The sequence below is a fragment of the Rhizobacter sp. P5_A1 genome, from assembly GCF_056400745.1.
This window is the reverse complement of sequence record NZ_JBFUKR010000005.1, coordinates 57,177-114,080: the sequence shown is the minus strand read 5'-3', so window position 1 is coordinate 114,080 and position 56,904 is coordinate 57,177. Positions and strand designations below refer to the sequence as shown.

Annotated in this window: 44 protein-coding genes, 1 tRNA gene and 4 pseudogenes (2 of these 49 running past the window's edge); 24 read left to right on the top strand and 25 right to left on the bottom strand. The window is 67.6% G+C overall.

The features are described 5' to 3' along the window. The 5 genes from AC1DTW_RS07135 to AC1DTW_RS07115 all read left to right on the top strand — a co-directional run. Positions 1 to 1,561: the 3' portion of an ABC transporter substrate-binding protein gene (locus AC1DTW_RS07135; protein ID WP_477980334.1), read on the top strand. 14 nt of this gene lie to the left of the window's left edge; 1,561 of the gene's 1,575 nt are visible here — the last part of the coding sequence; its start codon lies off the left edge, out of view; the stop codon is at positions 1,559 to 1,561. A gap of 279 nt (positions 1,562 to 1,840) precedes the next feature. Further along, entirely contained in the window at positions 1,841 to 3,232 is a 1,392-nt protein-coding gene (locus AC1DTW_RS07130) for an ABC transporter substrate-binding protein (protein ID WP_477980333.1), read from the top strand. Then, positions 3,232 to 5,895 carry an ATP-binding protein gene (locus AC1DTW_RS07125; protein ID WP_477980332.1) on the top strand — a complete coding sequence of 888 codons (2,664 nt, stop codon included), beginning with the start codon at positions 3,232 to 3,234 and terminating at the stop codon, positions 5,893 to 5,895. Before AC1DTW_RS07130 ends, AC1DTW_RS07125 begins: the two co-directional genes overlap by 1 nt. Then, entirely contained in the window at positions 5,892 to 7,100 is a 1,209-nt protein-coding gene (locus tag AC1DTW_RS07120) for a sensor histidine kinase (RefSeq protein WP_477980331.1), read from the top strand. Before AC1DTW_RS07125 ends, AC1DTW_RS07120 begins: the two co-directional genes overlap by 4 nt. A 32-nt stretch (positions 7,101 to 7,132) precedes the next feature. Next, positions 7,133 to 7,846: a response regulator transcription factor gene (locus AC1DTW_RS07115; RefSeq protein ID WP_477980330.1), complete on the top strand. Its 714-nt coding sequence runs from the start codon at positions 7,133 to 7,135 to the stop codon at positions 7,844 to 7,846. A 10-nt stretch (positions 7,847 to 7,856) separates the two neighbouring features. On the opposite strand, the gene AC1DTW_RS07110 is transcribed toward AC1DTW_RS07115, so the two are convergent. Next, complete coding sequence (locus AC1DTW_RS07110) at positions 7,857 to 9,566, bottom strand: methyl-accepting chemotaxis protein (RefSeq protein ID WP_477980502.1); 1,710 nt, start codon at positions 9,564 to 9,566, stop codon at positions 7,857 to 7,859. Positions 9,567 to 9,830: 264 nt separating this feature from the next. On the opposite strand from AC1DTW_RS07110, the gene AC1DTW_RS07105 reads away from it, so the two are divergent. The 3 genes and pseudogenes from AC1DTW_RS07105 to AC1DTW_RS07095 all read left to right on the top strand — a co-directional run bounded on the left by AC1DTW_RS07105 (position 9,831) and on the right by AC1DTW_RS07095 (position 12,078). Further along, a complete protein-coding gene (locus AC1DTW_RS07105) occupies positions 9,831 to 10,280 on the top strand; it encodes a response regulator (RefSeq protein ID WP_477980501.1) in 450 nt (149 codons plus the stop codon). A gap of 7 nt (positions 10,281 to 10,287) precedes the next feature. After that, positions 10,288 to 10,593, top strand: a pseudogene (locus AC1DTW_RS07100) (response regulator); the annotation flags it as partial. Positions 10,594 to 10,722: 129 nt separating this feature from the next. Beyond that, complete coding sequence (locus AC1DTW_RS07095) at positions 10,723 to 12,078, top strand: ATP-binding protein (protein WP_477980500.1); 1,356 nt, start codon at positions 10,723 to 10,725, stop codon at positions 12,076 to 12,078. Here AC1DTW_RS07095 and AC1DTW_RS07090 read toward each other — a convergent pair. The 3 genes from AC1DTW_RS07090 to AC1DTW_RS07080 all read right to left on the bottom strand — a co-directional run bounded on the left by AC1DTW_RS07090 (position 12,060) and on the right by AC1DTW_RS07080 (position 14,236). After that, positions 12,060 to 12,926, bottom strand: coding sequence for a PEP-CTERM sorting domain-containing protein (locus tag AC1DTW_RS07090; RefSeq protein WP_477980329.1), 867 nt, complete (start codon positions 12,924 to 12,926; stop codon positions 12,060 to 12,062). The two genes, AC1DTW_RS07095 and AC1DTW_RS07090, sit on opposite strands and share 19 nt — an antisense overlap. A gap of 125 nt (positions 12,927 to 13,051) precedes the next feature. Continuing rightward, positions 13,052 to 13,528, bottom strand: a complete 477-nt coding sequence (locus tag AC1DTW_RS07085) for a CreA family protein (RefSeq protein ID WP_477980328.1) — start codon at positions 13,526 to 13,528, stop codon at positions 13,052 to 13,054. Between the two features lie 15 nt (positions 13,529 to 13,543). Continuing rightward, positions 13,544 to 14,236 (bottom strand): glutathione binding-like protein, encoded by a 693-nt coding sequence (locus AC1DTW_RS07080; RefSeq protein WP_477980327.1) that lies wholly within the window; start codon positions 14,234 to 14,236, stop codon positions 13,544 to 13,546. 72 nt (positions 14,237 to 14,308) lie between these two features. On the opposite strand from AC1DTW_RS07080, the gene AC1DTW_RS07075 reads away from it, so the two are divergent. Further along, positions 14,309 to 15,052 (top strand): hypothetical protein, encoded by a 744-nt coding sequence (locus AC1DTW_RS07075; protein WP_477980326.1) that lies wholly within the window; start codon positions 14,309 to 14,311, stop codon positions 15,050 to 15,052. Positions 15,053 to 15,089: 37 nt separating this feature from the next. Here AC1DTW_RS07075 and AC1DTW_RS07070 read toward each other — a convergent pair whose 3' ends face one another. Genes AC1DTW_RS07070 through AC1DTW_RS07060 form a run of 3 tightly spaced genes read right to left on the bottom strand, consistent with a single transcriptional unit; the run spans position 15,090 to position 18,194 of the window. Continuing rightward, the gene (locus tag AC1DTW_RS07070; protein ID WP_477980325.1) at positions 15,090 to 16,331 is read right to left on the bottom strand and encodes an acyl-CoA dehydrogenase family protein; all 1,242 of its coding nucleotides are present in this window, start codon (positions 16,329 to 16,331) and stop codon (positions 15,090 to 15,092) included. 28 nt (positions 16,332 to 16,359) lie between these two features. After that, positions 16,360 to 17,436: a phosphotransferase gene (locus AC1DTW_RS07065; RefSeq protein ID WP_477980324.1), complete on the bottom strand. Its 1,077-nt coding sequence runs from the start codon at positions 17,434 to 17,436 to the stop codon at positions 16,360 to 16,362. A 53-nt stretch (positions 17,437 to 17,489) separates the two neighbouring features. Then, positions 17,490 to 18,194, bottom strand: a complete 705-nt coding sequence (locus AC1DTW_RS07060; protein WP_477980323.1) for a Crp/Fnr family transcriptional regulator — start codon at positions 18,192 to 18,194, stop codon at positions 17,490 to 17,492. Positions 18,195 to 18,298: 104 nt separating this feature from the next. Between AC1DTW_RS07060 and AC1DTW_RS07055 the strand changes: the two genes are divergently transcribed. Continuing rightward, on the top strand, positions 18,299 to 19,078 hold the full coding sequence (locus tag AC1DTW_RS07055) for a class II aldolase/adducin family protein (protein ID WP_477980322.1): 780 nt from the start codon (positions 18,299 to 18,301) through the stop codon (positions 19,076 to 19,078). Between the two features lie 216 nt (positions 19,079 to 19,294). Continuing rightward, positions 19,295 to 21,253 (top strand): type IV pilus assembly protein FimV, encoded by a 1,959-nt coding sequence (locus AC1DTW_RS07050; protein WP_477980321.1) that lies wholly within the window; start codon positions 19,295 to 19,297, stop codon positions 21,251 to 21,253. Between the two features lie 19 nt (positions 21,254 to 21,272). On the opposite strand, the gene AC1DTW_RS07045 is transcribed toward AC1DTW_RS07050, so the two are convergent. From AC1DTW_RS07045 to lptF, 5 genes are all read right to left on the bottom strand, one after another. Next, positions 21,273 to 22,439, bottom strand: coding sequence for a pyridoxal phosphate-dependent aminotransferase (locus AC1DTW_RS07045; RefSeq protein ID WP_477980320.1), 1,167 nt, complete (start codon positions 22,437 to 22,439; stop codon positions 21,273 to 21,275). A gap of 25 nt (positions 22,440 to 22,464) precedes the next feature. Continuing rightward, a complete protein-coding gene (locus AC1DTW_RS07040; RefSeq protein ID WP_477980319.1) occupies positions 22,465 to 23,409 on the bottom strand; it encodes a CysB family HTH-type transcriptional regulator in 945 nt (314 codons plus the stop codon). After that, on the bottom strand, positions 23,406 to 23,786 hold the full coding sequence (locus AC1DTW_RS07035) for a sirohydrochlorin chelatase (protein ID WP_477980318.1): 381 nt from the start codon (positions 23,784 to 23,786) through the stop codon (positions 23,406 to 23,408). Before AC1DTW_RS07035 ends, AC1DTW_RS07040 begins: the two co-directional genes overlap by 4 nt. 7 nt (positions 23,787 to 23,793) lie before the next feature. Then, a complete protein-coding gene (lptG, locus tag AC1DTW_RS07030; protein ID WP_477980317.1) occupies positions 23,794 to 24,912 on the bottom strand; it encodes an LPS export ABC transporter permease LptG in 1,119 nt (372 codons plus the stop codon). An 85-nt stretch (positions 24,913 to 24,997) separates the two neighbouring features. Next, a complete protein-coding gene (lptF, locus tag AC1DTW_RS07025; RefSeq protein WP_477980316.1) occupies positions 24,998 to 26,104 on the bottom strand; it encodes an LPS export ABC transporter permease LptF in 1,107 nt (368 codons plus the stop codon). A gap of 29 nt (positions 26,105 to 26,133) precedes the next feature. Here lptF and AC1DTW_RS07020 point away from each other — a divergent pair, with 29 nt between their 5' ends. From AC1DTW_RS07020 to AC1DTW_RS07005, 4 genes are all read left to right on the top strand, one after another. Then, positions 26,134 to 27,594, top strand: coding sequence for a leucyl aminopeptidase (locus AC1DTW_RS07020; RefSeq protein ID WP_477980315.1), 1,461 nt, complete (start codon positions 26,134 to 26,136; stop codon positions 27,592 to 27,594). Between the two features lie 25 nt (positions 27,595 to 27,619). Continuing rightward, on the top strand, positions 27,620 to 28,054 hold the full coding sequence (locus AC1DTW_RS07015; RefSeq protein WP_477980314.1) for a DNA polymerase III subunit chi: 435 nt from the start codon (positions 27,620 to 27,622) through the stop codon (positions 28,052 to 28,054). Continuing rightward, complete coding sequence (locus AC1DTW_RS07010; protein ID WP_477980313.1) at positions 28,051 to 28,428, top strand: hypothetical protein; 378 nt, start codon at positions 28,051 to 28,053, stop codon at positions 28,426 to 28,428. The genes AC1DTW_RS07015 and AC1DTW_RS07010 overlap by 4 nt, the downstream gene beginning before the upstream one ends. 174 nt (positions 28,429 to 28,602) lie before the next feature. Continuing rightward, entirely contained in the window at positions 28,603 to 29,745 is a 1,143-nt protein-coding gene (locus AC1DTW_RS07005; protein ID WP_477980312.1) for a branched-chain amino acid ABC transporter substrate-binding protein, read from the top strand. A 78-nt stretch (positions 29,746 to 29,823) separates the two neighbouring features. On the opposite strand, the gene glgX is transcribed toward AC1DTW_RS07005, so the two are convergent. Genes glgX through AC1DTW_RS06990 form a run of 3 tightly spaced genes read right to left on the bottom strand, consistent with a single transcriptional unit; the run spans position 29,824 to position 36,612 of the window. Continuing rightward, positions 29,824 to 31,962 (bottom strand): glycogen debranching protein GlgX, encoded by a 2,139-nt coding sequence (gene glgX, locus AC1DTW_RS07000; RefSeq protein WP_477980311.1) that lies wholly within the window; start codon positions 31,960 to 31,962, stop codon positions 29,824 to 29,826. Continuing rightward, positions 31,950 to 34,160, bottom strand: a complete 2,211-nt coding sequence (gene glgB / locus AC1DTW_RS06995) for a 1,4-alpha-glucan branching protein GlgB (protein WP_477980310.1) — start codon at positions 34,158 to 34,160, stop codon at positions 31,950 to 31,952. The genes glgX and glgB overlap by 13 nt, the downstream gene beginning before the upstream one ends. A 19-nt stretch (positions 34,161 to 34,179) precedes the next feature. Further along, positions 34,180 to 36,612 (bottom strand): glycogen/starch/alpha-glucan phosphorylase, encoded by a 2,433-nt coding sequence (locus tag AC1DTW_RS06990; RefSeq protein ID WP_477980309.1) that lies wholly within the window; start codon positions 36,610 to 36,612, stop codon positions 34,180 to 34,182. 254 nt (positions 36,613 to 36,866) lie between these two features. Here AC1DTW_RS06990 and glgC point away from each other — a divergent pair, with 254 nt between their 5' ends. The 3 genes from glgC to AC1DTW_RS06975 all read left to right on the top strand — a co-directional run bounded on the left by glgC (position 36,867) and on the right by AC1DTW_RS06975 (position 39,994). Continuing rightward, complete coding sequence (glgC, locus tag AC1DTW_RS06985) at positions 36,867 to 38,135, top strand: glucose-1-phosphate adenylyltransferase (protein ID WP_477980308.1); 1,269 nt, start codon at positions 36,867 to 36,869, stop codon at positions 38,133 to 38,135. A gap of 20 nt (positions 38,136 to 38,155) precedes the next feature. Beyond that, positions 38,156 to 39,628, top strand: coding sequence for a glycogen synthase GlgA (glgA, locus tag AC1DTW_RS06980; protein ID WP_477980307.1), 1,473 nt, complete (start codon positions 38,156 to 38,158; stop codon positions 39,626 to 39,628). A gap of 195 nt (positions 39,629 to 39,823) precedes the next feature. Further along, entirely contained in the window at positions 39,824 to 39,994 is a 171-nt protein-coding gene (locus tag AC1DTW_RS06975; RefSeq protein WP_477980306.1) for a hypothetical protein, read from the top strand. 363 nt (positions 39,995 to 40,357) lie between these two features. Here the strand turns inward: AC1DTW_RS06975 and AC1DTW_RS06970 are convergent, their stop codons facing one another. Continuing rightward, complete coding sequence (locus AC1DTW_RS06970; protein WP_477980305.1) at positions 40,358 to 41,644, bottom strand: threonine aldolase family protein; 1,287 nt, start codon at positions 41,642 to 41,644, stop codon at positions 40,358 to 40,360. Positions 41,645 to 42,111: 467 nt separating this feature from the next. Here AC1DTW_RS06970 and AC1DTW_RS06965 point away from each other — a divergent pair, with 467 nt between their 5' ends. Continuing rightward, positions 42,112 to 42,537: a hypothetical protein gene (locus AC1DTW_RS06965; protein ID WP_477980304.1), complete on the top strand. Its 426-nt coding sequence runs from the start codon at positions 42,112 to 42,114 to the stop codon at positions 42,535 to 42,537. A gap of 235 nt (positions 42,538 to 42,772) precedes the next feature. Here AC1DTW_RS06965 and AC1DTW_RS06960 read toward each other — a convergent pair whose 3' ends face one another. Both AC1DTW_RS06960 and AC1DTW_RS06955 read right to left on the bottom strand, forming a co-directional pair. Then, positions 42,773 to 43,189, bottom strand: coding sequence for a hypothetical protein (locus AC1DTW_RS06960; protein WP_477980303.1), 417 nt, complete (start codon positions 43,187 to 43,189; stop codon positions 42,773 to 42,775). Positions 43,190 to 44,016: 827 nt separating this feature from the next. Then, a pseudogene (locus tag AC1DTW_RS06955) lies at positions 44,017 to 44,337 on the bottom strand (DUF2182 domain-containing protein); the annotation flags it as partial. On the opposite strand from AC1DTW_RS06955, the pseudogene AC1DTW_RS06950 reads away from it, so the two are divergent. Continuing rightward, positions 44,331 to 44,420: pseudogene (locus tag AC1DTW_RS06950) on the top strand (DUF2182 domain-containing protein); the annotation flags it as partial. The pseudogenes AC1DTW_RS06955 and AC1DTW_RS06950 sit on opposite strands and share 7 nt — an antisense overlap. Here AC1DTW_RS06950 and AC1DTW_RS06945 read toward each other — a convergent pair. Together AC1DTW_RS06945 and katG are read right to left on the bottom strand one after the other, a co-directional pair. Continuing rightward, the gene (locus AC1DTW_RS06945) at positions 44,387 to 44,554 is read right to left on the bottom strand and encodes a copper chaperone (protein WP_477980499.1); all 168 of its coding nucleotides are present in this window, start codon (positions 44,552 to 44,554) and stop codon (positions 44,387 to 44,389) included. The pseudogene AC1DTW_RS06950 and the gene AC1DTW_RS06945 sit on opposite strands and share 34 nt — an antisense overlap. A gap of 185 nt (positions 44,555 to 44,739) precedes the next feature. Continuing rightward, complete coding sequence (gene katG, locus AC1DTW_RS06940; protein ID WP_477980302.1) at positions 44,740 to 46,887, bottom strand: catalase/peroxidase HPI; 2,148 nt, start codon at positions 46,885 to 46,887, stop codon at positions 44,740 to 44,742. Positions 46,888 to 47,580: 693 nt separating this feature from the next. Between katG and AC1DTW_RS06935 the strand changes: the two genes are divergently transcribed. Continuing rightward, on the top strand, positions 47,581 to 48,063 hold the full coding sequence (locus tag AC1DTW_RS06935) for a hypothetical protein (protein ID WP_477980301.1): 483 nt from the start codon (positions 47,581 to 47,583) through the stop codon (positions 48,061 to 48,063). A gap of 391 nt (positions 48,064 to 48,454) precedes the next feature. Continuing rightward, positions 48,455 to 49,003: pseudogene (locus tag AC1DTW_RS06930) on the top strand (DNA adenine methylase); the annotation flags it as partial. A gap of 61 nt (positions 49,004 to 49,064) precedes the next feature. Here AC1DTW_RS06930 and AC1DTW_RS06925 read toward each other — a convergent pair. The 4 genes from AC1DTW_RS06925 to AC1DTW_RS06910 all read right to left on the bottom strand — a co-directional run bounded on the left by AC1DTW_RS06925 (position 49,065) and on the right by AC1DTW_RS06910 (position 50,935). Then, positions 49,065 to 49,155: transfer RNA gene (locus AC1DTW_RS06925), tRNA-Ser, on the bottom strand. A gap of 13 nt (positions 49,156 to 49,168) precedes the next feature. Next, a complete protein-coding gene (locus AC1DTW_RS06920; RefSeq protein ID WP_477980300.1) occupies positions 49,169 to 49,537 on the bottom strand; it encodes a DUF2237 family protein in 369 nt (122 codons plus the stop codon). A gap of 14 nt (positions 49,538 to 49,551) precedes the next feature. Continuing rightward, on the bottom strand, positions 49,552 to 50,469 hold the full coding sequence (locus AC1DTW_RS06915) for an SPFH domain-containing protein (protein ID WP_477980299.1): 918 nt from the start codon (positions 50,467 to 50,469) through the stop codon (positions 49,552 to 49,554). A gap of 34 nt (positions 50,470 to 50,503) precedes the next feature. Next, complete coding sequence (locus AC1DTW_RS06910) at positions 50,504 to 50,935, bottom strand: NfeD family protein (protein ID WP_477980298.1); 432 nt, start codon at positions 50,933 to 50,935, stop codon at positions 50,504 to 50,506. A 163-nt stretch (positions 50,936 to 51,098) separates the two neighbouring features. Between AC1DTW_RS06910 and AC1DTW_RS06905 the strand changes: the two genes are divergently transcribed. Next, positions 51,099 to 53,363, top strand: coding sequence for an Orn/Lys/Arg family decarboxylase (locus AC1DTW_RS06905; RefSeq protein WP_477980297.1), 2,265 nt, complete (start codon positions 51,099 to 51,101; stop codon positions 53,361 to 53,363). Between the two features lie 27 nt (positions 53,364 to 53,390). Here AC1DTW_RS06905 and AC1DTW_RS06900 read toward each other — a convergent pair whose 3' ends face one another. Further along, on the bottom strand, positions 53,391 to 55,214 hold the full coding sequence (locus AC1DTW_RS06900) for a sigma 54-interacting transcriptional regulator (RefSeq protein WP_477980296.1): 1,824 nt from the start codon (positions 55,212 to 55,214) through the stop codon (positions 53,391 to 53,393). Between the two features lie 262 nt (positions 55,215 to 55,476). On the opposite strand from AC1DTW_RS06900, the gene AC1DTW_RS06895 reads away from it, so the two are divergent. Beyond that, a protein-coding gene (locus AC1DTW_RS06895) for a benzaldehyde dehydrogenase (RefSeq protein WP_477980295.1) crosses the window boundary here: on the top strand, positions 55,477 to 56,904 show its 5' portion. Its footprint extends 51 nt past the window's final position; the window shows 1,428 of its 1,479 coding nt (coding positions 1-1,428); it begins with the start codon at positions 55,477 to 55,479; the stop codon falls past the right edge of the window.

Here is a 56,904-nt window from a genome sequence, read left to right as displayed (position 1 = left end):
AGCGTATTGGGCAATGCTCGTCGCGGCGCTCGCGTCGGCGGCATCGGCAGACGAGGTCAAGCCGAAGCGGGAGCCCTACAAGACCTCGACGGTGAGCATCGGCAATATCGTTCCGCCGGTGGTCGCTCCGCCGTGCAAGCCTGGCCACTGCCCGTTTGCCGGCCAACGCGTGACGATGCTGATCGTCAAGGAGGCCAACGGCGGCGCGATCGGCGAGTTGAAGGACGAGTTCGAGGCCGCGACGGGGGCGCGGCTGAACCTCGTGCAGATGTCGCATCAGGATCTGTTCCCGAACTTCATCTCGGACCTGACCAACCGTACCGGCAAATACGACGCGGCCTACGCCGGTGCCTGGTGGTTGGGCGGGCTGGTGGCCGGCGACTACATCGTCTCGTACGACAAGTACTATAAGGATCGTCGCTTCCCGCAGTGGCGTGTCGAAGACATCCTGCCGGCGCCTCGCAGCCTCCTTTCGTATGGAGGCAAGAAGTACATGGTGGCCAACGACCACGACGGCCAGGTCATGTACTACCGACGCGACCTGCTCGTCGACCCGCAGCACCGCGTGGCTTTCGCGCAGAAGTACGGCTATCCGCTGGGTGTGCCGAAGACCTGGGTCCAATTCAGGGACGTGGCCGAGTACTTCAACGGCAAGGACCTCAACGGCGACGGCGTGCCCGATCACGGGTTGTCGATGCACTTGAAGGTCGGTGCGCAGGGGATGTTCCATTTCATGTCGTTCTCGGCGCCGTTCGTGATCGGGCCGGAAAACCCGACGCTGTACTGGTTCGACCCCGCGTCGATGAAGCCGTCGATCGAAAGCCCGGGTCACGTGCGGGCGCTCGCGGCGCTGGTCGACCTGGTGCGGTTCGGGCCGAGAGACATGCTCAACTGGGATCTCGGCCAAAGCTGGGATCACTTTCTGGCGGGGCGCGCGGCGCTCACCTTCAGCTGGGGCGACCTGGGTGCGCTGGCGCAGGACAAGGGCAGCCAGGTCAAGGGCAAGATCGGCTCGGCGCCGCTGCCCGGCGCGATGGAGTATTACAGCGTTGCCAAGGAGCGCTGGGTCAAGACGACACAACCCAATCTGGTCGGCAACACGACGGGCGGTTCGTGGGCGGGCGTCATCACGAAGCAATCGAAGGTGCCCGAGGCCACGTACTACCTGCTCGCGTTGATGGCGACGCGGCCGAAGTCGCAGGTCTACGCGGTGCGCGGCTGGGACGGGATCGACCCGGGGCGCACCTACCACTTCCTGCCTCCTGACGGCAACGCGAAGATCGAGACCTACCTGAATGCGGGCTGGGACGAAGCCGACGTTCGCGACTATCTGCATGCGTACTTCGAGAACTTCAGCAACAAGCTGCAGTTCCCCTATCTGCGGATTCCCGGCGCCTACAGCTACTGGCAGGCGCTCGATGTGCACCTGGCCGAGGCCGCGTCGGGTTCCCTCAGCCCCGCCTCGGCGCTGAAGGCGGCCGCGGTCGACTTCGAGGAGATCACGATCCGCCTCGGGCGCGAGCAGCAGCGGCGTGCCTACCGGGCATCGCTCGGTCTCTGAACCGAGCGCCGTCCGATGGCTCCCGGACCGAGACCCTTGCCGCGCCCGCGCGAACGGCCCCATGGAGGACGCGAGCGCTGGCGGCTCGGAGCGTTGTTGGTCGCGCTCTCGGCTTCGGCCCTCGGCGCGCCGCTCGTGCCCGGCGCCACCGAGCCGAGGGTGCCGGACGCCGCGCCGTTCGGAAGTTCCACGGTCACGGTGGTCAAGCCGGGTGACGTGGTGCCGCCGAGGGTGGCTCCGGCGTGCCGGGCGCCCGACTGCCCGTTCGCTGGCCAGACCGTGACGATCCTCTTGCCGAAAAGCATCATCGCCGTGGCGGCTCTTGAACTGAAGGACGAGTTCGAAGCTGCGACCGGCGCCACGCTCAAGATCGTCCAGGTCGGATCGCTCGACCTGTTCGACAACTTCTATTCCGATGTCGCCAATGGCGCCGGCAAGTACGACGCGCTGCTCGCCAGCGCATGGTGGCTCGGCGAGCTGGTGGCGGGCGACTACATCATCCCTTATGACCGCTATTACCAGTCCGCGCGCTTCCCGAAGTGGGACATCAACGACGTGCTGCCCGCACCGCGCGGCCTGTTGTCGTATGGCGGCAAGAAGTACATGGTGGCGAACGACCACGATGGCCAGGTCATGTACTACCGTCGTGATCTGCTGGCAGATGCGCAGCACCGCAAGGCCTTCCAGCAGGCGTACGGATACCCGCTCGATGTGCCGCGCACCTGGGCGCAGTTCCGCGATGTCGCCGCGTATTTCAACGGCCGCGACCTCACCGGCGATGGCGTGCCCGGCCATGGACTGACGATCGCGCTGAAGGCCGGCAACCAGGGCATGTTCCACTTCATGTCGCTGTCGGCGCCATTCGTGATCGGGCCCACCAATCCGAAGCTCTACTGGTTCGACCCGCGAACGATGAAGCCGCTGATCGAGAGCCCGGGCCACGTGCACGCGCTCGAAGTGCTGACCGATCTCGTGCAGTTCGGGCCGCGCGAGATGCTGGGATGGGAGTCCGGCCGCAGCTGGGATTACTTTCTCGCGGGGCACGCGGCGCTCACGTTCACCTGGGGCGATCTGGGCGCACTGGCGCAGCAGGAGGGCAGCAAGGTCAAGGGAAAGGTCGGCGTGGCCCAGTTGCCGGGCAGCCGGGAATACTTCAGCCTCGCGCAAGGGAAGTGGATCAGGGGCGAGGCGGCCCATCGTGTCGGCAACACCACCGGGGGGTCCTGGGCCGGCGTGATCTCCAGGCACTCGAAAGCTCCCGAGGCCACTTACTATCTGCTCGCGCTGATGGCAACCCGCGAGAAGTCGAAGGTGTATGCGGCGCGCGGCTGGGATGGCCTCGACCCGGGGCGCAGCTTTCACTTCCTGCCGCCCGACGGCAGCGCGAAGATCGAGGACTACCTGAAAGCCCGATGGGACGAAGCCGATGTGCGCGACTACCTGCACGCCTACCACGAGACCTTCAGCAACCCCTTGCAGTTGCCGTACCTGCGCATCCCCGGCACCTACGGCTACCTGCAGGCGCTCAATCGGCATGTGGCCGAGGCAGTGGCGGGGCAGGTGAGCGCGCAGGCGGCCCTGAAGGCCAGCGCGCTCGACTTCGAAGAGATCACGATTCGCGTCGGTCGCGACGCGCAACGGCGCGCGTACCGCTCGTCGCTGGGCCTGTGATGAACGTGGCGAGCGCGAGGCGCTTCGGCGCGCTGGGCGTCGGCAGCAAGCTGACCCTCGCGTTCGCGGCGCTGGCGGCCATCACCTTGCTGGTCGTTCTGCTGGCCCTCGTCGCAGGGCGCAGCGCCACCATCGACATCAATCACACCGAGAAGGTCCGCGCACCGGCGCTGATCGCCTCGGAGCAGGCGCAGGCCAGCCTGCTGAAGATGCAGCTCCATGTGCGCGGCTACCTTGTCCTCAGCGACCCCCTGGACATCGAGCAATATCACGCTGCCCGGCGCGAGTTCGAGGCGAGTCTCGCGGCGTTGCAGGCGATGTCCGGTGGCTGGTCGGGAGCCGACGAGGCGAAGTGGGTCGCCGCGCTGTCGCACATCTACGCGCGCTGGGCCGCGCTGCCGCAGCAACTGTTCGACCTGCATGACGATCCGCTGAAGAACCGTCCTGCGGTGCGCATTGCCCGGGTCGAGCTGCAGGCGCTGCGCGTACAGATTCTCGACGAGATCGACGCCACGATCACCCAGCAGAAGGCACGCGAGCTCGCGCCGCAGAACCGAGGGCAGATGAGCGACCTGCTGGCCTTCCAGACCTCGTTCGATGCGATGACGACCAACCTGATGGCCTATGCGAGCTCGGGCGAGCTCAATTTCAAGCTGGCCTACGGCCCGCAGCTGGCCACCAACGCGACGAACTGGAACGCGCTGTCGGCGCAGCGCTCGCATTTCGCTGCCGAACAGCGCGCGCACCTCGCCGCGATCGCGCGCTATCGGGCCCAGGTGGCCGAGCTCGCGCTGCAGATCGTCGGCATCGTCAACGGCGAACAGGCCTACGAGGACCTGTACCTGTACCGCACCGAGGTCGCGCCGCAGGCCGAGGCCATGATCGGCCTGCTCACCAAGGTGACCTCGGGTCAGCAGGCGCAGCTCAATGGCGAGCTCGCGCGCGCCCAACAGAGCTTGCGCGATGCGCGCGCGCAGACGCTCGTCGGCGGGCTGGTGGCCGTCGCGCTCGGTGTCGTGCTGGCATTCGTGTTCCGCCGCAGCATCGTCGGGCCGGTGCGGCGTCTGACCGGCGTGGCCGAACGCGTGGCCTCGGGCGATCTGTCGGCGCGTGCGGCGCCCGAATCGCAGGACGAGATCGGTGTCCTCGCCGCCAGCTTCGACACGATGACGCAGCGGCTGGCGCAGACCATCGCGCACCTCGAGACGGTGTTTGCGGACGCGCAACGCGCGAAGGATGCGGCCGTCGTCGCGAGCCTGGCCAAGAGCACGTTCCTGGCGACGATGAGCCATGAGCTGCGCACGCCGCTGAACGCGATCCTCGGCTTTGCGCAGATCCTGCGGGCCGATCGGCAGCTGAACGACAGCCAGGCGCGCGGTGTCGGGATCATCCAGCAGGGCGGCGAGCAACTGCTGACACTGATCAACGACATCCTCGATTTGTCCAGGATCGAAGCCGGCAAGGTCGAGCTGAATGCGGAGCCGGTCGAGCTCGCCGGGTTCCTGCAGGCGATCACCGAGATCATCCGGGTCAAGGCGGACGAGAAGGGCTTGCGGTTCGACTTCGACGCTGCGCCCGAACTCGTGAGCGCCGTGAGCGTCGACGAGAAGCGCTTGCGCCAGGTGCTGCTGAACCTGTTGAGCAACGCGGTGAAGTTCACCGAGCACGGTCATGTGGGCCTGCGCGTGCGGGCACTCGGGGCGGACACGGCCAGCACGCGGCTGCACTTCGAAGTCATCGACAGCGGCATCGGCATTCCGCACGAGCAGCTGCGCAACATCTTTCAGCCCTTCGAGCAGGTCGCCGACGTGCAACGCCGCTTCGGCGGAACCGGGCTGGGCCTGTCGATCAGCCGCCAGCTGGTGCGCTTGATGGGGAGCGATATCCAGGTCGAGAGTCATGCCGGGGAGGGCAGCCGCTTCTGGTTCGATCTCGATCTGCCGACCGCCGCGATCGAGGCGCGCCGCGAGGCCTCGAAAGGCGCGATTTCCGTCAGCGGCTACAGCGGACCGCGCCGCACGCTGCTCGTGGTCGACGACGTCGATTTCAATCGGCAGCTGCTCGTCGACCTGCTGTCGCCGCTCGGCTTCGAGATGCTCGAAGCGGGCAGCGGCGAGGGGTGTCTGCAGCTGGCCCCGGCACGACCGCCGGACCTCATCGTGATGGACCTCGTGATGCCGGTGCTGGACGGCCTCGAGACCACGCGCCGGCTGCGTCAGCTGCCGGCCCTCGCGGAGGTGCCGGTCATCATGGTCTCGGCCGGCGCGTCGCTCACCGATGAACAGCGCAGCCTGGCCTGCGGTGCGAACGCCTTCCTGCCGAAACCGCTCGACCTGAACAAGCTGCTGCGCGAGATCGGGGCCTTGCTGCGGATCACCTGGATCTCCGAGTCCGGACCGGCGAACACGCAGCGGCAGGGCGGCGCACAGGAGATCGTCGTGGCGCCGCCCGCGGAGGAACTGGAAGCCCTTTACCTTCTGGCCCAGAAGGGCAACATGGGGGACATTCGCGAGCGCGCCGATCGCCTGGCGGTGCTCGGCGCGCCGTACGGGCCGTTTGCCCAGCGCCTGCGCGAGCTCGCAGACGGCTACCAGCCACGCGCCATTCTCGAACTGGTGAAGAAGTTCAAGGACCGCGAAACTCACCGGGTGAACGAGTCATGACCGCGCCGCTGCAAGTTCTGCTCATCGAGGACAACCCTGCCGATGCCGGCATGATCGGCGAGCTGCTGGCGCGCGCGCCGGGTTGGGCATTCGCGCTGACGTGGGCGAGCGACCTCGGCGCCGGCGTCGACCGGCTGCGCGCGGGCGGCATCGACCTCGTGCTCCTCGACCTCGGACTGCCGGAGAGCACCGGGCTGGCCACGGTGCAACGCCTGATGGCCCAGGGCGTCGCCGTACCCACCCTCATCGTGCTGAGCGGCATCACCGACGAAGAGATCGCGATCAGGGCGCTGCAGCTGGGCGCACAGGATTACCTCGTCAAGGGGCAGGTCGACAGCGCCTTGCTGCTGCGGGCGATCCGCTACGCGATCGGGCGGCGCCAAGCCGAAGAGGCGGTGACGCGCGAACGCCTGCGCACGCGTGAGCTGGCGAACGAGAAGGCCGTGCGCGTGAAGGCCGAGAGCGTGTCGGAGGAACTGCGCCGGCTGCTGGAGGAGCGCGACCAGATGTTGGCCGAACGCGAGGACATGCTGCGCCTGCTCGCCCACGAGGTGCGGCAGCCGCTGAACAACGCCTCGGCCGCGCTCGAGAGCGCGTCGTCGGCGATCGCCGACACGACCGACGCTCCCGAGGCCGGCGTGCGTGCGCCGTTGGCCCGCGCGCAGCACGTGCTCGACCACGTCATCGGAACGCTCAACAACGCACTCGCCGCCGCGAGCCTGCTGACCTCGGGCGCGACCGACGTGATGGCCGACACCGATCTGCAAACGCTGGTCGGGCTGGTCGTTCGCGACATCGCGGCAGAAGACCGGCCGCGCGTCGTGATCGACTCGCGCACCGGAACCCGGACCGTGCAGCTGCACCCCGTCCTGATGCGGCTGGCGCTGACCAACCTGCTGTTCAATGCGCTGGCCTACTCGCCGCCGGGGTCCGTGGTGCGCCTGCGCATCTGCGATTGCGAGGAACCTCTCGCGATGGTCTTCGAGGTCGAGGACACGGGCGACGGCATATCGGCCGAGCTGCTGCCGCGCGTCTTCGACAAGGGCACGCGCGGCACCCATGCGCGCACCACCGCCGGCGCCGGCCTCGGCCTGTACATCGTGCGCAAGGTGGTCGACATGCACCGCGGCTGGGTCGAGATCGTGCCGAACGCGCCGCGCGGTAGCATCGTGCGGATGTCCATTCCGCAGGGCGTCGAGGTCTGACCGCTCGGCCTCGTTTCCCTGCCGCCCTGCCAGTGACCGAATCGCACGCCAGCCCGCCCCTGCTGCCCTCGACGCTCGCCGTGATCGACGACGATCGCGAATACGCGGAGTACCTCAGCAAGTTCCTGGCGCAACGAGGCGTCGTCGTTCGGGTCTTTTCCGACAGCGACGAATTCCTGACCGCGCAGGACGCCTACACGTTCGATTTCTACGTCGTCGACCTGATGCTGCCCGGTGTCGATGGCGTCGATCTGATCCGCCTGATCCGGCGCAAGGGGCCGGCCGGCATCGTCGCCGTGTCGGGTCGCGTCGGGGTCGACGTGTTCGAGTCGGTGCTGCGGGCCGGCGCCGACATGTACCTGATGAAGCCGGTGCGCTTCGAGCAGGTCGCGCTCGCGATCGAAGCGGTCCATCGCCGGGTCGAGGCCGGGCGTTCGCACGCGTCGGTGTGGCGGCTCGACCGGCTCGCTCACAAGGTGATCGCGCCCGACGGTGCCCGCATCGACCTGAGCGACAACGACCTCGCGCTGGTCGAGTGCTTCGTCGCGGCCGATGGTGCCACCGTCACGCGCGCGACCTTGTGCGAGCGCCTGGGCCGTGATCCGGCCACCGAGCCCGACAATTTTCTGCATGCGGCGATCTACCGCCTGCGCCGGCGCATCGAGCGGTCCACCGCATCGACCGTGCCGCTGCATTCCGAACCGAAGGTCGGCTACACGTTCCGCGGCAAGCTGCTGGCGCTGTAGCGGGCCACGGTCAGAACGAGACCCAGGTCTCGCCCACGGCCGCCGGCGCGTCGACGCGTTGAGTCGCCTTGGGCTTGATCGGCACGACGGTTGCCTTGGCGACCGCGCGCGACACGAGCGGCTTGGTGCTTGCTGGCCGCGCCGGCGCAGGAGCGACCGCCACCTTGGCAACGGGGGTCGACGGCCCGAGCTTGAAGTTCGCGACCGCCTGGACCAGCTGCTGGGCCTGCTGCGTCAGGCTTTCGGCGGCGGCGGCCGACTCCTCGACGAGCGCGGCGTTCTGCTGCGTGACCTGGTCGAGCAGGGTCACCGCATCGCTGACCTGGCCGATGCCGCTGCTCTGCTGCAGCGTCGCGGCGCTGATCTCGCCGATCAGGTCGGTCACGCGGCTGACCTGGCTCACGATGTCGTTCATCGTGCTCCCCGCGTCGGCGACCAGCTTGCTGCCGGCCTCGACCGTCTCGACGCTGTCGTTGATCAGCTGCTTGATCTCCTTGGCGGCCTGGGCGCTGCGCTGCGCGAGGCTGCGCACTTCGCCGGCCACGACGGCGAAGCCTCGCCCTTGTTCACCGGCGCGCGCCGCCTCGACGGCCGCGTTCAGCGCCAGGATGTTGGTCTGGAACGCGATGCCGTCGATCACGCCGATGATGTCGGCGATCTTCTTGCTGGCGGTCGTGATCTGCTGCATCGTGTCGACCACCTTGCCGACGACGGCGCCGCCCCGGGCCGCGACCTCGCTGGCCGAGCCGGCGAACTGCGAGGCCTGGCGCGCCGCGTCGGCGTTGTTCTTCACGGTGCTGGTCAGCTCCTCCATCGACGCCGCCGTCTGCTGCAGGTTGGAGGCCTGCTCCTCGGTGCGCTGCGACAGGTCGAGGTTGCCGGTCGAGATCTGGCCGGAGCCGGTCGCGATGTTGTCGCTGCTCTGGCGAACCTGGCTGACGATGCCGGTCAGATTGCTGTTCATGGCCTTGAGCGCCTCGAGCAGCTGGCCGGTCTCGTCCTGGCGGGTCACGTCGATGTGCGAGGTCAGGTCTCCGGCGGCCACGGTGCGTGCGACCCGAACCGCCTGATGGATCGGCCGGGTGATCGACAGCGTGGCGCCCCAGGCGGCCGCGACGGCCACACCGGCGCCGATCAGTGCGGCAACGATCAGCACCGTCGAGGTCCGATCCACGGTGAGGTTCGTGTCCACGCCCGCCTGGATCATCTGCTCCTCCTGGGCGTCGGCGTAGTCGGCCAGGACCTTGATGTACTCGGTCTGCACCGGCCGCAGTGCATCGAGCTGGCCGCGGAGCCTGGCGTCGTCGTCGTTGCGAGCCAGTTGCAGGAGCACATCGATCTCGCGGAGAAAGTGCTGTCGCGCCGCCTGCACCTTGGCCAGGTCATGACGGGCGGCTTCGGTGACGAGCAACGCTTCGATCTTCTTGAACGTGTCGCCGATGCGCGTTCGCGCCGCAGCGATCTCCTTGACGTCGCCATCGCGTTCAGCGGCGGCCTTCGCGATCGCCAGCTTGTGCGCCGACAGCACCACGATGTTCACGTCGTCCTTGATGTCGGTGGTCAGGCGCACCTTGACATAGCGGTCCTTGTTGATCAGGTCGACATCGTCGCGCACATGCCCCAGGCCGAGCTTCGCGGTGGCCGTCAGCGCCAGCATCACGGCCACGCACATGGCAAAGGCGAGGCCGAGGCGGGTGCCGATCTTCAGGTTGTTGAACATGTTCACGAGTTGTCTCCAGGCGGGGCCGTTTTGACGGCACAGCCTTGACTTTCGGACGGAGTTCGCTGTACTTGAGTCAGTTCTGATCGTTGGCTGATGAAGTGCGTCATATCTGGCCAATATTTTCCGAATCCGGGAGCTGGCGGGCGCAGCACAGGGGCCTGTTCGGGCCCCGATCGGTGCGTCAGGTAACACCCCGTGTCTGTCGTGGTCAGGCAGGTCTATAGTGGCCGAGAGCGATCCGCGGCAACCCGGGGAGGCGTGATGGATGGCCTGGAGCGAGCTAGACCCATCGAAATCCTGATGGTCGAAGACAACGCCGGTGATGTGCGGTTGACGCGCGAGGCGCTGAAGGGCGGCAAGGTGCTGAACCAGCTGCACGTTGTCGAAGACGGCGTCGCGGCACTCGATTTTCTGTACCGACGCGCTCCCCATGAAGACGCGCCCCGCCCCGATCTGATCCTGCTCGACCTGAACCTGCCGAAAATGGACGGGCGCGAGGTGTTGTCCGCGATCAAATCCGACGACGCGCTCAAGCTGATTCCGGTGGTCGTTCTGACCACCTCGCAGGCCGAGGAAGACGTGCTGCGCGCCTACCGGCTGAATGCGAACTGCTATGTGACCAAGCCGGTCGATCTGCACCAGTTCAATCGAATCGTGCAGGCGATCGAAGAGTTCTGGCTGACCGTGGTCAGGCTGCCGCCGCAACAATGAGGCCCCGATGACTGCTCCCGTCAAGGTCCTGCTGATCGAGGACAACCCTGCCGACGCTCGGCTGATCGCCAAGATGCTCGAGGATGGGCGCGCCAAGGGGCTCGCGTTCGAGCTGATGTGGGCCGAGGACCTTCCCAGCGGTGTCGAGCGGCTTCGCTCCCGTGGTGCCGACGTCGTTCTGCTCGACCTCGGCTTGCCCGGCAGCTCGGGGCTCGAGACCCTGCAGCGCCTGTTTGCACACGGCAAGGTGCCGACCCTCGTGGTGCTGAGCGGCCTGACCGACGAGGAGATCGCAGTGCAGGCCCTGCAGGCCGGTGCGCAGGACTACCTCGTCAAGGGTCAGATCGACAGCGCGACGCTGATGCGGGCGATTCGCTATGCGATCGGGCGCACCCGGGCCGAAGAGGCGCTGCGCCAGGCACACGCCGAGCTCGAGCATCGCGTGGTCGCGCGCACGACCGACCTGGCGCGTGCCGTCGATGCCTTGCGCGCCGAGAATGCGGAGCGGCAGCGCGTCGAGGAGACGCTTCGACAGCACCGCGATCACCTCGAGGAATTGATCAAGGGGCGCACCGCCGAACTCGTCGCGGAAAAGGAGCGGGCCGAGGTCGCCAACCGCGCGAAGAGCGCGTTCCTGGCGAACATGAGCCATGACCTGCGCACGCCGCTGAACGGCATTCTGGGGTTCTCGCAGATCCTCGAACTCGACAAGGCGTTGAATGCGCAACAGCGCGCCAGCATCGGCATCATTCGCCAAAGCGGCGAGCACCTGCTGACGCTGATCAACGACATCCTCGACCTCGCGAAGATCGAGTCCGGCAAGGCCGAGTTGTTTCCGTTCGACGTCGAGTTGCCGTGCTTTTTGCAGGTCATCGCCGACATCATTCGCGTCAAGGCCGAACAGAAGACGGGGCTCGAGTTCGTCTGTCGGTTCGCCGCGGATCTGCCGCAGTTCGTACGGGTCGACGGAACGCGCTTGCGTCAGGTCTTGCTCAACCTCCTGGACAACGCCGTCAAATTCACGGATCGTGGCCAGGTCGTCTTTCAGGTGGGGTTCACGCCGCCGTCGACCTTGCACGTGGAGGTCCGCGACACCGGCGTGGGCATGACGCAGGAACAGGCGCGGCGCCTCTTCAATCCGTTCGAGCAGGTGGGCGACGCGCGGCGCCGCAGTGGCGGCACGGGCCTGGGCCTGGTCACGAGCCGGCAGTTCGTGCGCCTGATGGGCAGCGACATTCAGGTGCAAAGCCGCTTTGGCGAGGGCAGCGCGTTCGTGGTCGAACTGGATGTTCCGCAGGTCGATCGCGCCGCGCACGCGCGCCCGTTGGCGCCCGAGGCCGCCATGACCGACTACCGCGGCCCGCGGAGAAGGGTGCTCGTGGTCGACGACGTCAGCGAAAATCGCGCGGTGCTGATGGACATGCTCGGCCGCTTCGGCTTCCTGATGTTCGAGGCGTCAAGCGGCAACGAAGGCTTGTCCCTGGCGCGAACCATCGTGCCCGATCTCATCCTGATGGATGTCGTGATGCCGGATCTCTATGGTCACGACGTCATCGCGCAGATGCGTCAACTCCCATCCCTCAGAAGCGTGCCGATCATCGCGATCTCGGCCAGCAGCACCGCGGAGGTGCGCGAGAAGTGCGTCAGCGCAGGCGCCGACGCATTTCTCGGCAAGCCCATCGACCTGAAAGCGCTGCTGCACCACACGACCGCGTTGCTGAACCTCGATTGGACCGAAGGCGCTCAGGAGAGCGCCGCCTCGGAGGGCCGTCCAATGAATCAGGCGACTCCTCGTTGACGAGACCCGTCTTTGCGCCGGCGAAGCGCGAGAAGGCAACCGAGCAGGCCCACACCGGTCAATGCCATGGTCGACGGCTCCGGAACGGCCGCGGTCACCTGCAAGGGTTCGGCATAGAGGAAGTCGTCCATCACGACCACGTCGTCGTTCGGATTCCCGAGCACGCCGTTCGACACGATCGTGTTCAGGCCCGAGGTGATCCGCACGCGACCGATCGACGCACCGGTCACCGTGGCGCCCAGGAAGCTCAGCCCTTGGTTCCCGGCCACGGGGGCATCGTTCGAGTAGATCAGCGTGTCGTTCTCGTCGAAGAACTGCAGCATCGTTCCGCCGGCAAGCTCGACGTCCACGAAGATCAGACCGAACGCACTCGTGCTCGCGGCGGTCGTGGTGCCGGGGAGGAAGAAGCGCACATCGGTGATGTTGCTGTTGACGGCCGTGAAGAGCCGCTGCGCGCTGAACGTCTGGAAGTCGTTGGCGAAGCCGAACAGCGTCGGCGTCGCCCCGCCGGCGTTCGCGCTCACGAGAAAGCCGGTCCCCGGGGTGCTGAACACGACGCCCCGCGGTGAGTTGGTGTTGAAGAAGTTCGCGGGCAGGTTGTTCGGATCGGACAGCGAGTCGGGAACGCCGTCCCAGTTGATCTCGCGCCGCAGGCCGCCGAACGAGCCGTTCGCGCCGGCGACGGTGCCGCCTCCGATCGCCGTGCGAAAGGCGTCCCGGGTGGCGACGATCGAGGCCGCGGTCGGTCCTGCGGCTTCGTAGGTGGTGACGACCGGGGGATCCGCCCACACGGGCTGGGTCAGTGCCAGGCCGAGGGCCGTCGCGACCAGCGCGAGAACTTGCTTCATGGGAACTCCCCGGTTGCATGCCAAGCCGACTGAAGGAGCCTACGCAGCGGGCGGAGCGCAGTCAACATGCCGCCTTGCTTCTAGGGGGCGCGATGCGATGCAGGGCCGCCGGCGCGTCCCTGCGGCTACCGGATCGGGATCACCGTCGCCCGATCGACCGCCACGGCGGTGACGCTGTTCTTTGGCGAGCCTTCGATCACGCGGTCGGAATACGTCAGGTAGACCAGCGTGTTGCGCGCCCTGTCGACCATGCGCACGACGCGCAGCTTCTTGAACAGGATCGAGAGCCGCTCGTTGAAAATTTCCTCCTGCACCGGCAGCGGCTTGCCGAAGCTGATCGGGCCGACCTGGCGGCACGCGATCGATGCCTCGGCCTTGTCTTCGGCCAGACCGATGGCGCCGGAGATTCCGCCGGTCTTGGCGCGCGAGACGTAGCAGGTCACGCCGGCGACCTTCGGGTCGTCGTAGGCGTCGACGACGATCTTGTGATCGGGCCCGATCAGCTTGAACACGGTGTCGACCTCGCCGATCGGCGCGGCCCGCGCGCTCGCGCCAAGGGTCGCGATCAGGAGAACGGCTGCGATGCAGTGCTTGTCGTGCATGGTGCGTGGGTCGCCTCAGTGGCGTTGGTACTGGATGCTGCCGAACAGTGTTTCGCGGGCCCGGTCGTCGACGAGCGGCCTGCGCAGCGCTGCCAGCACCTCGACGCCGCGCTGCACCGCCGGCCGCGCGGCGATCTCGTCGAACCAACCTTTCAGATGCGGGTAGTCGACCCAGTCGATGCCCTGTTTCTCCCAGGAACGCAGCCACGGGAAGATCGCGATGTCGGCGATCGTGTACTCGGTGCCGGCGATGTACTTGCGCTTCGCGAGCTGCTTGTTCATCACGCCATAAAGGCGCTTCGCCTCGTTCGTGTAGCGGTCCACCGCGTAGCGGATCTTCTCGGGCGCGTAGAGCCGGAAGTGATGCGCCTGGCCGAGCATCGGCCCGACGCCGCCCATCTGGAACATCAGCCACTCCAGCATCTCGTAGCGCCCGCGTGTGGTGGCCGGCATGAACTTGCCGGTCTTGGCGGCGAGGTACATCAGAATCGCGCCCGACTCGAACAGCGACATCGGCGCGCCATCGGGCCCGTCCGGATCAACGATTGCCGGAATCTTGTTGTTCGGGCTGATCGCGAGAAACGCGGGGTCGAACTGGTCGCCGGCGCCGATGTTGACCGCATGCACGCGGTACGGCAGGCCACACTCCTCGAGCATGATGTGAACTTTGTGCCCGTTCGGTGTGGCCCACGAATACACTTCGATCATGTCTGCACTCATGCCGTCCTCGATGCAAGATGTCCGCGTTGCAGCGGCGACTCTAGTGGATTGCGCGCCGCGATGCTCGAGTCGCTGAAGCGCTTGTTCTCGCGCCCCGGGAATGCCCGCGATCTCGGCGAGATCGAGGCGTGGGCGAAGGGCCACGGCCACGGCTTCAAGCGCGTGCGCGACGAAGATGGCTTCGTGATCGACGGCTTGCTCGAAGGCAAGCCCTGGCGCATCGAATGGGGCCCGCCGCAGCGCGCCTACATCGAAGGGCACGAACTGCGGCTGCGCATGGAGCTCGACCTGCCGTCCGACGCGCAGATGCTCGTGCTGTCGCGTCCGCTGATGGACACGCTGGAGCGCAAGACCTTCGAAGAGTTCACCGACGACGTGCAGACGCAGATCGGCACCAAGACGCCCGAAGAGATGCGCTGGCTCGTGATGTTCCCGAAGCTGAACCTGTCCCACCTGAAGACGCTGCGCGCGCGCTTCGGGGCGGTCGCGAGCGAACCGAGCGCCGGGCTGGCGTGGATCGAAGGGCCGCTCGCGAACCGGCTCGAACACGCCGCGGCCCATTGGCTGCACGACGAGCCGCTCGTGCTGATGACCTTGCGCGGCCGCGTTTACCTGCGCACGCAACTCGCCGCGCCCGAGCCCGAGGCCGTGGCGGCGGCGCTCGCGCTGTTCGAGACCGCGGTGACGCAGGCGATGCGCACGGTCGGCGGCGAGGTCGAGCGCGGCACCGATTCGGGCGCGAATGGCAGCAGCACCGCGTGGCAGAGCTTCCCGCCCGATGACGAGCCGCCGCCGCGGCATTGATCGCGCGCCGCACCGAGCCTGCGGCGCGTCGGTCAACTCAGGCGTATTTGCCGAGCTCGAGTTTCGCGATCGCGTTGCGGTGGACTTCATCCGGGCCGTCGGCGAAGCGCAGCGTGCGCGCACCGGCGTAGAAGCCCGCGAGCGGGAAGTCTTCGCAGACGCCGCCGCCGCCGTGCGCCTGCATCGCCCAGTCGATCACCTGCAATGCCATGCTCGGCGCGACGACCTTGATCATCGCGATCTCGGCCTTCGCGGTCTTGTTGCCGGCCACGTCCATGATCCACGCGGCCTTCAAGGTCAGCAGCCGCGCCATGTCGATGCGGCAACGGGCCTCGGCGATGCGCTCGCGCGTCACGCCCTGCTCGGCCACCGTGCGGCCGAATGCGACGCGCGATGACGCACGCCTGCACATCAGTTCGAGCGAGCGCTCGGCCAGGCCGATCAGGCGCATGCAGTGATGGATGCGTCCCGGCCCGAGGCGGCCCTGCGCGATCTCGAAGCCGCGGCCCTCACCGAGCAGGATGTTGCTGGCCGGCACGCGCACGTTGTCGAACGTGATCTCCATGTGGCCGTGCGGCGCGTCGTCGTAGCCGAACACCGACAGCGGGCGCAGCACCTTGATGCCCTTGGTTTCGGCCGGCACCAGGATCATCGATTGCTGCGAGTGGCGCGGCGCCTCCGGGTCGGTCTTGCCCATGAAGATGTAGATCTTGCAGCGCGGATCGCCGGCGCCGCTGATCCACCACTTGCGGCCGTTGATGACGTAGTCGTCGCCGTCGCGCTCGATGCGCGAGGCGATGTTGGTCGCGTCGCTCGAGGCGACCGCGGGCTCGGTCATCGCGAACGCGCTGCGAATCTTGCCGTCGAGCAGCGGCTCGAGCCATTGCTGCTTGTGTTCGGGCTGGCCGTAGCGCTCGATCGTCTCCATGTTGCCGGTGTCGGGCGCCGAGCAGTTGAAGACCTCGGAACACCAGGGCACGCGGCCCATGATCTCGGCCAGCGGCGCGTAATCGCTGTTCGACAAGCCGAAGTCGCGTCCGTTGTGGGCCGAGCCCTCGCCACCGGCGGTCGGCGGCAGGAACAGGTTCCACAAGCCGATCGCGCGGGCCTTGGGCTTGAGCGCCTCGATCGTGTTCAGCGGCGTCCAGCGCTTGCCAGCCGCGGTGTTCGCGGCGATCTCGGCCTCGTACCTGGCCTCGGCCGGGTAGACGTGGTCGTCCATGAACTTCAGCAGCTTGGCCTGCAGTTCGAGGGTGCGGGGTGAGTAGGCGAAATCCATTCGTGATCTCCTTTCGGAAGCGGGGATGTCAAGCGCGCTGTGCCTGCGCCCAACCCATTTCGGCGAGCGGTCTCGCGCCGGCGCCAGCTTGACGCGCTTGAGCGCTCGACGCTGTCCCCATCTCGACACGTTTCGCAATTCCCTGCAGGATGCCGGCCAGGCGGAACATGTTGTAGGCGAGGTAGAAGTTCCAGTCGGCCATCACCGCGTCGGGGTCGGCGCGGCCGGTGCGCTCGCAGTAGCGGCGCACGTACGACTTCTCGTCGGGGATGCCGAGCGCTTCGAGGTCGAGCCCGCCGATGCCGCGGAACTGGCCCGGCTGGATATGCCATGACATGCAGTGGTAGCTGAAGTCGGCGAGCGGGTGGCCGATCGTCGAGAGCTCCCAGTCGAGCACCGCGATGGCGCGCGGCGCGACGGGGTCGAACATCAGGTTGTCGAGCCGGTAGTCGCCATGCACGACCGCGACCTGCGATTCGTCGCGCGCGCTCGCGGGGATGTGCGCCGGCAGCCATTCGATCAGCTGCTCCATCGCGGCGATCGGCTGCGTGACCGACGCGAGGTACTGCTTGGTCCAGCGTCCGATCTGGCGCTCGAAGTAGTTGCCGGGCTTGCCGTAGCCGGCAAGGCCGGCGGCGTTCACGTCGACCGTGTGCAGCGCGGCGATCACGCGGTTCATTTCGTCGTAGTAGGCAGCGCGCTCGGCCTTGGGAATCGCGGCCAGCGATTGATCCCACAGCACGCGGCCCGGCATGAACTGCATGACGTAGAACGCGCGGCCGATCACGGCCTCGTCTTCGCACAGCAGGTGCATCGTCGGCACCGGGACGTCGCTGCCGTGCAGCGCGCGCATCACGGTGAACTCGCGGTCGATCGCGTGCGCCGAGGCCAGCAGCTTCGCGGCCGGGCCGGGCTTGGAGCGCATCACGTAGGCCGAGCCGGGCGTGACCAGCTTGTAGGTCGGGTTCGACTGGCCGCCCTTGAATTGCTCGACCGTCAGCGGGCCCCTGAAGCCTTCGAGGTGCGCCTCGAGGTAAGTCTGCAATGCGCCGGTGTCGAAGGCGTGCGTCGCGGCGACGGGTTGGGTCCCGGTGTTGGCTTCCATCGTGTCGGTCTCAGTGAACGAACGTCATCGACCGACAGCGTTGCGCCGGTGCGTTACTTGCTCGAGATGGCGAGCAATTTCTCTTTCGACAGCACCACCAGCCGGGTCGGCTCGATGCGCACCGCCCCGTCGCGCTCGAAGCCCTTCAGTTCCTGGTTGACGCGCTGGCGCGAGGCGCCGAGCAGCTGCGCGAGATCTTCCTGCGCAAGCTGCAGGCCGATGCGGATCTCCTCGCCCTGGTTGATGCCGTAGCTGCGCGCGAGCAGCAGGATCTGCTTGGCCAGTCGCGATGCGAGCGGCCGCGTGTTCAGGTCTTCGACCGCATCGAACATCAGGCGCAGACGGCGGCAGTTCAGGCGCAGCAGCGCGTCGTACAGCTCGGTGTGCTGTGCGAGCAGCTCCTTGAAGTCGGCCTTGCGCACGACGAGCAGCGTGGTCTCGCCATGCGCGTTGGAGTCGTGCGTGCGCGGCAGGCCGTCGAACAGCGAGATGTCGCCGAACCAGGTGCCGGGCTCGACGTAGGTCAGCGTGATCTGCTTGCCCGACAACGAGACCGAGCTGACCCGCACCGCGCCCTTCGCGACACCGCACCATTCCTCGGCCGGGCCGCCACGTGCCGACAGCATCGCGCCATCGGCCAGACGCCGCACCACCGCGCGCGAAAGGATCGCGTTGCGCAAGGGTTGGGAGAGTTTGGAAAACCAAGAGCCGGCGTCGATGTTGGAGCGTTCGGCGATTGTAAGAACGGGGGTATTCATGTCGAGTCGCTGATGTGACAGCATCATGCCGCCGCGCGAGCCTATTGTGTATGACGCTCCTGCATGGCATTCATCGAACGACCACGACCTTCGGAGACAAGCGCATGAATCCACCGACACTCGACATTCCCAATCGCAGAGCCCAGGTCAGCCCCGAGGAATGGCAGGTGCGCGTCGACCTCGCCGCCGCGTACCGACTGGTCGCGCTGTTCAAGTGGGACGACCTCGTCTTCACGCACATCAGCGCGCGCGTGCCGGGCAAGCACGACGAGTTCCTGATCAACCCGTACGGCCTGATGTTCGAGGAGATCACCGCGTCGAGCCTGATCAAGGTCGATGCGCAGGGCAACAAGCTCGACGAGACGCCGTACGACGTGAACCCGGCCGGCTTCGTGATCCACAGCGCGATCCACGCGGTGCGCCACGACGCGCAGTGCGTGCTGCACGTGCACTCGCTGAACGGCATCGCCGTCTCGGCGCAGAAGGGCGGGGTGCTGCCGATCTCGCAGCAGTCCATCTTCGTGCTGTCGAGCCTGAGCTACCACGACTACGAAGGCGTCGCGCTGCGCGACGACGAGAAGCCGCGGCTCGTGCAGGACCTCGGCCCCGACCACAACTTCCTGATGCTGCGCAACCACGGGCTGTTGACGCTCGGCGGCACCGTCGCCGACGCGTTCCTGAACATGTACCTGTTCGAGACCGTCTGCACGATCCAGGTCCGCGCGCTGGCCGGTGGCGGCGAGCTGATCCCGATCGACCCGCGCATCATCGCCGGTGCGCAGCAGCAGGCCCGGCAGGCGACACGCGGCGTCGGCGGCGGGGCGCTGACGTGGCCGGGCCTGCTGCGCCGGCTGGACCGGGCCGACCCCGGCTATCGCAGCTGATGGGGACCCGGCGGCGGGTACGCCGCCACCCGCCAAGCGGGTGCTCAGGGTGTTGACGGGCCGTTCGGCGGCCGCGCAAGGGCCATGCGGGGTGCCGCAGGAATTGCGTCACGCACGCCCGGCGGAGCGTGGCTGCGCAGCGTCGCCGAGGGGTGGTCTTCATGCTAGAGTCCCTCGGGCATCCAACAGCGACGACGCCACCCACACGCACACCGCATGCACGCAGCTTCGACCCTCACCGTGATCGGCACTGCGCTTTGGCTCGCCAGCGTGTCGGCCCATGCGGTCGGCTTCGGGCGCGTCAGCAATGCAACGCAGCTCGGCCAGCCGCTGAGCTTCGTCGCCACGGTGCGGCTCGATGCCGACGAAATCCTGCCGCGCGAGTGCGTGTCGGCCGAGGTCCAGTCGGGCGAGAACAAGCTGCACCCGAGCCAGATCCGTGTTGCGCTCGAGGGCCCGGCCGATGCGATCGAACGCAGCGTGCGCGTGACCACCAGCGCGCTGATCGACGAGCCGGTCGTCACCGTCAGCATCACGCTCGGCTGCGACGCGCGGGTGACGCGCCGCTTCGTCGCGTTCATCGATCCACCGCTGATCAACGCGGCGCAGACGGCGCCGGTCGAAGCGCCGCCGCCGCAGCGCGCCGAGTCGCAGGTCGCGCCGATCACGGCGATGGTGCAGAGTGCGAATGCACCGGCTTCCGGCCCGCGCCGCGCCGACCGTGCGGGGCCGTCACGCAGCGGCAGCCGTGCCCCGTCTTCTGCGCCTGCACCTGCGCGTGCGGTCGCGGCCGACAGGATCAACGCCGCGCCGGCCGCGAGCGAGAAGCCGAAGCGCCCGATCACCCGTCAGCCCAACGTGGCCCGTGCGACGCCGTCCGGCGCGCGCCTGCAGCTCGAGGCCGCTGCGCCGGTGGTCGGCCGCAGCGCATCGATGCCGCCGGCACCGGCGCCGCCGCCGGTGCTCGTGGCCGCCGCGCCGGCCTCGGCGCCGAAGCCCGACGACACGGCCGAACAACTCGCGAAGGAACGCCAGCGAATGCAGACGGTCGAGGAGGGGCTCGCCAAGCTGCGCGCCGACTCCCAGACCACGCAGGCGGCGCTGGTCGCGTTGCAAGCGCGGCTGAAGGCGGCCGAAGACGAGCGCTACGCGAATCCGCTGGTCTATGCGCTCGCCTGGTTGTCGGCGTTGCTCGCGCTCGCGGTCGCCGGCCTGTGGTGGCGGCAATCGAGGGCCCGCCATGCGGCGCATTGGTGGGCCGGGCCGGCACCGGCGCCGGTGGCGTCGAGCGCACCGCTCGCAGCCGCCGCGGCCGAGCCCGTGGTTTCGGCACCGGCGCCGCTGAGCCTGCCGCAGACCACGGTCGACGTGTTCGATGTCTCGACCGTGGTCGACGAAGACGAGGCACCGTCGCAGGCGCGGGCCGCGCGGGAACGCCCGCGCGAGCTCTCGGTCGAGGAACTGATCGACCTCGAACAGCAGGCCGAATTCTTCATCGTGCTCGGCCAGGACGAAGCCGCGATCGAGCTGCTGATGAGCCACGTCCGCAGCGACGGCGGCAACAGTCCGCTGCCGTACCTGAAGCTGCTGGAGATCTATCGCCGCCGCGGCGACGGCGACGCTTACCAGCGCATCCGGGAGCGTTTCAACCGCCGCTTCAACTCCTACGCCCCCGACTGGGACTCCGACCTGCAGCAAGGCCGCTCGCTCGTCGACTACCCCGACACGATCGCCCAGCTGCAGCAGCTGTGGTCGTCGCCGGTACGCGCGATGGGGACGCTCGACGCGTCTCTGTTCCGCCGCAACAAGACCGACGAGACCTTCGATTTGCCTGCCTACCGCGAGCTGCTGTTCCTGTACTCGATCGCGCGCGATCTGGCCGAGCATGACGGTGCGCTGCCGAACACGCATGTCGACCTGCTGCTGCCGCTCGACGATCCGGGCGAGGAGCCGATCTCGCGCCTGAGCGCGAACACGAAGTCGGGCGACTTCCAGGCCAGCGCGCTGACGACGATGCCGCTCGACCTGGACGTGTCGTTCGCGCCCGGCGCCGCCCACGGTCCGGAGACGAAGCCATCGGCGACGCACCGCTCGGGCGAGCAAGCGATCGACTCGATCTTCATCGACTTCGACCTCGACGCGCCCGCCAAGGCGCCGAAATCGGGCAATCGCTGAGGCTGCGCGCCCCAGGTTCTCAGAGCCGCGCCAGGCGTGCGAGCGCCAGCTGCAGCGTCTCGTCCTTCTTCGCGAAGCAGAAGCGCGCGATGCGCTGCTCGAACCCACCCTGGTAGAACGCCGCCAGCGGGATCGCCGCGACGCCGATCTCGGTCGTCAGCCAGCGGCAGAAGTCGGCTTCGGCCAGATCGCTCACGGCGGAGTAATCGACGCACTGAAAGTAGCTGCCGCGGCTCGGCAGCACGCGCAGCCGCGTGCGCGCGAGCCCGTCGCGGAACAGGTCGCGCTTGCGCTGGTAGAACGCCGGCAGACCGAGGTGGTGCGACGCATCGGCCATGAAGCTGGCGAGCGCGTGCTGCATCGGCGTATTGACCGTGAACACGTTGAACTGGTGCACCTTGCGGAACTCGGCCGTCAGCGGGGCCGGCGCCGCCACGTAGCCGACCTTCCAGCCGGTCACGTGATAGGTCTTGCCGAAGCTCGAGACGACGAAGCTGCGCGCGGCCAGCTCGGGGAAGCGCGCCACGCTCTGGTGCTGCGCGCCGTCGAACACCATGTGCTCGTAGACCTCGTCGGCGACGACGAAGATGTCGGTGCCGCGCAGCAGCGCCGCGAGCTGTTCCATCTGCGCCGCCGACCAGACCGTGGCACTCGGGTTGTGCGGCGTGTTGATCACGATCGCGCGGGTGCGCGCCGTGATCGCGGCACCGATGCGCGCGAAGTCGGGCTCGAACGTGCCCGGCGTCAGCGGCACGTGAACGGCCGTGCCGCCGGCGAGCACGATGTTGGGCTCGTAGCTGTCGTAGCAGGGGTCGAGCACGATCACCTCGTCGCCCGGGTGCACGATGCCCAAGATGATCGTGATGATCGCCTGTGTCGCGCCGGCGGTGATCGTGATCTCGGTGCCGGGGTCGTACGCATGGCCGTACAGCGCCGCGACCTTGGCCGCGACGGCTTCGCGCAACGCCGGCACGCCGGGCATCGGCGGATACTGGTTCAGGCCGGCGCGCATCGCGGTATCGACCGCATCGAGCAGGCGCGGGTCGCAATCGAAATCCGGAAAGCCCTGGCCGAGGTTCACGGCACCGTGCTCGAGCGCGAGCGCCGACATCACGGTGAAGATCGTCGTGCCGACCTGCGGCAGGCGGCTCGAGATCGCGGGGGTCGGGAACGGGCGACTGTTCATGCGTGGCGTGTGGTTGAAAGACGGATCAGAGTTGATAGTCGTCGGCCTCGCCGGCCATCGCACCGACGATCAGCTTGCGGTTCAGGCGCTCCGAGAGCATCTCGGCGAACGCATAGACGAAGTTGCGCAGGTACGCGCCGCGCTTGAACGCGATGCGCGTGACGTTGCTGCCGAACAGGTGGCCGACCGAGCGCGCGACGAGGTCGCCGCCGGGTGGGTCATCGCGCACCGCGATTTCGGCGACGATGCCCACGCCCAGGCCGATGCGCACGTAGGTCTTGATGACGTCGGCGTCGATCGCCTCGAGCACGATGTTCGGCTTCAGGTTGCGCGTCGCGAAGGCCTGGTCGACGCGGGTGCGGCCGCTGAACGACGGGTGGTACGAGACCAGCGGCACCAGCGCCAGGTCTTCGAGCGAGATGCGCTCGACCTGCGCCAGCGGGTGGCCGGCCGGCATCACGACCGCGTGGCGCCACTCGTAGCAGGGCAGCGTGACGAGCTCGTCGAAGTCGGACAGCGCCTCGGTCGCGAGGCCGAGGTCGGCGACCTCGTCGCGCACCATGCGCGCCACCTGCTCCGGCGAGCCCTGGTGCAGGCTGATGTTGACCTTCGGGAAGCGCCGCCGCAGCTGCGCGACCGGCTCCGGCAAGAAGTAGCGCGCCTGCGTGTGGGTGGTCGCGATCGACAGCGTGCCGGCGTCCTGCATCGAGAACTCTTCGCCGATGCGCTTCAGGTTCCCGACCTCGCGCATGATGACCTCGATGCTCTTGAGCACCTGCTGGCCCGGCTCGGTGATGCGGCGCAGGCGCTTGCCGTGCCGCGCGAAGATGTCGACCCCGAGCTCGGCCTCGAGCTCGAGGATCGCCTTCGAGATGCCGGGCTGCGACGTGAACAACGCCTTCGCGGTCTCGGTCAGGTTCAGGTCGCGGCGCGCGGCTTCCTGGACGAAGCGGAACTGGTGCAGGTTCATGGCGAGGGCTCGTTCAGAAAATCGACGGCGGCGCCCGCCATCGCGTCGATCACGCTGTCAACCTCGCCGATCGGGCGTTGCAGATGCCACTGCACACGCGGGTGGGCCGTGCGCAGTTCGTCGACCAGCACCGGGAGATCGTTGCGAACATGACCGCCCGCACCGAGAAAGAGCGGCACGACATCGATGCGCGCGCAGCCGGCCTGCGCGAGCGCGTCGCCGGCTGCGCGCAAGGTCGGCGTCATCAACTCGAGGAACGCGAGCCGCACTTCGAGCGCCGGGTCGCGCTCACGCACGCGCTGCGCGACGGCCTCGAACGGCCCGGCCCAGCGCGGGTCGCGCGCGCCGTGCGCGAACAGCACGATCCCGCGCTTCATGTTGGCCTCATCGGTAGCGCACCAGCCAGCTGAAGGCCGCGAACGACAGCAGCAGGTACAGCAGGCTCGGCGCGGCGGCGACCATCCACGGCGTCCAGTCGCGCAGCAGCCCGAGGTGGCCGGCGACATTGTTCAGCAGCACGAAGCTGATGCCCAGCATGATGCCGCCGAAGACCTTCAGGCTGACCCCGCCGGCGCGCGCGTGCATGTACGCGAACGGCAGCGCGAGGCCGACCATCACGAGGCATGCGAACGGATAGAGCGCACGTTTCCAGAACTGGATCTGGTGGCTCTGCGCGGCCTGTTCGTTGTCGGCAAGGTGCACGATGTAGCGCGCCAGGTCGATCGTCGACATCGAACTGACCGGCGAGACGGCGCCCGCCACCATCGCGGTCGACAGGTTGCTGTGCCACGCGAACTCGGGCAGCTTCTCTTCGGGCACCTGCACGCTGCCGCCGGTGGCAGCGTCGGCGGCCCAGCGCGTCACCGTCACGTCTTGCAGCGCCCAGGTCTGGTTCGGCTCGACCCGCGCGCTGGCCGCGCCGATGCGGCGCAGCAGGCGGCCGTCGGCATCGAATTCGAAGATGCGGATGTCGTGCAGCAGCGCCTTCGGCCCGGCCGAGCCCACATTGATCGAGTAGCTGCGTTCCCGCGGCGTGCCGACGTGATCCTTGTCCTTCAGCCAGGCCCCCGAGCGGCCGAGCTTCATGCCGCCCTTGACCGTCGCCTGCACCTGCGTCGCCTGGCGCTCGCTGAGCGGCGCGAGGTAGTCGCCGACGACGAAGGTCAGCACGCCGAACACCAGCCCGAGCGTCGTCAGCAGCGACAGCGCGCGCCATGGGCCGAGCCCGCCGGTGCGCAGGATCGTGTACTCGGACGACTGCGCCATGCGCGAGAGCGAGTAGATCGTGCCGATCAGCACCGCGATCGGCGCGACCTCGTAGAAGTGCCCCGGCAGCAGCAGCAGCGAGTACAAGGTCGCCTGCAGCATGGTGTAGCCGTTCTGGCCGACATCGCCGAGCTCGTCGATGAAGTCGATGAAGAACGACAGCGACAGGAAGGCCAGCGCGACGAACGCGACCGCGGTCACGATGTCGACGTAGAACAGCCGGCGGACGGTCTTCATTGGGTGACCTCCGCGCTGCGCGCTGCGGTGCGGGCCCAGGGTCCACGAAGTGGCCCCTTCGTGGCCCTTGGCGGCCGGGCGGGGCTCATGCCGGCGCCGCCCGCGCGGCGAGCCGGGCACGCCAGGCGCCGCGCCGGTTCGCGTTCTCGCGCCACCAAAGCAGCCCGATCGCGATCACGAACGCCGCGCCGTGCGCGAGCACCAGCGCCGCGCCCATGCCGATCTTGGCGCCGGCGACCCAGGCCTGCGAGAGGTTGATCACGTTGTAGTAGATCGCGAAGGTCAGCAGCGCGAACAGCAGGTTCCAGTTGCTCGCGCGGCGCGGATTCGAGGCCGAGAGGCCGATCCCGAGCAGCACCATGTTGGCGCCGCCGAGCAGCAGCCCGAGGCGCCAGACCAGTTCGCCCTGATTGCGTGGCGTCGGGTCGACCAGCAGCGCGAAGGTGGTGCGCGCCTTCGGGGGCAGGTTGTCCAGGCCCGAGATCACGCGTTCGCCGGCGCGCGCGCTGTAGCCCTCGAAGCGCGCCAGCGTCTTGTCGCCGGTGCGCAGGTTTTCTTCGTTCTGCTGGCCGCGCGAGAGCTGCAGGAAGCGGTCGTCGCCGACCATCTCGATGCGGCCGCTGTGCGCCGAGGTCACCGATTCGGAGCCGGGCAGCGAGCTCAGGATGAAGACGTTGCGGCCGGTCCGGCTGTCGGCCGGATCGCGCTCGATGAAGAACACGCGCGTGCCGTCGTTCGAGGTCTGGAACTGCCCCGGCGTGACGCGCGAGAGGTCGGAGCGCCGCTCGAAGCGTTCCTTCAGCTCGACGCCGCGCTGGTTCTGCCACGGCCACACGAACAGCGCAAGCAGCCCGATCACGAGCAGCACCGGCCAGCACACGCGCAGCACCGGCCGCACGAAGCGCGTCAGGCCGATGCCGCTGGCGAACCAGATCGTCATCTCGCTCTCGCGGTACATGCGCGACAAGGTCGCGACGATCGCGATGAACAGCGACAGCGCAAGCATCGTCGGCAGGTGACCGAGCGCGACATAGCCGAGCAGCAGCACCACGTCCTGCGGCGCGACATGGCCGCCGGCGGCCTGGCCGAGGGTGCGGATCAGCATCATCGTCAGCACGATGGTGAGGATGACCACCAGCGTGGCACCGAAGTTGCGCGCCAGTTCTCGGCGCAAAGTGGAATCGAATAACATCGTCGGCTTGTCTAAAGGACTTCCCGATTATGGACTTTCGTCATCAGATTTCGTCTCTCGAGGCCCTGGCAAACCAGAGCTGCGATGCGCTCGTGCTCGTCGTCACCGGTGACGCGGTCGATCCGGCACTGGCCTCGCCGCTCGCCGCGGCACTGAGCGACGCGCTCGCGCAGGGCGACCTCACGCTGAAGGCCGGCAAGAGCCTGTACCTGCATCGGCCGGCCGGCGTGCGCGCGGCGCGGGTCGTGTTCGCGGCCGCCGGCGGCACGACCGCGAAAGCGGTCAAGGCGGCAGTCGCGAACGGCATCCACCTGGTGAAGGAAAGCGGGGCCAAGCATGTCGCGGTCGGCCTGGCCGGCGCTGGCGCGCTGACCGATGCGCACGCCGAGGCGGTCGTCGCCGCGGCGCGCGAATCGACCTACCTCTATCGTCACACCAAGCCGAGCGCGCCGGCCGCGTCGAAGCTCGAGAAGCTGACGCTGCTGTGCAGCAAGGCGGACGCCAAGTCGGTCCAGCAAGGCTTGCTGCGCGGCCATGCGATCGCCGCCGGCGTGAACCTCGCGCGCGAATGTGCGAACCGCCCCGGCAACCACTGTACGCCGACCTACCTCGCCGAGCAGGCGAAGAAGCTCGGCAAGGACTACGCGCTGAAGGTCGAGGTGCTCGATCGCAAGGCCTGCGAGAAGCTCGGCATGGGCTCGTTCCTCGCGGTCGCGCAGGGCTCCGACGAGCCGCTGCGCTTCATCGTCGCGCGCTACGACGGCGCGGCCAAGACGCAGGCGCCGGTCGTCCTCGTCGGCAAGGGCATCACCTTCGACACCGGCGGCATCTCGCTGAAGCCCGGCCCCGAGATGGACGAGATGAAGTTCGACATGGGCGGCGCCGCGAGCGTCCTGGGCACGCTGCGCGCGGTCGCCGAGCTGAAGCCGAAACTGAACCTGGTCTGCATCATCCCGTCGTGCGACAACATGCCCAGCGGCAGCGCGGTCAAGCCCGGCGACGTGGTCAAGAGCATGTCGGGCCAGACGATCGAGATCCTGAACACCGATGCCGAAGGCCGGCTGATCCTGTGCGATGCGCTGACCTACGCCGAGCGCTTCAAGCCGGCGGTCGTCGTCGACGTCGCGACGCTGACCGGCGCGTGCGTGATCGCGCTCGGCCACCATCACTCGGGCCTGTTCACCGCCGACGACAAGGTCGCCGAGGAGATGCTCGCCGCGAGCAACAAGGGCCTCGACCCGTGCTGGCGCATGCCGCTCGATGAAGAATACGACGCCGGCCTGAAGAGCAATTTCGCCGACATGGCCAACATCGCCGGCCGCCCGGGCGGCGCCATCACCGCGGCGATGTTCCTGAAGCGCTTCACCGGCAAGTACCCGTGGGCGCACCTCGACATCGCCGGCACCGCCTGGAAGTCGGGCGCCGCGAAGGGTGCCACCGGCCGCCCGGTGCCCTTGCTGACGCATTTCGTGCTCGGCCACGCGGGCTGACGGCGGGCGTCGCTTCGGTCATCCCATGACGGAAGTCAGTTTCCATTTCAACGTCCCGGACCGGACGGACTACACCTGCCGCCTGGTGCGCAAGGCGACGCGCAACGGCGCGAGCGTCGTGCTGACCGGCCCGGCGCCGGCGCTGGCCCATTTCGACCGTGCACTCTGGACCTTCGACGACCTCGAGTTCCTGCCGCACCTGATGCCACGCGCCGGTCAGCCGGTCGCGGAGCGGCTGCGCGCCGCCACCAGGGTCTGGCTCGTGCAGGACGCCAGCGAGGCGGCGCAGCATGACGTGCTCGTCAATCTGGGCCGCGACGCGCCGGCGGGTTTCGAGAGCTTCGAGAAGGTGATCGAGATCGTTTCGCCGGACGACGAGGACCGTCTCGCGGCGCGTGCGCGCTGGAAGCACTACGCCGCGCGCGGTTACGCGATCGCCAAGCACGAGGTGCGCGGATGAGCACCGGCGGGCCGCCCGACCGGGTGCCCACCCTGACCGAGGTCGTCGCGTGGCCGCAGCGCGCCGCGGCATCGCCCGCCGAGGCCCCGCCGGTGGCGCCGGCCGAGGCGCAGCCGTTCGAAGGCGATGTCCTCGCGGTGCCGTCCCCGGCGCTGCGCGCGGCCGAGGAGCAGATGATCCAGGGCGTGCTGCTCGAGCTGCAGCGCCAGGTCGAGCTGATGCTCGATTACCGGATGCGCGAAGTGCTGACCCCCTTGCTGGCGCGCGCCGCCGACGGGATCGTGCGCGAGGCGCGCACCGAGCTGGCATCGACCTTGCGTGACGTGGTCGCTCGTGCGGTGGCGCAGGAACTGGCGCGTCATCGCATCCGTTGACCCGCGCGTTGTGGGTTCACCCGGAAGCTGCGCAGCGCCTTGAGGCGTGCGGGCTTGAAGGCGGCGGGCGCCCCGTGCATCCACTAGGTAGATTGCTTTTTTTTTGGGGTATGGTGTCGCCCGTTGACATATCAACCGTTTCCTTTGTTTGAACATTCCATCTGGAGGTTTTGCATGCAAGTCAAACTGAACGCGGTCGTTGCCGCGGCGTTGGTGGTGGTCGGTGGCGCAGCGTACGCGCAAGATGCGGTCGTCAAGATCGGCCACGTCGGCCCGACCAGTGGCGCCATCGCCCACCTCGGCAAGGACAATGAAAACGGCGCCCGCATGGCCATCGACGACCTGAACGCCAAGGGCGTGACGATCGGCGGCAAGAAGGTCAAGCTCGAGCTGCTGGCCGAAGATGACGGTGCCGATCCGAAGCAGGGCACGGCGGTCGCGCAAAAGCTCGCCGACGCGAAGGTGGTCGGCGTGATCGGTCACCTGAACTCGGGCACGACGATTCCTGCATCGAAGATCTACTCCGATGCCGGCATCCCGCAAATCTCGCCGTCGGCAACGAACCCGAAGTACACCCGCCAGGGCTTCAAGACCGCGTTCCGCGTGGTTGCCGACGACGTGCACCTCGGCAGCACCCTCGGCAAGTACGCCGTGAAGGAACTGAAGGGCAAGTCGATCGCCGTGATCGATGACCGCACCGCCTACGGCCAGGGCGTCGCCGAAGAGTTCACGAAGGCCGTCAAGGCTTCGGGCGGCGCGATTGCCGACACGCAGTTCACGACCGACAAGGCCACCGACTTCACCGCGATCCTGACCCAGATCAAGTCGAAGAAGCCCGACGTCGTGTTCTTCGGCGGCATGGACGCCGTCGCCGGCCCGATGATCCGCCAGATGAAGCAGCTCGGCATCACCGCCAAGTTCATGGGCGGCGACGGCATCTGCTCGGCCGAACTGCCGAAGCTGGCGGGCGGCGCGATGGCCGACGGCCAGGTCGTGTGCGCCGAAGCAGGCGGCGTCGAGGGCGAGCAGAAGGTCGGCATGGAGAAGTTCCGCGCCGACTACAAGAAGAAGTTCGGCATCGACGTCCAGGTCTACGCGCCGTACGTGTACGACGCGACCAACGTGATGGTCGCCGCGATGGTCAAGGCCGGTTCGTCCGACCCGAAGGTCTACCTGCCGGTGCTGGCCAAGACCGCTGGCTACAAGGGCGTGACCGGCACGATCGCGTTCGACGACAAGGGCGACATCAAGAACGGCGCGCTGACGCTGTTCACGTACAAGGGCGAGAAGCGCGACCAGATCGCAGTGGTTCGATAAACGGGGCTTCGCCACCGTTCAGCGGGGCGCCTTCGGGCGCCCCTTTTGTTTGGGGCTGGTTTGGCGCTGCCGCTCCGACTACAACCGAAGGTCGGCGCCCGCGGCGGCGAGCAGCAGCAGGGTGCCGGCGGGCAGCGCGATCTCGACTTCGCCCTGGCCGTGCCACGATCCGCGGCCGGTCGGGTCGCTGCTGTCGAGGATCGCCTCCCACACGCCCGCGGGCAGCATGAAGGTCGTGTCGTCGGCCTCGGCATTGACCAGCAGCAGCAGCGGCGCTGCGGCGCGGCCGGGCTCGCCGATCAGGCAACCGAGCACGCGCGCCTCGGGGTCGCGCCAGCCGGCGTCCTGCAGCGGCGCGCAGTCGCGGCCGAACCAGCTCAGATCGTGCAGCCCGAGCGGATCGGTCAGGCCGCTGTACCAGCGGTTCGCGAACGGTTGCGCGAGGCGCCGCACGGCGCAGACGCGCGCGGTGAACTCGATCAGATCGGTGTCGGCGTTCGACCAGTCGATCCAGGTGATCTCGCTGTCGTGGCAGTACGGGTTGTTGTTGCCGCGCTGCGTGTGGCCCAGCTCGTCGCCGGCGCACAGCATCGGCGTGCCCTGCGCGAGCAGCGCGACCGCGAGCAGCGCGCGCTGCAGGCGCCCGCGCAGCAGGTTCACCGCCGGGTCGTCGCTGGCGCCTTCGACGCCGGCGTTGAAGCTCAGGTTGTTGGCGGTGCCGTCGCGGTTGTCTTCGAGGTTCGCGAGGTTGTGCCGCTCGTCGTAGCTGAGCAGATCGCGCAAGGTGAAGCCGTCGTGCGAAATCGTGTAGTTGACCGACTCGGCCGGCGCGCGGCCGCGTGCCTGGTACACGTCGGACGAGCCGCACAGCCGCTGCGCGAACGCACCGCGGTGGCTCGGGCGGCGGAGCCAGAAGCCACGCATCTCGTCGCGGAACTTGTCGTTCCACTCGGCCCAACCGTTCGGAAAGCCGCCGACCTGGTAGCCGCCCGGGCCGAGGTCCCAGGGCTCGGCGATCATCTTGACGCGCGCCAGCACCGGGTCTTGCGCGACCGCGGCGAAGAACGCCGCGCGGCGATCGAAACTTCCTTCGTCGCCCCAGGCGCGCGCGAGCACCGGCGCGAGGTCGAAGCGATAGCCGTCGACGTGCATTTCGCGGACCCAGTAACGCATCGAATCCATCACCAGTTGCAGCACGCGCGGGTGGCGCAGGTCGATCGTGTTGCCGCAGCCGGTGTCGTTCTCGTAGTCGCTGCGCGCATCGGGCGGCAGCCGGTAGTAGGACGCGTTGTCCAGTCCCCTGAACGCGATCGTCGGGCCGCTCGCATCGCTCTCGGCGCTGTGGTTGAAGACGACGTCGAGGATGACCTCGATGCCCGCCCGGTGCAGCGCCTTGACCATCCCGCGGAACTCGTTGCGCAGCGCCGCGCCGTCGTCCTTCGTGGTGCCCAGGCGCGGCTCGAGCGCGAAGAAGCCGATCGTGTTGTAGCCCCAGTAGTTCGTCAGCCCGGCGCGGACCAGGCGCTCTTCGTCGACGCGCCGGTGCACCGGCAGCAGGCTGACCGCCGTGACGCCGAGCCGCTGCAGGTGCGCGATCGATGCCTCGTGGGCGAGCCCGGCATACGTGCCGCGCAGCGGCTCGGGCAGCGCCGGGTTGAGCTTCGAGAAGCCCTTCACGTGCAGCTCGTACAGCACCGTGTCGGCGAGCGAGGTCGCGGGCGCGCGGTCGTCGCCCCAGGCGAAGGCATCGTGCGTGACGCGGGCCTTGAGCGCGGTGGCCGCGTTGTCGTGTCCGTCCATCTGCTTCGGGTGCATGCGATCGGCACCGAAGTGCGCGCCCGACCAGTCGAAGCGGCCGACGATCTCGCGCGCGTAAGGGTCGAGCAGCAGCTTGGTCGGGTTGAAGCGATGGCCCTTGTCGGGGCGCCACGGGCCGTGCGCCCGCAGGCCATAGATCAGCCCCGGTCTTGCGCCGGCGAGGTGGCCGTGCCAGATGTCGCCGCTGCGGCCCGGCAGGCGCAGCCGTGCGGTCTCGCGCGTGCCGGTCGCGTCGAACAGGCACAGGTCGATCGCCTGCGCATGGGCCGAGAAGACCGCGAAGTTCACGCCGTGTTCGTCGACGTGCGCACCGATCGGCCACGGTCGGCCCGCCGTCAGCGCGAGCGGTGCCGCCGCCGTGGCCGCCGCCTTCGCGCGGCGCCGCTTCAGGCCTTCCATTCGAACATCACCGTGGCCAGTGGCGGCAGGTCGATCACGATCGAGTGAGCGCGGCCGTGGAACGGCAGGTTCTGCGCGGTCGCCGCGCCCAGCGGCGTGCCGGCATTGCTGCCGCCGTAGTGCACCGAGTCGGTGTTGATGCATTCGCGGTAGCTGCCGGCATTCGGCACGCCGACGCGGTAACCCGGCTGCGGCGTCGGCGTGAAGTTGCAGACGACGACGATCAGCGTGCCGGTATCGGCACCGCGCCGGATGAAGCTCAGCACCGAGTGCGCGGCGTCGTCGTGGGCGATCCACTCGAAGCCGTCGGGCGTGAAGTCGCGCTGGTGCAGCGCGGGCGTCGCGCGGTAGAACGCGTTCAGGTCGCGCAGCAGCCTGCGCATGCCGTCGTGAAGGTTGGCGGGAGAGGCATCGTCGAGCAGGTGCCAGTCGAGGCTGCGGTCGTGGTTCCACTCGCGCTCCTGCGCGAACTCGCAGCCCATGAACAGCAGCTTCTTGCCCGGGTGGCCGAACATGTAGCCGTAGTACGCGCGCAGGTTCGCGAACTTCTGCCAGCGGTCGCCCGGCATCTTGGTCAGCATCGAACCCTTGCCGTGCACGACCTCGTCGTGCGAGATCGGCAGCACGAAGTTCTCGTTGAACGCGTAGACCAGGCTGAAGCTCATTTCGCTCTGATGGTGCCGGCGGTGGATCGGGTCACGCTGGATGTACTGCAGCGTGTCGTGCATCCACCCCATGTTCCATTTGTAGTGGAAGCCCAGGCCGCCGGCGTAGGTCGGGCGCGAGACGCCGGGGAACGCGGTCGACTCCTCGGCCAGCGTGACCGCTTGCGGCCGCTCGCCGCCGACGACCTCGTTCATGCGCTTCAGGAAGCCGATCGCCTCGAGGTTCTCGCGCCCGCCGTGGCGGTTCGGGATCCACGCGCCGGCCTCGCGGCTGTAGTCGCGATACAGCATCGACGCGACCGCGTCGACGCGCAGGCCGTCGACGTTGTAGCGCTCGAGCCAGTACAGCGCGTTGGCGACCATGAAGTTGCCGACCTCGGTGCGGCCGAAGTTGTAGATCAGCGTGTTCCAGTCCTGGTGAAAGCCTTCGCGCGGATCGGCGTACTCGTACAGGTGCGTGCCGTCGAACTCGGCCAGCCCGTGCGCGTCGGACGGGAAATGCGCCGGCACCCAGTCGAGCAGCAGCCCGAGCCCCTCGGCATGGCAGCGATCGACGAAGCGGCGAAACCCTGCGGCGTCGCCGAAGCGCGCGGTCGGCGCGTACAGCCCGATCGGCTGGTAGCCCCATGAGCCGTCGAACGGGTGTTCGCTGACCGGCAGCAGCTCGAGGTGCGTGAAGCCCATCTCGCGCGCATACGGCACGAGTTCGCTGGCGAGTTCGTCCCAGTTCAGGAAGCGGCCATCGGGGCCGCTCGCGTGATCGTGCTTGCGCCGCCACGAGCCGAGGTGGACCTCGTAGATGCTGATCGGCGCGTCGTGCGCATTCGCGCGCTGGCGCGCCGCGGATTTCGGCGCCACCGCCGGCAGGCCTGCGACGACGCTCGCGGTCGCCGGCCGCAGCTCGCACTGCAGCGCGTACGGGTCGGCCTTCTGCGGCAGCACGCGGCCGTCGCGCGCACGGATCTGGTACTTGTAGCGCGCGCCGGCGCCGACGCCGGGCAGGAAGATCTCCCAGACGCCGCATTCGCGCCGCAGCCGCATCGGGTGGCGGCGTGCGTCCCACAGGTTGAAGTCGCCGACGACGCTGACCTGCGACGCGTTCGGCGCCCACACCGCGAAGCTCGTGCCGGTGACGCCGAGCAGCATGCGCTGCGTGGCGCCGAGGACCTCGAACGGCCGCAGGTGCGAGCCTTCGCCGAGCAGCCAGATGTCCAGATCGCTGAGCACCGGCGGAAAGCGATACGGGTCGTCGACGATCGCCGAGTGGCCGTCGCCCCAACGCACCTGCAAGCGGTAGTTCGGCCGCTCGGCGGCATCGAGCAGCGCGCCCTCGAAGAAGCCGTCGGCGCGGCGCGGCTTCAAGGCGCCGAGCAGCTCACCGTTGCTCGCGTCGAGCACCGCGACCTGCGTGGCGCCGGGCAGCAATGCGCGCAGCCAGAAGCGGCCGTCGACATCGGTATGGAGGCCGAGCACCGCGAACGGATCCCCGTGCGCGGCGTCGCGCAGCAGGTCGATCTGGTGGTCGTCGAGCATGCGGATCGGATTGTCGGCCTCAGCGCACTTCGGGCACGATGTTCCAGATCTCGTTCGCATACGCGCGAATCGTGCGGTCCGACGAGAACACCCCCATGCCGGCGACGTTCGCGATCGCGCGTTCGGCCCACTCGCCCGGCTCGCGGTACAGCGCGTCGACGCGCAGCTGGGCCGCGACATAGGCCTCGTAGTCGGCCAGCAGCAGGTAATGATCGCCGCCCCACAGCAGCGAATCGACCAGGCCGCGGTAGCGCGCCGGCTCGTCGCGCGAGAACAGCCCGCCGGAGATCGCATCGAGCACCGCCTTCAGCGCCGGGACGCTCTGGTAGTAGCGCATCGGCTGGTAGCCGCTGCGCTTCAGCGCCTGCACCTCGGGCGTTTTCAGGCCGAAGATGAAGATGTTGTCGTCGCCGACGTTCTGGCGGATCTCGATGTTCGCGCCGTCGTCGGTGCCGATCGTCAGCGCGCCGTTCAGCGCGAGCTTCATGTTGCCGGTGCCCGAGGCCTCGGTCCCGGCGGTCGAGATCTGCTCCGACAGATCGGCGCCCGGCATGATGGTCTCGGCGACCGAGACGCCGTAGTTCGGCACGAACACGATCTTCAGCTTGTCGCCGACGTGCGGGTCGTTGTTGACGACGCTGCCGACATCGTGGATCAGCCGGATGATGTTCTTCGCCATCGCGTAGCTCGATGCCGCCTTGCCGGCGAAGATCACCGTGCGCGGCACCCAGTCGCGCCCGTCGGGGCCGGTCGGGCTCGCCAGGATCGCCTGGTAGCGCGTGATCACGTGCAGCACGTTCAGCAGCTGGCGCTTGTACTCGTGGATGCGCTTGACCTGCACGTCGAACAGGCTCGCCGGATCGACGCGCACGCCGGTCTTGCGCTCGATCAGCGTGGCCAGGCGCGCCTTGTTGTGGCGCTTGACGGTCATGAACGCATCGCGAAAACCGGCGCTGGCCTTGACCTTGTGCAGCTCCTTCAGCTGGTCGAGATCGAGCCGCCAGCCCTTGCCGAGCGTGCGGTCGAGCAGCTCCGAGAGTCCCGGGTTCGCCTGCGCGAGCCAGCGTCGCGGCGTCACGCCGTTCGTCATGTTCGTGAAGCGCTCGGGCCACAGGCTCGCGAAGTCCTTGAAGATCGTCTGCACCAGCAGCTCGGAGTGCAGCGCCGAGACGCCGTTGACCTTGTGGCTGCCGACGATCGACAGGTTCGCCATGCGCACGCGGCGCTCGCCGCGCTCGTCGATCAGCGACAGGCTGGACATGAACTCGGTGTCGCCCGGGCGGTGCTTGGCGGCCAGGTCCATCAGCTCCTGGTTGATGCGGAAGATGATCTCGAGGTGGCGCGGCAGCACGTGCTGCATCAGCGCGACCGGCCAGGTCTCGAGCGCCTCGGGCATCAGCGTGTGGTTGGTGTACGAGAACACGCGGCCGCAGATCGCCCAGGCCTGCTCCCAGTGCATCGAGTGCTCGTCGCAGAGCACGCGCATCAGCTCGGCGATGCCGATCGCCGGGTGCGTGTCGTTCAGGTGGATTGCGACCTTCTCGGCCAGGTTCGACAGCGTGTCGTGTTCGCTCAGGTGCCGGTCGATCAGGTCCTGCATCGATGCGGCGACGAAGAAGTACTCCTGGCGCAGGCGCAGCTCGCGGCCGGCCGGCGTGCTGTCGTTCGGGTACAGCACCCACGAGATGTTCTCGTACTCGTTCTTCGCGCTCGCGGCGCGCGCGTAGTCGCCGGTGTTGAACGCGTTCAGGTCGATGTGCGCCGGCGCGGCCGCCTTCCACAGCCGCAGGGTGCTGACCTTGTCGGTGCCGTGGCCGGGCACGACCATGTCGTAGGCCTTGGCCGCGACTTCGGCGTTCGGGCGCCACAGCGCGCGCGCCGTCGTGCCGCTGCCGGTGTGCTCGACCCAGCCGCCGAAGCGCACCGGGTAGGTCACCGCGGCGCGCGGGAACTCCCACGCGGTGCCGTCTTCGAGCCACGGATCGGGGTGCTCGATCTGCGCGCCGTTCTTGATCTCCTGCGCGAACATGCCGTACTCGTAGCGGATGCCGTAGCCGAACGAGGGCAGGCCCAGGGTCGCCATCGAGTCGAGAAAGCAGGCCGCCAGCCGGCCGAGGCCGCCGTTGCCGAGCGCGGCGTCGGGCTCGTGATCGGCGACGTCTTCGAGGCGCTGCGCATGCGCGTTGATCGCCGCCGCCGCCTCGCCGCGCAGGTCGAGCGCGGCGAGCGCGTTCGAGAGCGTGCGACCCATCAGGAACTCCATCGAGAGGTAGTAGACGCGCCGCGCCTTCTCCTCGGTCTGCTGCGACTGCGTGCGCACCCAGCGCTGCGAGAGCTTCTGGCGCGCGACCTGCGAGACGGCCTGCATCAGGTCGTTGGGCGAAGCGTCGCTCGGCACGACGCCGACGTGATCGAGGAGTTCCTCGTCGACGCCGGTGGCGACGCTGCGCATCGAAGGCTGGTAATTGGGTATCACTGTCGGATCCTTCGTCGTCTGAAAATTGAAGACTCGGCCAGTGTCGCATCGGGCACGCCGCGCTGCAGCACGGGCTCGCAATTTTTGCGCCCGTTACCCGCGGCGCGCGCCGCGGCCGATCCGGGAAGACCGCGAGTGTTGCGCTGGCGCGAAAACGGCCACACTGAAGCCGCGATTGGCCCGCGCGATGCGCCCGGGCCACAATAAAGCCACCTCGAGGAGACGACAAGATGACGCCCGACGAACTGGCCCTGAGCCTGGACCTTCCGAAACGTGCGGTCGCATTGGTGCTGGCCGGCGGGCGCGGCAGCCGGCTGAAGAGCCTGACCGACCGGCGCGCGAAGCCGGCGGTGTACTTCGGCGGCAAGTTCCGCATCGTCGACTTCGCGCTGTCGAACTGCCTGAATTCCGGCATCCGCCGCATCGGCGTGATCACCCAGTACAAGAGCCACAGTCTGCTGCGCCACGTGCAGCGCGGCTGGGGCTTCCTGAAGAGCGAGATGAACGAGTTCGTCGACCTGCTGCCGGCGCAGCAGCGCACCGACGACGAGAGCTGGTACCGCGGCACCGCCGACGCGGTCTACCAGAACCAGGACATCCTCGCGAGCTACGGTGCCGACTACATCGTCGTGCTCGCCGGCGATCACATCTACAAGATGAACTACGCGCTGATGCTCGCCGACCATGTCGCCAAGGGGCGCGACTGCACGGTCGGCTGCATCGCGGTGCCGCGCATGGAAGCGACCGCCTTCGGCGTGATGGCGGTCGACGACAAGGACCGGATCCTCGACTTTGTCGAGAAGCCGGCCGATCCGCCGCCGATGCCGAACGACCCGGACCGCGCGCTCGCGAGCATGGGCATCTACATCTTCAACGCGAAGTTTCTCTACAAGGAGCTCGAGCGCGACATCAATGACCCCGCGTCGAGCCACGATTTCGGCAAGGACATCATTCCGCGCGCCGTGAAGAACGGCAACGCCGTGGCGCATCCGTTCGCGCTCAGCGCGGTCGGCACGCGCCACAACGAGGAACCGTACTGGCGCGATGTCGGCACGATCGACGCGTACTGGGACGCCAACATCGACCTGACCGCGACCGATCCGCTGCTCAACCTGTACGACACGCGCTGGCCGATCTGGACCTATCAATCGCAGCTGCCGCCGGCCAAGTTCGTCCACAACCAGGACGACCGGCGCGGCATGGCGATCGAGTCGGTGGTCTCGGGCGGCTGCATCGTCTCGGGCAGCGTGCACCGCTCGGTGCTGTTCTCGAGCGTGCGCGTGCATTCGTATTCGATCGTCAGCTGGTCGGTGCTGCTGCCCGGCGTGCAGGTCGGCCGGCATGCGCGGGTCACGCGCGCGGTCATCGACCGCGGCTGCACGATTCCAGACGGCATGGTGGTCGGCGAAGACGCCGCGCTCGACGCAGAACGTTTCTACCGCTCGGAGAACGGCATCACGCTGGTCACGCGCGAGATGCTCGACAAGCTCAGCACATGACCGCGGGCCGCAACCCACGAATGAAAGTGCTGCATGTCGGCGCCGAGATCTTTCCGCTCGTCAAGACCGGCGGCCTTGCCGATGTTCTTGGTGCGCTGCCGCAGGCGCTGATCGGGCAGGGCACCGATGTCCGGCTGCTGCTGCCGGGGCTGCCGGCGATCGCCGATGCGGTGTTGCACCAGAAGACGGTCTGCGAGATCGGCGCCTGCTTCGGTGCTGCGCGCGTCACGCTGCGGCTCGGGCAGATGCCGTACAGCCGTGTGCCGGTCTACGTGATCGACGCGCCGGTGCTTTACCGCCGGCCCGGCAGCCCGTACCAGGACAGCGACGGCAGCGAGTGGCCCGACAACGCGCAGCGTTTCGCGCTGCTCGGCTGGGTCGGCGCGCACCTCGCGTCCGGCGAGCTCGATCCGGGCTGGCGCCCGCAGCTCCTGCACGCCCACGACTGGCATGCGGCGATGGCCTGCGCGTATGTCGCGGCGCACCCACCGGCGAGCGCGGCGACCGTCTTCACGGTGCACAACCTCGCGTACCAGGGGCTGTTCCCGAGCGACGACTTCGCGCTGCTCGGCCTCGCGGCGCGCTTCATGTCGTCGACCGGTCTCGAGTACCACCAGCAGCTGTCATTCATGAAGGCTGGCCTGAAGTTCGCGCAGCGCGTGACGACCGTCAGCCCGACCTACGCGCGCGAGATTGGCACGCACGAGTTCGGCTTCGGTCTCGACGGCGTGATCCGCGGCCGCGGCACCGACGTGAGCGGCGTGCTGAACGGCGTCGACGGCGAGGTCTGGGACCCGTCCACCGATGCCGGCCTGGCCGCGCGCTACAGCCCGGCCGAACTCGACGGCAAGGCGCGCTGCAAGCTCGCGCTGCAGACCGAGCTGGGCCTCGCTGCGCGGACCGACGCACCGGTGTTCGGCGTGGTCAGCCGGCTGACCTCGCAGAAGGGCCTCGACCTCGTGCTCGGCGCGTTGCCCGGGCTGCTCAAGCGCGGGGGCCAGCTCGCGCTGCAGGGCGCCGGCGAGCCGGCGCTCGAGGCCGCGTTCGCGGCGGCCGCGAAGGCGCACCCGGGCGAGGTCGCGGTGCGCATCGGCTACGACGAGGCCTTCGCGCACCGCCTGATCGCCGGTGCTGACGCGATCGTCGTGCCGTCGCGCTTCGAGCCCTGCGGCCTGACGCAGTTGTACGGGTTGCGCTACGGCACCGTGCCGGTCGTGCGGCGGGTCGGCGGACTCGCCGACACCGTGGTCGACGCGAGCGACGAGACGCTCGCCGCCGATCGCGCGACCGGCTTCAGCTTCGATGCCGCGACGCCCGCCGTGCTCGACGCCGCGATCCAGCGGGCGATCGCGATCCACGCGCAGCCCGAGCGCTGGCGGCGCCTGATGCTGCGCGGCATGGCGCAGGACTTCTCGTGGGACGGCTCGGCCCGCGCCTACGTGGCGCTGTACCGCGAGCTGATCGCCCAGCTGGTGCCGCGTCCGACTGAATAGACGGGGTAGGGCGCCGCGCCGGTTCAGCGCGTCAGCCCGCCTTGCAGCGCGAGGCACGCGTTGCCGATCCAACAAGCACACACATTTGCTACGTCTGGCATGTCCCGTGCATGCCTTGAAGGCTGTTGTCACATTCGGCGGCTACAACAGCAAGCCAGCGTGCGCTCGCCCGCCTCGTTCTGGAGGATCGTCCCGGTGTACCTCTTGACCATCGTGTTTCTCGTGTCGCACGTCAGCATCTCTTCGGTGCACGCATCGAAGGATGCCTGCGAGCGGGCCGCCGAACACGCACGCCTCGCGACGGCCGGAGCGCAAGCCGTCGAATCGGCGCGCTGCGAACCGTTGCAGCCGATGGCGATCAAGTAGGCAGCCCGATCGCGGGTCGGGCTCGCGCGTGCGGCGCGCTGCCTGTTCGCCTACAAGCTCACGCGACGCGCCGGCAGGCGCGTCTGCGGGCGATCGTCCGACAGGCATCGACCGCCGCGAGGCGCAGGCTGGAGGCCACGACATCTTGTCGGGTCTCCCGCATGAACACCGACCCTCATTCCAGGCCCCACGACAACGCCACCCACGCAGGCCGCCGCGAAACGCCCGTTTCAGGCGACCGGGCCGAAGCGCCGACACCGCTCCCGCCCATGTGGTCGAGGCGCTTCATGGACATCTTCGGGGTGACGCCCGCGGGCGCGGACATCGATGCCCCACGGGCCTCGGCCCGACGGCGCTGAGCGCTCAGCCCGAAAGTACGCTCTCACCGAGTCGCGAAAAGAGGCGCAGGACGCGGTCCATGTCGGCATGCAAGAGCCGGTCGCCGACGTAGATCTCGGTGGCACTCCATCCGGGCACTTCGGCCGACCGCAGGCCACCGACAAGCCAGCACCGCTCTTCTGCCGCGATCCGGTCACGTGCACTCGCGACGACATCGACAGGCGCCGCGAAGTACAGATGCAGCATGTTCGTCTGCGGTGTTGCCGGATTCACGCGAAACGCGGCGTGGCCCGCAAGGCCCGATGCCAGTTCGAGCGTGCGACGGTACAGCGCCGGCATCAGTGCCAGTCGCTCGTCGAACCGCATCGCGGCCGACACGACCATCGGGCTCAGGTGGTACAGCGTGCCGCCCAGTCGTCGGCGCCACAGCCGCGCTTGCGCGATGAAACCCGTGCTGCCGGCGAGCACCGCGCCCGAGAGCGCGCCGATTCCCTTGTAGACCGACACGTAGACCGAGTCGAAGCCGGCGGCAATCTCCGCGTAGGTTCTGTCGTAGTACGCGGCGCACTCCCACAACCGGGCACCGTCCATGTGAAGCGGCAGGCTGCGTTGCCGCGCCGCGGCCTTGAGGCCTTCGAGCGCGTCCCAGGTGGGCAGCTGCCCGCCTGCTTCGCGGATCGGCAACTCGACGATCACGCAGGCCATCGGCTGCGGGCTGGCGTTCAGGTCGTCCGCCGCCAGCGGGCGCAGCCGGTCGCCGAGCAGCACGCCGTGGCACTGCAGCAGCGACGAATAGGCCTCTTCCTCATGCACGGCGAGGTGCGCCGTAGGGTGCATGCCGAAGCGCGGCAAGCTCGCCGTTTCGGCCCATACCTTCAGCGCTGCCGACTGCGCCATGATGCCGCTGGGCATGAACGCGGCGGCCTGCTTGCCGAGCAGCGCGGCGATCTTGCCTTCGAAGGCTTCGACGACCGACCCTTTGCCGTGGTGGTCGTACTCGATGTCATTCAGCTCGCACCAGGCCGACATTGCGCGAAATTCTTCCGCCGGGCTCCGCTCCGCGAAATCGGACAGGATCAGCGCGCAGTTCTTGCGCAATTGGAGGCGTTGTTCGGGTGTGCAGGCCATGGAAGTTCGCTTCGGCCATGCAGTGCGCGCATGCGCCTGCGCCCCACTGGCGGGAGAGCGTCGTCCTACTTCTCCTATGAGCGGTGACACTTTTCTCAGTTTGTGCCCCCACTTTGTGCCCCCAAAAACCTTCGCTTCTGGAAACAAGCAGTTGAGCGCGTTCTTTCCGATTTCAGATTGCATTCTCGCCACAGCCTTGCGTGAGCGGGAAGATTGATCATCAGGACAGACTAGTTGGCGCCTTCAACGCCGATGACCGGCACCCTCGATGGAATGCTACGCGCTGCGAGTTCGAATGCTACCGCTCACGAAGTTGCGCTTCCACCGAAGCTGTTGGGAGCAAAAGTCGATGACGCCGCGCTTGCACCCCAAACCTTGGGCAGCGCGCATTGAACTGGTCCCGGAATCTGACGGGCAGGGGTCTGCGTGAGATTGCCGGCATAGCAACTCGGGTGTCGGCAAGGTGTCGTTGATCTGCCGCCCGGATTCATTCGACGGACTTCGCTAGACGGCCATTTGCGGCCGCTCACGATGGTCAGCTATGGAGGCATTGAGAGACCACAATGTGCTTCGGGGATATGCCGTCCACCTGATTCCAAATCGGCCGCAGAGCACCAAGATCGGACAACGTAGGTCGAGAAGGATCCATCATGAGCGACAGGCATATCCTCATCGTGGCGCACCGGACCGCGGCCTCGCCCAAGCTGCTCGCCGTCGTCGCCGCGCGGGCCGCAAGCGGGTCGTGCAGATTCACGCTCCTGGTCCCGCGGCCGTATTGGGACCCGGACACCGAGGAGGCGGCCATCACGCTCGAGTTCGCGATCCCGCTGCTCGACGCAGCCGCGGGCTCGCATGTGCAAGGGATCGTCGGGGCCACCGACCCGTTCGAGGCCGTGCGCCAGACGCTCGAGCGCGAAAAGTACGACGAGGTCATCGTCTCGACGCTGCCAGAACGGGTCTCCCGGTGGCTACACCTCGATCTCGCCCACCGCATCGAGCGGTTCGGTGTGCCCGTGAGCGTCGTGACTGCGGACCAGGCCGAGCGCAACCTCTTGCCCGGAGCCGGGTCCGGCTGATCGGACGGTCGCGCGCCGATCCGAACAACGTCCGGGTCTGGGTCAAGTGACGCCGGTGGGACCAGCGCATGTCTTCGCACTTGCTCAGCGGCAGCTTTGGGACCGGCAATCCTGAACCTCGAACGGCGGCAGTGGGTCGTGTTCTACCGCACGATCGCCGTACCTGACCGGCAGGTCTGCGGGAGATTGCCGTCATAGCAGTGCCGGTGTCGACAATCCAGCCCGCTGCCGCGCCTCAAGCCATCAGGTCCGTGATCCTCATAATTGCGACCACGTTCCCGTCATTGAACGCTTGTTCTTTTGTGTTCTTATCGCAAGTCCAGACGTGGTTCTTTTTGGCCGTAAAGGTCTTGCCGTCTTGCACGAGCCGAAGCTCTCCTTCGGTAACATGGCAAACCATGGCATTCTTCATCGTGTTATCGCCGGTCTTCGATCCCGGCTGCATGATGATGTCTCGCATCGAGACACTCTTAAGACCAGGGATGATGGCTGGTCCCTCGCCATAGACACGCTGCACGACACCGGGTGCCAGCGTCGTATCCTTGCCGGCGGTCATGTCCATGGCTTGCACGGGTGCAGGCTTCACTCCCGCAGCCGAAGCGGCGAACAATCCGAAGAATACTAAAGCTGATCTCCGATCAAGTTTGTCCATCGGGTTCCTCCGTGGGTTGCCGTTCGGAAATTACCGAACTCTGGGATCGCTCTTTCTTCCTTCGTCTCTATGCGCTCCAAGAAATCATGGACTTTCCTCAAGCGTCTGGGAAATCCCTAGAACTGCGATACTGGTGCGGCTGTGAGTCGCCCGTAACCTGCGGACAGATTCACTGAAGGCGCCCCGTCGCCTCGAGTTGGCGTGCGGTGAGCGACCGCTTTGCGGCGCCGAATTTCGGCAGCCCGATGTCTGAATTGGGTCGCGTCCGGGTACAGCGCTCGCACCGGCGTGCGCCCGCTTCACATCGCACAGCCGTCGTTGAGGTTCGAACGTCGGCGATGCGCCGGTGACTTGACCATCCGAAGAGACCGACCAGCATGACGACGTACCGCTGGCCCCTTGTCGAGACAAGGCAGAAACATGCACCCGCCTGAATGCCCCTATGAGCATCTCGCTGCGTCCCTTGCTGGCGACATATGGGAATACACAAGTTTGGTCATAGACGATCCCCGCCTGACCACGTTGGCGCCGTACGGGACTCTCGCCGACGCGCAGGAGCGCGGCACCGACCTGCGGTGAACGACAAGGTCAGGACAGGGCTCGCGACGACGACAGGTTTGGCGCATTCCCGGATCGCATGGACAGCGCGTGAGGCGGTACTGGGCCCGCAACGCGGGCGCGTGGCGCGCCATGTCGATGGCAAGTTCAGGGTTCCAGGTCGCGAGCGCGCGAGCGTCTGATCAAGGCCGGCGCGGCTGGTCGAAGGGTACAAGATGGATCCGCGCGCTCCTCAGCCCAGCAGCGTGGACTCGTCATCGTCGGCCTGGTCATCCCCCACTTCGCCCTCTGTGGGACTGAATCCGTCTCGGCAGCCCATGCCTAAGAAGATCCCGAGCTAACCCGCGACCGCCACCCAGCCTGATGCAGCCGACGACGACCAGCGCTATGCCCAGCGCCGTCGCAATCTGCTCGCCGCCCGGCGACAGCTTTTCCAGCGCCACCGCGATCGACAGCGCCGCGATCCACGCGAGGTTCATGACGCCACCGACGAACAGCAGCGCCATCAGCGCCCAGCAGCAGCCGAGGCAGTACAGGCCATGCCGCGCGCCCATCACGAAGGCGCTGCTCACGCCCGGCCGCCATGCGCCCAACAGCGTCGCCGCTGCTTGCGGGCATGCTGCTGCTGATCGCCGGCGTCTACCAGTTCTCGCGCCTGAAGCGCATCTGCCTGTCGCGCTGCCAGTCGCCGCTCGGCTTCCCGACTGGGTCGACCCGAAGATCGTCAGCACGGCCCATGTTGACGAAGGTCAGCGCCATCGGCAGCGCCGACGGCAGCATCATCGCGGCCATCATCACCGCCCACATCGCGAGGATCGCGAGTACGTTGGGCAGCGTCCAGCGGGCCGATGCGGGCATCGTCAGCTGCGCAAACGGATGGCCTTTGAATTGATGCTGCGAGTGTCGCTGATTGGGTCGATATCGGGTCCAGGCCGCTCAGTCCCGGACGGCCGCTCTACAGCCTATTGCCTTCCCTCCGCACCGCATGCGCATCAGGCCAGGTCGAAACGATCGAGGTTCATCACCTTGGTCCAGGCGGCGACAAAGTCCCGGACGAGCTTTTCTTTGCCGTCCGCGCTCGCATAGACCTCGGCGTAGGCCCGCAGCACTGAGTTGGAGCCGAAGATCAGGTCGTTGCGGGTGGCGGTGTACTTCGGCTGGCCGCTCTTGCGATCCTTGCCCTCGAACAACTCGGCGTCGCTGTCGATCGCCTTCCACTCGGTGCCCATGTCCAGCAGATTGACGAAGAAGTCGTTGCTCAGCACGCCGACCCGGTCGGTGAACATGCCGTGCCGGCTGCCATCGGCATTGGTCCCGAGCATGCGCAGACCGCCGACCAGGGCGGTCATTTCCGGCGCGGTCAGCGTCAGCAACTGGGCCTTGTCGACCAGCAGCGCTTCGGTCGTCGCATCGATGCGGCCCTTCTTGTAGTTGCGAAAGCCGTCCGCCAGAGGCTCGAGCACCGAGAAGGACTCGACATCGGTCTGCTCCCGCGTCGCATCGACGCGGCCCGGTGCGAACGGCACCGCGACCACGACGCCAGCAGCCTTGGCGGCCTGCTCGACGCCGACGCTGCCGGCCAGCACGATCACGTCGGCCAGGGAAGCCTTGCCAGAGATCTTCTGGATCTCGGTGAGCGTGGGCAGCGTCTTGACCGCGATCTGGTTGACCTCCCAGCCCTTCTGCGGGGCCAGGGCCAGGCGCGCGCCGTTGGCGCCGCCGCGCTTGTCGCCGCCGCGGAAGGTCGAGGCCGAGGCCCAGGCCACCGACACCATCTCGCCGACCGACAGCCCGGACGCGGCGATCTTTGCCTTCAGGTCCGCGATGTCGGCCGCCGCCGGATGGTGCGTCACGGCCGGCAGCGGGTCCTGCCAGATCAGGTCTTCCTTCGGCACCTCGGGGCCCAGGTAGCGCGCCTTCGGGCCCATGTCGCGATGGGTCAGCTTGAACCAAGCGCGCGCGAAGGCATCGGCGAAGGCCTGCGGGTCGTCGGCGAAGCGCCTGGAGATCTTGCCGAACTCCGGGTCGAAACGCAGCGTCAGGTCGGTGGTCAGCATCGTTGGCTTGTGGAACTTGCCTGGCACATGCGCGTCCGGAATGATCTCGGGCGCGTTCTCGGCCACCCACTGCTTGGCGCCGGCCGGCGATGTGGTCGCCTCCCACTCGAACTTGAACAGGTTCTCGAAAAAGTTGTTGCTCCACAGCGCCGGGGTTTGGGTCCAGGTCACTTCCAGGCCGCTGGAGACGGTGTCCTTGCCATGGCCGCTGCCGAAATTGCTGCTCCAGCCCAGGCCCTGTGCCTCGATGGCCTCGCCCTCGGGCTCCGGGCCCTTGTGCGGTTCCGGCGCGGCGCCATGGGCCTTGCCGAAGGTGTGGCCGCCGGCGATCAGGGCCACGGTCTCTTCGTCGTCCATCGCCATGCGGCCGAACGTGGCACGGATGTCCTTGGCCGCGGCCATGTAGTCGCCGCTGGCGTTCGGGCCTTGCGGGTTCACGTAGATCAGGCCCATGTGGGTGGCGCCCAGGCTGCTGAGCAACTCGCGCTCGCCCTGGAAGCGCTTGTCGTCGCCGAGCCACTCGGTTTCGGCGCCCCAGCCGACATCCAGGTCCGGTTCCCAGACGTCCTCGCGGCCGCCGCCGAAGCCGAAGGTGCGGAAACCCATCGATTCCAGCGCCACGTTGCCGGCCAGGATCATCAGATCGCCCCAGGAGATCTGCTGGCCGTACTTCTGCTTGAGAGGCCACAGCAGGCGGCGTGACTTGTCGATGTTGACGTTGTCGGGCCAGGAGTTCAGCGGCGCGAAGCGCTGCTGGCCTCGCCCGCCGCCCCCGCGGCCATCGGTCGTGCGGTAGGTGCCGGCCGAGTGCCAGGCCATGCGGATCATCTGCGGACCGTAGTGACCGAAGTCGGCCGGCCACCAGTCCTGGCTGTCGGTCATCAGCTTGACCAGGTCGGCCTTGAGCGCCTTGTAGTCGAGCTTCTTGAATTCCTCGGCGTAGTTGAACTTCCCGCCCAGCGGATTGGACTTGTTCGAGTGCTGGTTCAGCAGGTCCACGCGCAACTGATTCGGCCACCAGTCCTTGTTCGTCGTGCCGCCGCCGGCAGCGTGGTGGAAGGGGCACTTGGCTTCGCTTGTCATGGGCACACTCCTGGTTCGACGTCGGCGGGAATCCCGATCGTTCTCAACATTAGCTCTTGCTTCAACATGGATCAAATCGAGTAATTCAACCTGATCAATAGCGAAATAGGTTGAAGGCGAGTTGCGCAGGAAAACGCTGCGACCGCATCGGTGCCGGCGGCGCTAAGGACCGCGACGGTCAGATCCTGAGATCCAACGCTTGGCCAACGGGGACAGCTATCCTGCGACAAGCCGACATCCAAGGCGAACGGCTGCTACGTGAGGGGAAGGTGCTGCTGCGTGTCGTCACCTCTCGGGCAGCCCGCGGCCAGGAGCCGTCCTTCGAGGGGCACTCCGATACCGGTTTCGGTCTCGCTCACCGCGGGGTTTCCACCATTGATTCGGCAGTCGTTGCGTCCGCGGACGTCCTGGTGACCAATTGATCGGAAGGCGCCACGCAGCGCGGCATGCGACATCGCGGCCCGGAGCGTCGCCCGCGTCGTTGCAGGAAGCCCCGGCGGTGCCACCAGGCCGACCCCGCCGATACCTGATCCAGCGAACGGCAACAAGCCACGCTGCAACACTAGAACCGATGCGGCGGAGTACTTCCGAACGCTCCTTCAGGCGTCGACATCACCACCTGCAAAGGCGGGTACGCCGACCGGTTCGGGCAGTGGCGCTCCGGTTCGTAGCGGCGCGTCTGCTCCTGCCGTGGTGGCCGGCGCAGCAGGAACTGCCACGCAACCAAAGACCCCGCGTGCGTCGACGTTCTTTGAGAACCTTACGTGCAGCGTGCAGGATGACAACCTGATCAACCTGACAAACGAAATCCGAGAGATCAACCATCTCAAGCGAAAGATCGCGGCCTCCATGTTGACGAGGGCTCTCTTCGAGTGCTGCCTGGTGTACAAGGTGAAGAAGGCGAACAAGTGGACCGAGGTTTTGAACCTGAATCCGAGGAACCCAGGAGCCGACCCCGGGCTAGCTGACCTAATAAGGTTCTGCGGCAACGTTGCAAACGGCGTATTCGCCGAGCAGAACATTTGTCGAACGCTGAAGAGCAACACGACTCGCGATGCGAAGGACTACCTCGATGCGATGGTCCATCGCCGATATCGAGAGGCGGATTCTCAACAGCTTGAGACGGTTGCGAACAATCTCCGCGGCGTCATCTCGTACGTGCTTCAGGGGCACTGAATATGACCGAATTTGAGCGCTGGCGGACGTCTAGCCCCCTTCGATACCCAGGCGGCAAGGCTCTGCTGTCGGCGTACGTCAGCGGGGTGATTGAAGAGAATTTTCTGTGCGGCGCAACGCTGTACGAGCCGTATGCAGGCGGCGCGTCCGTGTCGCTCGATCTGTTGCGCCTCGGGTTCGTGAGTCAGGCCGTGTTGGTCGAGCGTGATCCGCTAATCTTCGCGTTCTGGCACTGCGTCTTCAATGAAACCGAGGCTCTATGTCGCGCCGTCAGCGCATGTCCCGTGGACCTTGACACGTGGCACCTTTTGCTAGAGACCCGGCTTGTGGAAGACGCTAGGAACAGCAAGTTCTCGTTGCTACAGCTGGGTGTGCAGGCCTCTTCTACAACCGCACAAACTTTTCAGGGATCATCTCTTCGGGTCCCATTGGTGGGCAGCGGCAGGCGTCGTCGTACAAGATTGGTTGCCGCTTCAACAAGCGAACGATTACGAGCCAAATAGAGGCGGCCGCACTTCACGCAGGCAAGGTGACTGTGGAATTCGGCGACGCAATCGAGTTCCTTCGGAAGAACGCCGAAGCGATTGCAACCGGCTTTTCGGTCGTCTACGTGGACCCGCCGTACCACGCGCAGGGGCGAAAGCTTTACCGGCACCACTACAAGGATGACGACCACGCGGCGCTCGCTGCGTTCCTCAAAGGGCAGGGCTACCCGTGGCTCCTGAGCTACGACGATCACCCACGCGTCCATGAGTTGTACGCCGATAGTCGGATGCAGCCGATCTACCTTGACTACAAGGTGAGGTCCAGCCGCACTGCGCAGGAACTCGTCATCTCGAATCTCGTAATTCCGCCGCCCGTCTACGCGGGCGAAGTGCAGGCTACAAGGCCGCGTCGGGACACCGAAAGCCGTCGGCACATTGAAGCCGTCGGGAATTGATGGGTGTATTGATGGGTGTAGAAGAAAAACGGGCCTCAAAGGCCCGTGTTTGCTAGCTTCCTGGCGGAGAGAGCGGGATTCGAACCCGCGGGGGGCTATTAACCCCCACACGCTTTCCAGGCGTGCGACTTAAACCGCTCATCCATCTCTCCGGAGCCGGCGAGTTTAGCCTACCGGGTGCAGCGCATGGGCACGCAGCCATGCGAGCGGGACGAAGTCCAGCGCGCGTTCGTGGGTGGCCTCGAGCACGACGGTCGGCGCGGCGCCGGCGTCATAGGCTTCGCGCCAGCGCAGCGCGCACAGGCACCAGCGATCGCCGGGGTTCAGGCCGCGAAAACGGTACTCCGGGCGCGGCGTCGAGAGGTCGTTGCCGTGCTGCGCCGAGAAGGCGAGGAAGGCCGCGGTGACCTTCACGCAGACGACGTGGCTGCCGCTGTCGTCCTCGGCCGTGTTGCAGCAGCCGTCGCGGTAGAAGCCGGTCAGCGGGTCGTAGGAGCAAGGCACGAGCGTGGTGCCGAGAACATTGAAGGCCATGGGCTGCGGGCCTCTCAGGCGGCGCCAGGCGCCTTCGCCTTCATCAGCGCCATCGCGGTCCCGATCAGCGCCGAGACCTCGGTCATGTTGCCGGGCACGATCATCGTGTTGTTCTTCTGCGCGAGCTGCGCGTAGGCCTCGACGGCCTTCTCGGCGACTTTCAGCTGCACCGCCTGCTCGCCGCCGGGCGAGCGGATCGCCTCGGCGATCTTGCGGATCGCTTCGGAGGTCGCATCGGCAACCGCGACGATCGCCGCCGCCTCGCCCTGCGCCTTGTTGATCTCGGCCTGGCGCTGCCCCTCGGAGCGCGCGATGAAGGCCTCGCGCTCGCCGGTCGCGATGTTGATCTGCTCCTGCTTGCGGCCCTCGCTGGCCGCGATCAGCGCGCGCTTCTCGCGTTCGGCGGTGATCTGCGCCTGCATCGAGTGCAGGATCGCCGCGGGCGGTGTCAGGTCCTTGATCTCGTAGCGCAGCACCTTCACGCCCCAGTTGGTCGCGGCGTCGTCGAGCGCGGCGACGACCGACATGTTGATGTGGTCGCGCTCCTCGAAGGTCTTGTCGAGCTCCATCTTGCCGATCACCGAGCGCAGCAGCGTCTGTGCGAGCTGCGTGATCGCCGAGATGTAGTTGCTCGAGCCGTAGCTCGCACGCATCGGGTCGGTGACCTGGAAGTAGATGATCCCGTCGACCTGCAGCTGCGTGTTGTCCTTGGTGATGCAGACCTGGCTCGGCACGTCGAGCGGCACTTCCTTCAGCGAGTGCTTGTACGCGACGCGCTCGATGAACGGCACGACGAACTTCAGCCCCGGCGTCAGCGTGCGGTCGTACTTGCCGAGCTTCTCGACGACCCAGGCGTGCTGCTGCGGCACGATCTTGATCGTCCGGACGACGAAGAGCGCGGCGATGACCGCGATGATGAGTGCGACTTCCATGGGGGCTTTCAGAGCGGGGAGGGGAGGATCGGGTTCAGAGTGGCGACAGCACGAGCCAGTTGCCCTCGACCGCGGTGACAAGGTGCTCGCCGGGCGCGGCCGCGGCGCCCGGCGCGAGCCGCGCGGTCCAGACCGAGCCGCGGTACTGCACGCGTGCGGTCAGGTCGGCGGCCCACGCGGCGACGTTGACACGCTCGCCGATGTCGAGATTCACGTCGCGGTTCTCGCGCGCCGGTGCCGACCGCGGCTGCCGGAAGCGCCGCCAGTGCCAGAACGCGGTCGCGCCGCCGCCGATCAGCGCGGCGACGATGACCTGCGCGTTGACCGCGAAGCCGAGGTGCGCGGCGACGGCGCCGGCGCCCAGGCCGAGCGCGATCATCAACAGGTAGAAGGTGCCGGTGGCGAGCTCGGCCGCGACCGCGATGCCGGCGGCGACCCACCAGAGCGTGGCGATCGAGAAGTCCATGCGTGTTCCTCCGCGGCGGCGTCGGGCCGATGCCGTCACGGAGTGTAGGGCGGCGCATCGGCCCGGCGCATCGGGGCCACCACGGGCTGCGCGTCGTCGGTCACACGCTGGCCCTACACTTCGCCCTTCGCCGTTTTTCTGCCCCCGCACCCCGAGGCCGCCCATGCTGCGTTTCAACTTTCCGATCGTCATCATCGACGAGGACTTTCGCTCCGAGAACGCCTCGGGTCTGGGCATTCGCGCGCTCGCGTCGGCGATCGAGAAAGAGGGCTTCGAGGTGCTGGGCGCGACGAGCTACGGCGACCTGTCGCAGTTCGCGCAGCAGCAAAGCCGCGCGAGCGCGTTCATCCTGTCGATCGACGACGAGGAGTTCACCGCCGGGCCCGAGCTCGACCCGGCGGTGCTGAACCTGCGCAAGTTCATCGAGGAGGTGCGCTTCAAGAATGCCGAGGTGCCGATCTATCTGTATGGCGAGACGCGCACCTCGCAGCACCTGCCGAACGACGTGCTGCGCGAGCTGCACGGCTTCATCCACATGTTCGAGGACACGCCGGAGTTCGTCGCGCGCCACATCATCCGCGAGGCGAAGAGCTACATGGACGGCCTCGCGCCGCCGTTCTTCAAGGCGCTGGTCGATTACGCACAGGACGGCTCGTACTCGTGGCACTGCCCCGGCCACTCCGGCGGCGTCGCGTTCCTGAAGAGCCCGGTGGGCCGGATGTTCCATCAGTTCTTCGGCGAGAACATGCTGCGCGCCGACGTCTGCAACTCGGTCGACGAGCTCGGCCAGCTGCTCGACCACACCGGCCCGATCGCGCAGAGCGAGCGCAACGCGGCGCGCATCTTCAACGCCGACCACTGCTTCTTCGTGACCAACGGCACCAGCACCAGCAACAAGATGGTCTGGCACCACGCGGTCGCGCCGGGCGACGTGGTCGTGGTCGACCGCAACTGCCACAAGTCGATCCTGCACGCGATCATCATGACCGGCGCGGTGCCGGTGTTCCTGCGGCCGACGCGCAACCACTACGGCATCATCGGGCCGATCCCGCAGAGCGAGTTCTCGACGGCCGCGATCAAGAAGAAGATCGCCGCGAATCCGCTGTTGAAGGGCGTCGACGCGAAGACCGTGAAGCCGCGCATCCTGACGCTGACGCAGAGCACCTACGACGGCGTGCTCTACAACACCGAGACGATCAAGCACTCGCTCGACGGCTACATCGACACGCTGCATTTCGACGAAGCCTGGCTGCCGCACGCGGCGTTCCACAGGTTCTACGGCAGCTTCCATGCGATGGGCAAGAACCGCAAGCGCCCGAAGGACCAGCTCGTCTTCGCGACCCAGTCGACGCACAAGCTGCTCGCCGGCATCAGCCAGGCCTCGCAGGTGCTGGTGCAGGACTCGGACGAACGCAAGCTCGACCGCAGCCTGTTCAACGAGGCCTACCTGATGCACAGCTCGACGAGCCCGCAGTACGCGATCATCGCGAGCTGCGACGTCGCCGCGGCGATGATGGAGGCGCCGGGCGGCCCGGCGCTGGTCGAGGAGAGCATCGCCGAATCGATGGACTTCCGGCGCGCGATGCGCAAGGTCGAGAAGGACTACGGCAAGAAGGACTGGTGGTTCACCGTCTGGGGCCCGGACAAGATCGCCGTCGACGGCATCGGCAAGAGCGACGAGTGGGTGCTGAAGGCCGGCGCGAAATGGCACGGGTTCGGCGATCTCGCCGAGGGCTTCAACCTGCTCGACCCGATCAAGTGCACGATCATCACGCCGGGCCTGGACATGTCGGGCAAGTTCGCCGGCACCGGCATTCCCGCGGCGATCGTCACCAAGTTCCTGGCCGAGCACGGCGTGATCGTCGAGAAGACCGGGCTGTACTCGTTCTTCATCATGTTCACGATCGGCATCACCAAGGGCCGCTGGAACACGCTGCTGACCGCGCTGCAGCAGTTCAAGGACGACTACGACCGCAACCAGCCGCTGTGGCGCATCCTGCCCGAGTTCTGCGCGATCCACCCACGCTACGAGCGCATGGGGCTGCGCGACCTGTCGCAGAGCATCCACCAGATGTACGCGAAGGGCGACATCGCCCGCCTGACAACCGAGATGTACCTGTCGGACCTGCAGCCGGCGATGAAGCCGAGCGACGCGTTCGCCTACATCGCGCACCGCCGCACCGAGCGCGTGCCGATCGACGAGCTCGAGGGCCGCATCACGACCTCGCTGCTGACGCCGTACCCGCCGGGCATCCCGCTGCTGATCCCGGGCGAGCGCTTCAACAAGAAGATCGTCGACTACCTGAAGTTCACGCGCGAATTCAACGCCGCGTTCCCGGGCTTCGACACCGACGTGCACGGTCTGGTCGAGGCCGACGGCGACGCCGGCACGCACAGCTATTACGTGGACTGCGTGCGGGCGGAGTGAAGAGGCTCGGCGACGGCGCCGCGCTGCTCAGGCCGGCGCGCGCGCGGCCTTGAGCCGATAGGCGAGCTGCGCACGCGTCAGGCCGAGCAGCCGCGCCGCGGCCGCGAGGTTGCCGGCGCAGCGCTCCACCGCCTCGTCCATCAGCCTGCGCTCGAGCGACGGCAGCGAAACGGTGCCGGCGTCGGCCAGGCGGTCCAGCAGGCTGGATGCTGCGGCGGCTGCGGCAGATCCGGCCGAAGCGCCGGAGGGTTCCGCCGCCTGTGCGCTGGAAAGCGCGCCCGCGGCATCGAGCGAGTACATCGCGTGGCCGCGCAACTGCTCGCGCCGAAGCATGTGCGGCACATCGATCACGCCGCCTTCCTCGGCGCTGATCACGCCGCGCTCGACCAGGTTCTGCAGCTCGCGGATGTTGCCGGGGAAGTCGTAGTTCAGCAGCGCCTTCACGGCGCGCGCGGTGTAGCCGTGCACCGCGCGGCCGTGCAGGCGCACGTAGCGATTCAGGAAGTAGTTCATCAGCAGCGGGATGTCCTCGCGCCGCTCGCGCAGCGGCGGCAGGTGGATCGGGAACACCTCGAGCCGGAAGTACAGGTCTTCGCGAAAGCGCCCGGCGCGTACCTCGGCCTGCAGGTCGACGTTGGTGGCCGCGACCACGCGCACGTCGAGTTTGATCGTGCGCACGCCGCCGACGCGTTCGATCTCGCCTTCCTGCAAGGCGCGCAGCAGCTTGCCCTGGCCGACCAGGCTCAAGGTGCCGACTTCGTCGAGGAACAGCGTGCCGCCGTCGGCGCGCTCGAAGCGGCCCGGCCGCGACGTGCTGGCGCCGGTGTAGGCCCCGCGCTCGACGCCGAACAACTCCGACTCGATCAGGTTCTCGGGAATCGCCGCGCAATTCAGCGCGATGAACGGCTGCTCCTTGCGCGGGCTGATGCGATGCAGCATGAGCGCGAACAGTTCCTTGCCGACGCCTGATTCGCCAGTGAACAGCACGGTGGCGCGCGTCGGCGCGACGCGCGTGAGCATGTGGCAGGCCGACTTGAACGCCGACGACACGCCGACCATCTCGCGTTCGTTCGGCGCCTCGGCCGGCGCGCTGCCGCCCAGCACCGGCCGCACGAGCGCGGGCCGCGGCACGCCGAACGACTGGGCACTGAGGAAGTCCTGCGCGTTCAGGTAGCGCAGGTCGTCGCTGACGTCGCCCCACTGCTCGGCGGTCTTGCCGATCACGCGGCACACCGAGCTGCCCATCGAGCGGCACTCGACTTCGCGAAAGATCACCGGCCGGCCCAGCATGCCGGTCACGTAGCCCATCGCATAGCCGAGCTGCGACCAGCAGGCCGGTTCGGTGCCGATGCCGTAGGCGTCGATGTGCTCGTCGTCCTCGCTCGAGTGGTGCCACAGGAATTCGCCGCTGTAGGTGCCGCGTTCGAGATCGAACTCGAACTCGACCGGCTCGACCTTGACCACGCCTTCGAGCGCATGCAGCCGCGTGCCGGCCATGAAGGTCGAGCGCGGCTCGCCGTCGGGCCAGCGCTGGCGCACCAGCTGCGCGTCGCGCGCGCCTGACTCGTAGCCGGCGCGCGTGAGCAGCCCGCGCGCGCGCTCGATCCCCAGGCTGTCGATCAGTTCGCGCCGCAGGTTGCCGAGCGACGAGCTGTGCATCAGCACCATGCGCTGGTCGTTGAGCCAGATGCGGCCGTCGCCGGGCGAGAAGAACAGGCACTCGGCGATGTCGTCCAGGCGCGGCGAGGCGGCGGCATCGAGCGGCGACGGCTCGCCGCGGCGCATCAACGCGCCGGTGGCGCGGGAGGCTTCGGCGAGCGAGATGCGCGAGGGCGAGTGCGAAGGTGTCATCGTCGATTTGAGCAAGCGTGGGCCGGGAGTGTCGTCAGAGATTGATGATTTGAGCAAGCCCCTCCCCAGGTAAACACCGAGGCCGATCGGCTCGACGGTGGCCGTTCCGCACCCCGGGAAAGCACCGAGACCCGCCTCGACAGAAGCGGCCGGCAAGGACTCCCCCGAGCGCGCTGCAGGTCCCCGGCGGCACACGCGTTGCGACCTTGTTGGCCACAGCGATGACGCTGCATGTTTTCACCACAAATCCAAGGGAGACGGCATGGGTGCCTCCGGATCGATGAACCTCTTGAACCCCGACGCCTGGCACGGCCGCGTCCACGCCAATGGCCAGTGGCAGTCGGCGCAGGGCGGCGTGCGCGACGTGATCGAGCCCGCGACCGGCGAGCGCCTGTCGACGACCGGCGTCGCCGACGCCGCCGACATGACGCAGGCGATCGCCGGCGCTGTCGCGGCGCAGCCGGCCTGGGCCGCGCTGCCGCCGCGCGACCGCGCCGCCGTGTTCCACCGCGCCGCGGCAATCCTGCAGCAGCACTTCGACGAGCTCGCGCTCGCCATCACGCGGGAGACCGGCGCGATCCTGCCGAAGGGACAGCACGAGGTGCGCGAGGCCATCACCTTGTGCCAGATCGCGGCGGGCCTGCCACTGGCCGCGCAAGGCCAGGTGCTGCCCAGTGTGCCGGGGCGGCTCTCGTTCGCGCGGCGCGTGCCGCACGGCGTGGTCGGCGTGATCTCGCCGTTCAATTTTCCGCTGATCCTGGGCCTGCGCTCGGTGGCGCCGGCGCTCGCGCTGGGCAATGCGGTCGTGCTCAAGCCCGACACGCGCACGCCGATGTCGGGCGGCTTCCTGATGGCGCATGTCTTCGAGGCCGCGGGGCTGCCGGCCGGCGTGCTGCAGGTGTTGCCGGGCGACGCGGCGGCGGGTGAAGCGCTGGTCTGCGATCCGCGCGTGCCGATGCTCGCGTTCACAGGTTCGCCGGGCGTGGGCCGGCGCATCGGCGAGCTCGCGGGGCGGCACCTGAAGAAGGTCTCGCTGGAGCTCGGCGGCGCGAACTCGCTGATCATCCTCGACGACGCCGACCCCGATCTCGCGGCCAGCAACGCGGCGTGGGGCGCGTGGCTGCACCAGGGGCAGATCTGCATGGCCTCGAACCGCATCCTCGTGCACGAGGCGATCTTCGGCGCGATCAAGGAGCGCCTCGTCGGCAAGGCCAAGCACCTGCCGGTGGGCAACGGCGCGAGCGGCCAGGTCGCACTCGGCCCGATGATCGACGCGAAGCAGCTGCAGCATGTGCATGCGATGGTGCAGGACAGCATCAAAGCGGGCGCGAAGCTCGAAGCCGGCGGCACGCACGAGGGCCTGTTCTACCAGCCGACCGTGCTGTCGAACGTGAAGCCCGGCATGCGGGTGTTCGACGAAGAGCCCTTCGGGCCGGTCGCCAACCTGATCGTCTTTCGCAGCGACGACGAGGCCGTCGAACTGGCCAACAACAGCCAGGGCGGGCTCGCCGCCGCGGTGATCGGCCAATCGGTCGGCCGCGCGATGGCGATCGGCCAGCGGCTCAAGGCCGGCATGGTCCACATCAACGACCAGACCGTCAACGACGAGTGCACGAACCCGTTCGGTGGACCCGGCATCGGCGGCAACGGCGGCAGCGTCGGCGGCCCTGCCGACATGGACGAATACACG

Bases quoted from the DNA above. Each gene is read 5' to 3' on its own strand.
- AC1DTW_RS07005 (WP_477980312.1), top strand. From the start codon at position 28,603: ATGCAAGTCAAACTGAACGCGGTCGTTGCCGCGGCGTTGGTGGTGGTC.
- AC1DTW_RS07070 (WP_477980325.1), bottom strand. From the start codon at position 16,331: ATGGATTTCGCCTACTCACCCCGCACCCTCGAACTGCAGGCCAAGCTG.
- AC1DTW_RS07050 (WP_477980321.1), top strand. From the start codon at position 19,295: ATGCACGCAGCTTCGACCCTCACCGTGATCGGCACTGCGCTTTGGCTC.
- AC1DTW_RS07060 (WP_477980323.1), bottom strand. From the start codon at position 18,194: ATGAATACCCCCGTTCTTACAATCGCCGAACGCTCCAACATCGACGCC.
- AC1DTW_RS06900 (WP_477980296.1), bottom strand. From the start codon at position 55,214: ATGACACCTTCGCACTCGCCCTCGCGCATCTCGCTCGCCGAAGCCTCC.
- glgA (WP_477980307.1), top strand. From the start codon at position 38,156: ATGAAAGTGCTGCATGTCGGCGCCGAGATCTTTCCGCTCGTCAAGACC.
- AC1DTW_RS06910 (WP_477980298.1), bottom strand. From the start codon at position 50,935: ATGGACTTCTCGATCGCCACGCTCTGGTGGGTCGCCGCCGGCATCGCG.
- lptF (WP_477980316.1), bottom strand. From the start codon at position 26,104: ATGTTATTCGATTCCACTTTGCGCCGAGAACTGGCGCGCAACTTCGGT.
- AC1DTW_RS06990 (WP_477980309.1), bottom strand. From the start codon at position 36,612: ATGCGCAGCGTCGCCACCGGCGTCGACGAGGAACTCCTCGATCACGTC.
- lptG (WP_477980317.1), bottom strand. From the start codon at position 24,912: ATGAAGACCGTCCGCCGGCTGTTCTACGTCGACATCGTGACCGCGGTC.
- AC1DTW_RS07065 (WP_477980324.1), bottom strand. From the start codon at position 17,436: ATGGAAGCCAACACCGGGACCCAACCCGTCGCCGCGACGCACGCCTTC.
- AC1DTW_RS07110 (WP_477980502.1), bottom strand. From the start codon at position 9,566: ATGTTCAACAACCTGAAGATCGGCACCCGCCTCGGCCTCGCCTTTGCC.
- AC1DTW_RS07085 (WP_477980328.1), bottom strand. From the start codon at position 13,528: ATGCACGACAAGCACTGCATCGCAGCCGTTCTCCTGATCGCGACCCTT.
- AC1DTW_RS07080 (WP_477980327.1), bottom strand. From the start codon at position 14,236: ATGATCGAAGTGTATTCGTGGGCCACACCGAACGGGCACAAAGTTCAC.
- AC1DTW_RS06970 (WP_477980305.1), bottom strand. From the start codon at position 41,644: ATGCAATCTGAAATCGGAAAGAACGCGCTCAACTGCTTGTTTCCAGAA.
- glgX (WP_477980311.1), bottom strand. From the start codon at position 31,962: ATGGAAGGCCTGAAGCGGCGCCGCGCGAAGGCGGCGGCCACGGCGGCG.
- AC1DTW_RS06920 (WP_477980300.1), bottom strand. From the start codon at position 49,537: ATGGCCTTCAATGTTCTCGGCACCACGCTCGTGCCTTGCTCCTACGAC.
- AC1DTW_RS07040 (WP_477980319.1), bottom strand. From the start codon at position 23,409: ATGAACCTGCACCAGTTCCGCTTCGTCCAGGAAGCCGCGCGCCGCGAC.
- AC1DTW_RS07120 (WP_477980331.1), top strand. From the start codon at position 5,892: ATGACCGCGCCGCTGCAAGTTCTGCTCATCGAGGACAACCCTGCCGAT.
- AC1DTW_RS07125 (WP_477980332.1), top strand. From the start codon at position 3,232: ATGAACGTGGCGAGCGCGAGGCGCTTCGGCGCGCTGGGCGTCGGCAGC.
- AC1DTW_RS07020 (WP_477980315.1), top strand. From the start codon at position 26,134: ATGGACTTTCGTCATCAGATTTCGTCTCTCGAGGCCCTGGCAAACCAG.
- AC1DTW_RS07010 (WP_477980313.1), top strand. From the start codon at position 28,051: ATGAGCACCGGCGGGCCGCCCGACCGGGTGCCCACCCTGACCGAGGTC.
- katG (WP_477980302.1), bottom strand. From the start codon at position 46,887: ATGACAAGCGAAGCCAAGTGCCCCTTCCACCACGCTGCCGGCGGCGGC.
- AC1DTW_RS06965 (WP_477980304.1), top strand. From the start codon at position 42,112: ATGAGCGACAGGCATATCCTCATCGTGGCGCACCGGACCGCGGCCTCG.
- AC1DTW_RS07055 (WP_477980322.1), top strand. From the start codon at position 18,299: ATGAATCCACCGACACTCGACATTCCCAATCGCAGAGCCCAGGTCAGC.
- AC1DTW_RS07045 (WP_477980320.1), bottom strand. From the start codon at position 22,439: ATGAACAGTCGCCCGTTCCCGACCCCCGCGATCTCGAGCCGCCTGCCG.
- glgB (WP_477980310.1), bottom strand. From the start codon at position 34,160: ATGCTCGACGACCACCAGATCGACCTGCTGCGCGACGCCGCGCACGGG.
- AC1DTW_RS07075 (WP_477980326.1), top strand. From the start codon at position 14,309: ATGCTCGAGTCGCTGAAGCGCTTGTTCTCGCGCCCCGGGAATGCCCGC.
- AC1DTW_RS07090 (WP_477980329.1), bottom strand. From the start codon at position 12,926: ATGAAGCAAGTTCTCGCGCTGGTCGCGACGGCCCTCGGCCTGGCACTG.
- AC1DTW_RS07035 (WP_477980318.1), bottom strand. From the start codon at position 23,786: ATGAAGCGCGGGATCGTGCTGTTCGCGCACGGCGCGCGCGACCCGCGC.
- AC1DTW_RS06960 (WP_477980303.1), bottom strand. From the start codon at position 43,189: ATGGACAAACTTGATCGGAGATCAGCTTTAGTATTCTTCGGATTGTTC.
- AC1DTW_RS06945 (WP_477980499.1), bottom strand. From the start codon at position 44,554: ATGTGGGCGGTGATGATGGCCGCGATGATGCTGCCGTCGGCGCTGCCG.
- AC1DTW_RS06915 (WP_477980299.1), bottom strand. From the start codon at position 50,469: ATGGAAGTCGCACTCATCATCGCGGTCATCGCCGCGCTCTTCGTCGTC.
- AC1DTW_RS06905 (WP_477980297.1), top strand. From the start codon at position 51,099: ATGCTGCGTTTCAACTTTCCGATCGTCATCATCGACGAGGACTTTCGC.
- AC1DTW_RS07015 (WP_477980314.1), top strand. From the start codon at position 27,620: ATGACGGAAGTCAGTTTCCATTTCAACGTCCCGGACCGGACGGACTAC.
- AC1DTW_RS07105 (WP_477980501.1), top strand. From the start codon at position 9,831: ATGGATGGCCTGGAGCGAGCTAGACCCATCGAAATCCTGATGGTCGAA.
- glgC (WP_477980308.1), top strand. From the start codon at position 36,867: ATGACGCCCGACGAACTGGCCCTGAGCCTGGACCTTCCGAAACGTGCG.